Raw genomic sequence first — 57554 nt, forward strand, 5'->3', positions numbered from 1 at the left:
CCTCAGTTCCGGCGTAGCTCAGCGGTAGAGCAGTTGACTGTTAATCAATTGGTCGTAGGTTCGATCCCTACCGCCGGAGCCAAAATCCTCTGATTTCAGCAGTTTGTGGCGCACCCAACCGCTCACGTCCCGTGTGTAGTCGGTTGCCGATCCCACGCGCGGAGTTTTCAGCCGGTTCAACGCATGCGATCAGACTGCCTCCAAGGACCTGCGCCGTTAGATCGGAGTTGGTCTTTCGATCAGCCCAATCCTGTCAACCACACCCGGGAAACATCAGAGAATTTTCCAGCGCCTGTGACTCAAGTTTGGTCCGCCTTGCATTTGCACAGCAGACCGTCCGCTACAGTTCGTTTTTGTAGATCACCCCGCCTTTCATGATCAGATCGAAGCGCTCTTCGTATTCGGTCATGACAGACATGTTCTCCAGAGGGTTGCCGTCAATCAGAAGGATATCCGCATGAGCACCTTCCGCAATGACACCCAGCGCCCCGGGATAAGGATTGCGCGGCCCCGACAAGGCAAGCAACTCGGCTGATTTCGAGGTTGCCTGACGGAGTATTTCGGCATTGTCGAACCATTCCGTTCTCAGAACGAACTCCTCGTTTGCGCGCTTGATCATCTCAGGAGAAGTGATCACGTCCGTGCCGAAGACGATATTCTCGAATCCAAGCTCCTTGGCCATGGTGAACATCTGGTTGATGCCGTCATAGGCTTCGTCATGCTTGGCTTTTTGTTCGTCGTTGTAGCCTGCCGGATGGAATGTGTAGACGATGACCTGCGGCGACAGCCAGGCATCATGCTCCATCATCACGCGCATGGCCTCTTCGCTCATCAGATTGCCATGCTCGATGGACTTCACCCCATTCTCGACGGCGCGGATGATGCCATCCGAGTTGTAGACATGGGCGGTAACGTAGGTGTTCCAGTCTTCGGCCGCCTCGACGGCTGCACGGATTTCGTCTTCCGTGTACTGCGTGGTGTCCAATGGATCAGCAAATGACCCGGTGCCGCCACCGACCGAAATCTTGATCTGCGAGGCTCTGCGGCGCAACACCTCGCGTACGGTTTTCAGAACCTCGTCACGCCCATCGGCAACTGCGACATGGAAGTATTTCATCGGAATGCTGGGCTCGAACACCAATGAACCGGGCTCGTTTGCGTCCGTCCGATGATCCGAGTGGCCCGAGCTCTGCGAGATCATGGGACCCGAAGGATAGACCCGAGGCCCCGACAGGATGCCCTCGTCTATGGCGCGTTTCAGTGAAAACGAGTTCCCGCCGACATCGCGGACCGTCGTGAACCCCTGCATCAGGTATTGTTCGGCGACGGTTGCGGCAACATAGGCCCAGTATTCGCGATCGGCATTGAATGCGATACCGAACGGCATCTGAAACATCAGATGCGCATGCATGTCGGCAAATCCGGGCATCAGGAACCTACCCTGCGCATCGATCACCGTCGCCCCCTCCGGCGCATCCAGATCAGGGCCAATGGCCGTGATCATGCCGTCTTGGATCAAAACGTCCTGACCCTCGATCAGGTCGGAACGGACACCGTCGAAAATCCGAGCGCCGGTGATCAGGGTTCCGGCCTCTTGGGCGATCCCCGGCGCGGCGAGAACAAAGAAGAAAAGCTTCGCTGCAATCCTGCAAGCTGTCCGCATCTTGGGTTCCTTTCCGATTTCAACAGGTTCACCGAAGAATGGTGCATTATCGAGAGGCTAGTCTCTTTCTGATCCGGATGAAACGATCACGTCGCGGCCGGTGCGTAGATCAACGCAACGTTTCACTGCCGCACGAAACAACAAACCTGTTCACCCCGATTGAAATCCGAAACGGAAACCTGGGGCGCGCAATTCGTCCAAAGAAAGCAATTTTCGTCTGGACCTCGTCTTTGCAGATTGGTACACGCCCCTCAGTTCCGGCGTAGCTCAGCGGTAGAGCAGTTGACTGTTAATCAATTGGTCGTAGGTTCGATCCCTACCGCCGGAGCCAAAAATCCTTAGAAATCAAGCATTAACCTGCCAAGGCGTCCTTGAATTCATCCCGCAGTTTGCGTTTCAGGACCTTGCCCGTCGCATTGAGTGGCAGCGCGCCGACGAAGACCACTTTGTCCGGCACCTGCCACTTGGCAATCTTGCCGTCGAAAAACTCCAGCAGCTCGGCCTCGGACGGATCTTCGCCCTCGGCCTTGACGGCCACCAGCAGCGGGCGTTCGTCCCATTTGGGATGCGGCACGCCGATCACCGCCGCGGTGGCCAGTTTCGGGTGCGCTACGGCAATGTTTTCCAGCTCGACCGAGCTGATCCATTCACCGCCCGATTTGATGATGTCCTTGGAACGGTCGCGGATGGTCATGTAGCCATCCGGGTCCAGCGTGGCCACGTCGCCGGTGGCGAACCAGCCATCCTGCAGAAGATCTTGATCCTGCAGCTGGAAATAGCTGTCCAGCACCCAGTGTCCGCGCACCATCAGGTCGCCCTGCGTGACCCCGTCATGCGGCAGGTCGTTGCCGTCGTCATCGACGATCTTCAGTTCGACCCCAAAAGGTGGACGACCTTGATTCTCGCGCAGTTTGTGCTGTTCCTCGATCCGCAGCTTGCGATGCTTGGCCAGCGGGATGTTGGCGGTGCCCAGCGGGCTCATCTCGCTCATCCCCCAGGCATGCACGGTGTCGACGCCGTATTTTTCCCGGAAGGTCTCGATCATCGAGGGCGGGCACGCCGCGCCGCCGATCACCGTACGTTCGAGGCTTTCCAGCTTGGTGCCGCATTTGGCGGCATGGGCCAGCAAACCCTGCCAGATCGTGGGAACCCCCATCGCCAGAGTCACGCCATAGGTGTCGATCAGGTTCACCAGCGCCTCGCCATGCAGGTCCGGCCCGGGCAACACCATCTGCGAACCGGACATGGCGCAGCCATAGGGCGACCCCCAGGCATTGACGTGGAACATGGGCACCACCGGCATCACCACATCTATCGCCGAATACCCGATCACGTCGCGGGTGTTCGAGGCAAAGCTGTGCAGAACGGTCGAACGGTGCGAATACAGCACGCCTTTGGGGTGGCCGGTCGTGCCCGAGGTGTAGCACAGGCTCGAGGCGGTGTTTTCATCGAAGACCGGCCATTCGAAATCGGCGTCGCCGGTCTCGATCAAGTCGTCATAGAATTCCAGTCCGGGGATCTGCTGCAGTGCGTCCTCGTTGCGCGGTCCCATCAGGACGAAATGCTTCACTTCGGTCAATTGATCGCGGATCGCGGCGACCAGCGGGATGAAGGTGGCGTCGAAGAACAGCACCCGGTCCTGCGCGTGGTTGATGATGTAAACCAGCTGTTCGGGGAACAGGCGCGGGTTGATCGTGTGGCAGACGAAACCCGCACCCGAGGCCGCATAGTAGATTTCCAGATGCCGGCGGTTGTTCCAGGCCAGGGTGCCGATCCGGTCCTGCGGCTGCAAGCCCAGCTTGGTCAGCGCCGACCCCAGTCGCCGGGCATTGGCGGCGATCTCGCCCCAGTTCGTCCGGGTGACGGTTCCGTCGGTTTCGACCGACACGATCTCGGTCTGACCATGATAGCGCGCAGCATGATCGATCAGTGACGAAATCAACAGCGGCTGCGTCATCATCTGTCCCAGCATGGACATCCTCCCATTCATCGCGCCGGCCTGATGCGGCGTCTGTTGCGGCCAGGCGACACGGCGGCATGGCCGGCCCCAGGGCTTCTCCTCGGGGCCGATCCTGCCAATCATTTAATTGTCTGACAATAAAAGAATGCGGCCTGCCGTGGCGGCAGGCCGTCAGATTTGCAGGGCTTCAGCCCCGGTGCCGCAGCGCATAGGCCACAAGTGCGGCGGTCGAGCCGTCCTTGCCCTCGGTGCCCGCATCGCCATCGACGATTGGCCCCAGCGAGGTGGCCAACTCCTTGCCCAGCTCCACCCCCCACTGGTCGAACGAGTTGATGCCCAACAGCACGCCTTCGACGAACACCCGGTGTTCATACAGCGCAATGATCTGGCCCAGAACGAAGGGCGTCAGCTGCGGATAGATCAGCGTGGTCGAGGGCCGGTTGCCCGGGAACACGCGATGCCGGGCCTGACGCTCCAACTCGTCGCCATGCAGGCCCATCTCGGCCATGCGCGCTCGCGCTTCCTCAAGCGACCGGCCACGCATCAACGCCTCGGACTGAGCCAGGCAGTTGGCCAGCAGCAGACGGTGATGATGGGCCAGTTCGGGCTCGTGGCCTTCGGCGGCCACCATGAATTCGCAGGGGATCACGTCGGTGCCCTGATGGATCAGTTGGTAAAACGCGTGCTGCCCGTTGGTGCCGGGCTCACCCCAGACCACCGGCCCCGAAGGCACGCTCAGCGCCGAGCCGTCCATGGCCACCGATTTGCCGTTCGATTCCATCTCGAGCTGTTGGAAATAGGCCGGCAACCGCAGCAGCCGTTGGTCATAGGGCAGCACCGCGCGGCTGGCATGCCCCAGCACCTGACGGTGCCAGATGCCCACCAGAGCCAGCATCACTGGCATGTTCTCGGCCCAGTCCGCGGCGCGGAAATGCACGTCCATCGCCTGCCCGCCGCGCAGGAACGCGTCGAAGGCGTTCGAGCCCACCGCGATCATCACCGGCAGCCCGACCGGACCCCAGACCGAATAGCGCCCGCCGACCCAATCGGCAAAGCCGAACACGCGGTCCGACGGGATGCCGAAATCGGCCGTCTTGTCCACGGCGCTGGACACGGCCGCGAACTGCCGCCCCGGGTCGCCGCCGCCGTCCAGCATCCAGGCCCGCGCCGTCCGCGCGTTGGTCATGGTTTCGATGGTGGTAAATGTCTTGGACGCCACGATCACCAGCGTTCGCGTCGGGTCCAGTTCGCGCAGCGTGTCGGCGATATGCGCACCATCCACGTTCGAGACATAGTGCAGGCGCGGCCCATCGTGATAGGGCGCCAGCGCCAGCGTCGCCATCACCGGCCCAAGGTCCGAACCGCCGATGCCGATATTCACCACGTCGGTAAAGCTGCCCCCAGCCCCCTGGGCCGTTCCACCCCGGACCTCTTCGGCGAACACGCGCATGCGCTGCAGGGTGTCCAGAACGTCGGGCATCACGTCCTGGCCATCAACTTTCACCGGGCCGCCGTCCAGATTGCGCAGCGCCGTATGCAGCACCGCGCGGCTCTCGGTCTCGTTGATCTTGTCGCCCCGGAACATCGCGTCGCGCCGCTCGGCCAGACCAGCCTGATCACATAAGTCGATCAACGCCGCGCGGATGTCTGTGTCGATCAGGGTCTTCGAATAGTCGAACAGCAAATCGCCGGTCGAGGCCGAGAATCTCTGCGCCCGGTCGGGATCCTGCGCGAACAGGTCGAGGATGCGGGTATCCGCCGCCTGCGCGGCAAGGGTTCTGAGAGTGTCCAGTTGCATGAGATCAATCCGCCCAGTGTACCGTCATTCCATCCAAGACTGCCGCAATTGGCGCCTCCTCGGGCGGCAGGCTCATGGCACGCTCAAGCGCTGCGCGCTTTTGTTCACCATAGATGACCAGGTGTTTGGACAGCGCCCCATCCAGAACCGGACCCGTCAGTGTGATGCGCGTTTCGGGCTGCGTCTGCGGGCGAGCAACGGCCAACGCCGGTGCGTTGCTGGCCAATGCCTGCGCCAGCCCCTCCATCCCCGGAAACAACGAGGCCGTATGCATGTCGTCGCCCATTCCAAGAACCAGCACCGCCAACGGGCGCAGCGGCTCGATCAGAGCTTCGATTTGGGGCAGAACCTCTTCGGGCGCCTTGCCGGGAACATAGAGCGGGACATAGTCCGCCGCCGCCGCCCGGTTGGTCAGAAGTCGGTCGCGGATCAGGCGTTCGTTCGACCGGTCACTGTCTGCCGGGACGCAGCGCTCGTCGGTGGGCAGCACACGGACACGCTCCCATTCAAGGTCCGCGGCGCACAGGCTGTCGAAGATCGGTCCGGGCGTGGTGCCGCCGGGAACCGCAAAAGCCACAACATCGTTGTGCAGCAGCGCGGCCTCCAACTCTCCGGCCAGAACGTTGGCAACATCAATGGCCAGCATGTCCCTGTCAGCGTATTCCTGAATCTTCATGGCTTGATCCCTTGCCAATGGCGACCGTCGCGTTTCATCAGCAGTTCGGCGTCGCCGGGACCGGTACTGCCGCTGTCATAGGGTTTTGGCACGTCGCCGCGCGCCTGCCACCCCGCAATGATCGGGTCGGTCCAGGCCCAAGCGGCCTCGACCTCGTCTCCGCGCATGAACAGGGTTTGATTGCCCCGGATCACGTCCATCACCAAACGCTCATATGCGTCCGGCGCTTCCTGGTTTTCGGGCCCGAGCGCTTCGGCAAAGCTCATATCCAACGGGACGTCGATCAAACGCATTCCGCCCTGCCCCGGCTCTTTGATCGTAACTTTCAGCGTTATGCCTTCGTTCGGCTGCAGCCGGATCGAAAGCGTGTTGGCATGCCGACCGGCCTCGGCCCCAAATATGGAATGCGGGGCGTCCTTGAAAATCACGTTGATGACCGAGGACCGCGCCACCAGCCGCTTGCCGGTGCGCAGGTAAAACGGTGTGCCCGCCCACCGCCAATTGCTGACATGCGCCCGCAGCGCCACATAGCTTTCGGTGGTCGAGCGCGGATTGCCCACCGCTTCGCGGTAGCCCGGCCCGTCGGGTCCACCCGAATACTGCCCACGGACGATGTGGTGCGGCTGCACCGGGTCCAGCGCGCGGATCACCTTGAGCTTTTCGTCGCGCACGGCGTCCGAATCGAATTTGGCAGGCGGTTCCATCGCGATCAGGCACAACAGCTGCATCAGATGGTTTTGCACCATGTCGCGCATGGCCCCCGCGCGCTCGTAGTATTCTTCGCGCCCGTCCACGCCGACTGTCTCGGCGACGGTGATCTGGATATGGTCGACATACTGGCTGTTCCACAGCGGCTCGAACAGCATGTTGCCGAACCGGACGGCCATCAGGTTCTGGACGGTTTCCTTGCCCAGGTAATGATCGATCCGGTAGACTTGGCTTTCGCTGAAATATGAGGCCAGTGTGGCATTCAACGCCCGCGCGCTGTCCAGGTCGTGACCGAACGGCTTTTCGACGACGATCCTCGTCTGCTCGTTTGCCAGGCCGTGCTGGCGGATTTTCTCCGCCAACGGGGCGAACAATCCGGGTCCGACCGAGAAATAGAAGGCGCGGATCCGCGAATCCGTCAACAGCTCTGAAAGGTTTTCCCACCCATCATCAGAACTGGCATCCAACCGCAGATACTGCAGCCGGTTCAGGAACCCATCAAGATTGCCCGGATCCGCCGCTTGAGGAGGTGCGTGCTGGGCCAGCGACTCGGCCACGATCGCGCGATAGCCCGCCTGGTCATGCGCGGATCTTGCTGCGGCAATTATCCGAACATCGTCATTCCACTGTCCCGCGCAATAGCGGCGAAACAAGGCAGGCAAAATCTTGCGCTGCGCCAGATCCCCGGTGCCACCAAAAATGACCAGATCAAATGGGTCGACGGGTATAACGCGAGAAACCATGAGCCGTCCTTAACGCGCCATCGCCGGCATGTCCAATGTTAGCGCAATCATATCGTGGACTTTCTCTGATTTTCCAATCTGTGCCAATCGTATGCGCTGCGCCGAATTGCGACCGAAACGCAGAAGAATATTCAACCGCTCAGCAGAATATTCAACCGCTCAGCGCGTCCGCCGTCAACGGAGTGCCAAGATCAGTTTGTGTTTTGAAATTATGAGAGTGAGTAACCTGCGCCGAAACGCAGGTCGGCATTCATTCGATGATCCATCGGCCGGATCAAGGCGCATTGGCCTCGAGCGCAACCTGGCCGAAACGCTAGTTCAGCCGGTATTCTCCGACGACGTTCCGCCATTCTCCGGGTGCGATCATCTTGCGGTGGGTAAAGCGCACCGAATGCAGCGGACCCTCGATTTCGCGCTGCCAGAACTCGATGAAATTGAACAGCTTGGGATGATCCGGCGCCAAGTCGTAATCCTGCCAGATGAACGTGTTCAGAACATGGATGTAATCCGGCATGCGATAGAAGATTTCAGCCGTTGTCAGGCCATACCCCTTCAGCATCAATTCGGTTTCGTTTTTCTCCATTCAGACCTCCAGATTTCCTCAAAGGTCCCTTCAGGGTAACATGATTCCTTTTCAATCCGTATTAAAACAATGTGTTACCCGAAAAACACCGCGGTTTCAGGCCACTTCCGGGTTGCTTGCTTGCACCCTATGTGCCGGGTCTGATAAGATGCATCCACAAGATATAGACCCAGCACAAAAAACGGGCAGTTTACGTGAGCGATACGCCAGAAATCCCCGAAAACATGGATGAAACCCCGCCCGAGCGCCCGGTTTACGACGGCCCGACGGTATCCATCGAATCCGAGATGCGGACGTCCTATCTGGACTATGCGATGTCGGTCATCGTGTCCCGTGCGATCCCCGATCTGCGCGACGGCTTGAAACCGGTGCATCGGCGCATCCTCTATGCGATGCACGAGACCGGGAACACCCACGACAAAGCTTACCGCAAATCGGCCCGTCCCGTGGGCGATGTGATGGGTAAATACCACCCGCACGGTGACAGCGCGATCTATGACGCGCTGGTGCGGATGGCGCAGGATTTCTCGATGTCGCTGCCGCTGCTGGATGGTCAGGGCAACTTCGGCTCGATGGACGGCGACAACCCGGCGGCCATGCGCTACACCGAGGTCCGCATGGACAAGCCCGCCGCCGCTCTGCTGGCGGATATCGAGAAAGAGACGGTAGATTTCCAGGACAACTACGACGGCAAGGACAAGGAACCCACCGTCCTGCCCGCGCGGTTCCCCAACATGCTGGTCAACGGCGCCGGCGGCATCGCGGTGGGTATGGCCACCAACATCCCGCCGCACAACTTGGGCGAAGTGGTCGACGCGACGCTGGCGCTGATCGACGATCCGGACCTGACCAGCGAACAGCTGATCGAATACATCCCCGGCCCCGATTTCCCCACCGGCGGCGTGATGCTGGGCCGGTCCGGTGCGCGCAAGGCCTATCTGGAGGGCCGTGGCAGCGTCATCATCCGCGCCAAAACCCGCGTCGAGGAGTTGCGCAAGGACCGCTATGCCATCATCGTGGACGAGATCCCCTATCAGGTGAACAAGGCCTCGATGATCGAGAAGATCGCCGAAGCCGTGCGTGAAAAGCGCATCGAAGGCGTCAGCCACGTTCAGGACGAATCTGACCGCAACGGCGTGCGGGTGGTGGTCGAGCTGAAGCGCGACGCAACGCCCGAGGTGGTGCTGAACCAACTTTACCGGTTCACGCCGATGCAGACCTCATTCGGCTGCAACATGCTGGCGCTGAATGGCGGTCGCCCTGAGCAGCTGACCCTGCGCCGGTTCCTGACCAGCTTCATCGACTTCCGCGAAGATGTCGTTGCCCGCCGCACTGCATACGACCTGCGCAAGGCACGGGAACGCAGCCATATCCTGTGCGGTCTGGCCGTAGCGGTCTCGAACGTGGACGAGGTCGTTGCCACGATCCGGTCCTCGGCCGACGCGGCAGAGGCGCGCGAAAAGCTGATGACCCGCCGCTGGCCCGCAGCCGAGATCGAGAGCTATCTGCGGCTGATCGACGATCCGCTGTCAAAGATGAACGACGACGGCACCTACAACCTGACCGAGGTTCAGGCCCGCGCGATCCTTGATCTGCGCCTGCAACGCCTGACCCAGATTGGTGTCAAAGAGGTCACGGACGAGCTGGAAGACCTGGCCGCCAAGATCAAGGAATACCTGGACATTCTGTCCTCGCGCGAGCGCATCATGAGCATCATCGCCGACGAGCTGCGCGAGGTTCGAGAGCAGTTCGCAGTGCCGCGCCGCACTGAAATCGTCGACTGGTCCGGCGATATGGAAGACGAAGATCTGATCGAGCGCGAGGACATGGTCGTGACCGTGACCTCGGGCGGCTACATCAAGCGTACGCCGCTGGCCGACTTCCGCGCGCAGAAGCGCGGTGGCAAGGGTCTGTCGGGGATGCAGACCAAGGAAGAGGACGTCGTAACCAATCTGTTCGTGGCGAACACGCATACGCAACTGCTGTTCTTCACCACCGATGGGATGGTCTACAAGCTCAAGACATGGCGCTTGCCTCAATCTGGGCGCACCGGCAAGGGCAAGGCCATCGTCAACATCCTGCCGATTCCCACCGGTGTTTCGATTGCGGCGATCATGCCGGTCGATGTGCCGGATGAAGAATGGGAAAACCTGCAGATCGTCTTCGCCACCAGTGCCGGTGACGTGCGCCGAAACGCGCTGAGCGATTTCACCAACGTCAAGCGCAACGGCAAGATCGCGATGGATCTGCCCGAGGGTGTGGAACTGGTCAACGCGCGCATCTGTTCCGAGGATGACGACGTGATGCTGGTCACCAATTCCGGCCGGGCAATCCGCTTCCCGACCACTGCCGTGCGCGTGTTCAAGGGCCGCAAATCGACCGGTGTGCGCGGCATCAAACTGACGAATGGCGATCGGGTCGTCTCGATGTCCGTCATTCGCCACTTCGAGGCCACGGCAGACGAGCGCGCCGCCTACCTGAAGATGCGCCGCCTGATGGCAGGCGTCACCGAAGAGACCGAAACCGACGAAGACGAAGGCAACGCAGACAGCATCCTGCCTCAGGAGCGCTATGCCGAGATGTCTGCGGCGGAAAACCTTATCCTGACTATCACGGCCGGCGGGTCGGGCAAGCTCAGCTCGTCGCATGACTACCCGGTGCGCGGCCGCGGTGGAATGGGCGTGATGGCGATGGACAAGGCGATGCGGGGCGGCCCGCTGGTGGCCTCGTTCCCCGTCGAAATCGACGACCAGATCATGCTGGCCACGTCCAAGGGGCAGTCGATCCGGGTTCCGGTCGACGGTATATCGTTCCGGTCCCGCAGCGCGGGCGGGGTCAAGGTGTTCAATACCGGCAAAGGCGAGGAAGTCGTCAGCGTCGCCTGGATCGCAGACCAGGGTGACGAGGAAGACGATAGCGAAACGTAAGGATGGCCGCCACTGATCGGCGGCCCTCATTTCAACGACGACGGAGCGGCTCTGCAACAGCAGCCGCTCCTTTTCGTTTCGGCGAATGTCGAAGCGTTCTTTCTGGGGTCAAGCCGGGTTTTGCGGTAGGCTCATCCAATGAGACCCGAACCCAGACTGGACATCATCGGCGCCGCCCTCGCCGACCCAACCCGCGCACGCATCCTGTGCAAACTGATGGACGGGCGGGCGTTCACCAACAAAGAGTTGTCCTGCGCAGCCAACATAACGCCACCAACTGCAACGGCCCATCTCAAGCAGTTGGAGCGGGCCGGCCTGACCACTTCGATACGCAGCGGCAGGCATGTCTTTCACCGGATCGCAAGCGCACAGGTCGCATCGGCTTTGGAAAAGCTGTCCACGCTAACTCCCAGCGACCATGTCCGGCGGGCCGCGAAACCGGACTCGGGCGTCCTGTTGGCCCGTTGCTGCTATAATCATCTTGCCGGGCGTCTCGGTGTGTGGATCACCTACAACCTGCTGGATACGGGTGTTCTACAACTGGCACATGGGGCACTGGCGCCGGGTCCGCGATATCACGCGTTTCTGACCGATCTCGACCTGGACCCACCGCGGGTCAGCGCCCACCGGCCGGTCGCCAAATTCTGTCTGGACTGGACGGAACGCCGAAATCACATCTCAGGTTCCTTGGGAATCGCGATTCTGGAAAAAGCTCTGAAAGACAAATGGCTGACGCGCCAAAGGTCCAGTCGCGCCCTGACCATCACGCCGGAAGGCAAGATCGCACTGACTCGCCATTTCGGCTTGTCGGACTCCGCGCTTGATTGCCTCGGGTCGTCGGTTCGGTCGATGGCGAAGCGATAAGTCACACTCAAGATGCAAACCCGGTCATTCTGACGTTGCTTGGTTAGGAGACTGGAATGACCCAAAAACCACAGGACACCGAACGATATCTGACAGACGAAGGTTGGCGCGTGATCGTTCAGGTTCCCGAGGACCGCGCGCAGGCGGTGATTGATGCTGTTCTGGCCGTAGCCAACCTTGTTTACGGCGATTATGATCGCGTCACCTTCCGGTCGACGCCCGGAACGCAGAGCTTTCGGTCACTCGGGACCGGACGCAATGCCGTCACCTGCGACACGGTGGATGTTCCCTGCGTCGAAGTCTCGTTCTTTCTGGATGTGTCGGACGGCGTGCGTTCGAAGGTGCTGCGCGCAATCTACGCGGCCCATCCCTATGAAGAACCGGTGATCCTTCTGCACCCGTGTTTTCGAACGCTGCACATCCGCGGGCAGGACGAAGACAACCCGAACCGGTTCTGGAACCGGCCTCTGGAAGACTGGGTGCCTGATGCACACCGCAGCTAGATGACCCCTATCATACCCATAGCGGTCATCTTTCCAGGTCATAGACCGTAGAGCGTGCCGAATTTGTCTTCGAGATAAGCCAACAACGGCTCGGGTCCGGGCTCCATGCCGCTGGCGCGGCGGATGACATCGCGTGGGGCATACAGACCGCCATGCTGCTGAACATGCTCGCGCAGCCAGCCGGTTGCAGTGGCGGTATCGCCCTGCGCCAGTTGATCGTCCAAGCTTGGAACTGCCGCTCGGAGAGCCTGATACAGACAGCCTGCGTACACATTGCCCAGCGAATAGGTCGGGAAGTAGCCAAACAGACCGACCGACCAATGCACGTCCTGCAGACACCCGTTCGAAGGCTTGTCGACCGCATAGCCGAAATCGGCATGGAAGCGGTCGTTCCACGCGGCCTCGAGGTCCTTCACCTGTAGATCGCCCGACATAAGTGCGCGCTCCAGATCGAACCGCAGCATGACGTGCAGATTGTACTGAACTTCGTCCGCCTCGGTGCGGATGTATCCGTTGTGCACCCGGTTGACGGCGGCATAGAAGGCATCTTCATCCGCGATGCCAAAATCTCCGAAGGCGTCCGTCATCTGCCGGAACAGCCAGCCCGTGAAGGCCCGCGAGCGGCCCAGCTGATTTTCATAGATGCGGCTCTGACTTTCATGGACGCCCATCGAAACGCCCTCACCCAGCGGAGTCAGAGCGTAAGCCGGATCGATGCCCTGCTCATAGCAGGCGTGCCCGACCTCATGGATGGTCGAATAGAAACAGTTGAACGGGTCGGTTTCGCTGGTCCGGGTGGTGACGCGCACGTCATCGCCGCTGCCGGAACAGAACGGGTGTACGGCCTTGTCCACCCGCCCCCGGTTCAAGTCGTACCCGAAAGTCTCGGCCAGCTTTTGCGTCAGCTTCATCTGGGCCGCTTCGTCGAACGTTCCGGTCACGCCCGCGGGGGACGGCCGATCAAGTACCGCGGCGCGCAGCGCAACCAGACGCGGGCGCATGGCATCAAAGATCGCACCAATCTGGGCAGCGGTCGTGTAGGGCTCGTAATCCTCGACCAGCGCGTCATAGACATCGCCGCCCTGCGCCAGAGCCGCCCCTTCCTCGCGCCGCAGCGCCACGACTTCCTCCAGAACCGGAAGAAACGCGGCAACATCCTCGTCGGCGCGGGCCTGTGCCCACTTGCCCTGCGCGGCCGATGTCACGCGGGCGATGGCCGTGGCCAGATCAGCGGGCACCTTGACCGTGCGCTCGTATGTGCGGCGGATTTCGCGCAGTTGCGCCTGACCGACCTCGGTGTCGGCATGGGCGTTTTCCAGCCACTCTGCCACGCGCGGATCTGAACGGCGCGCATGCAACACGGCTTCGATTGCGGCCATCTCCTCGGCGCGCTGGTTGGCGGCCCCGCGCGGCATGACGGTCTCTTGGTCCCAGCCCAGGCGCCCGGCGATCTGTGCCAGTGCCGAGGTTTCGCGCTGAAAGGCCATCAGGTCATTGAATGCAGTCATTGGGTCAAGCTCCGCGCAGCGAGGTTGCGATGGGATAAGCGGTCAGGAACCGGGCGCGCAGGATCAAGGTCCAGACGACCACGGCCATGAACTGGTGGAAGATGGCGATCTGCCAGGGCGCGCCATAGACCACGGTGAGGATGCCCACGACCACCTGCAGCGACAGCGCCGCGAACATGGCGTTGAAGGCGAACCGGGTCTGCGGGTGGGCGCTGCTGCTGCCGCGCCGCCAGACGAAGATGCCGAAGGCGAACAGCACATAGCCCACGCAGCGGTGGATGAACTGCACCAGCCCCGGACTTTCGAAAAAGTTGCGCCACATCGGTTCAAGCGCGGTGGCGTCCGGCGGCAGCAGTTGCCCGCCGATCAGCGGCCAGTCGGTATAGGACCGGCCGGCGTCGATACCCGCCACCAATGCGCCGATCAGGATCTGCAGAAAGGCAAAGTGCAGCAGCCCGGTCGACAGGGAGAACAGCCGCGCCTCTTTCGCGCGGCGGGCCTGCATCAGGTCGCGTTCCTCGCGCCCCAGCATGAAGATGTACCAGGCCAGAAAGCCCAGGATCACGAACGCGAGGCCAAGATGGGTGGCCAGGCGATAGCTGGCAACGGCGGTCATCCCCTCGCCCTGCGTCACGCCCGAGGCCACCATCCACCAACCGACGGCGCCCTGAACGCCGCCCAGCAGTCCGGGGATCGCAAGGCGCCCGGTCCAGCCTGCGGGGATCTTGCGAAGCACCAGAAAGCCAAAGAACCCAAGCGCCCAGACCAGGCCGATCACACGGCCCAGCTGCCGGTGACCCCATTCCCACCAGTAGATGGTCTTGAAGTCATCCAACTCCATCCACTGGTTCATGATCCGCCACTGGTCGATCTGTTTGTACTTGTCGAACTCGGCCTGCCAGTCCGCCTCGGACATCGGCGGGATCGCCCCGGTGACCGGGCGCCATTCGGTGATCGACAGGCCGCTGTCGGTCAGGCGGGTCAGCCCGCCCACCGCGATCATCACGACGACAAGCACGAACAGGATCATCAGCCAGACGCGGATGGCCTTGCGTGCGCCGCCCCGGCCGCGGTCGATCATGCCTGGCTGGACCGTTTCCTGCTTTTGTTCACCCGAGACTTCTTCGAAGATGCTGCGCTTGCCGCTCATGCCGTCCTCATGTCCTTGATTTTCCCGCAAGCTAGGGCCAGTGCCCGGGAAGGTCCAGCCTCAGCCCTTGTCCTTCCAGCGGACCATCTGACGCATGATCCCGTGCAGCATCTGCACATCGGCCCGCGTCATGCGCATGCGCGACCACAGGTTGCGCAGGTTCACCTTCATCCCTTCGGCCTTTTCCGGCGGGTAGAAGAACCCGGCCTCGTCCAGCCGCTGTTCGTAGTGTTCGACCAGCTTCTCGACTTCGATTCCCGTGGCCCAGTCGCCTTTGCCCAGATCGGTGGCCGCGTGCACCACGTCGCCGGTCTGGCGCATCCACTCATATGCGGTCAGCAACACGCACTGCCCCAGGTTCAGCGAGGCGTACTCGGGGTTCACAGGCACCGAGATGATCGCATTGGCCTTGGCGATGTCTTCATTCTCCAAACCGGCCCGCTCGGGCCCGAACAGCACGGCCACCTTTTCGCCCGCCGCCACCTTCTGGGCTGCGATCTGCATGGCGCGTTCGGGGCTGTAGACGGGTTTGGTCAGGCCGCGCTGACGGGCGGTGGTGGCAAACACATATGTGCGGTCGCCCAACGCGCCGGCCAGATCGTCGAACAGCTGCGCCTCGTCCAGCAGCCGCCCGGCACCGCTCGACATGGCCACGGCCTTGGGGTTGGGCCAGCCGTCGCGCGGGGCGACGATGCGAATACGGTCCAGACCGAAATTCCACATCGCCCGCGCCGCGGCGCCGATGTTTTCGCCCATCTGCGGGCGGACAAGCACGAATGAGGGCTGGGGTCTGTCGCTGGGCATCCTGATCTCCGAAAGTTGCGCCTGCCATACTGCCGCCGCTGGCACAGGGCAAGCCCGGCCGCCCTGCCCGATTGCAAATCACGCGGTCTGCGGGCAATAAAGTTTGCTTCGCCGCCGCAATCGGCTAAACCGCGCCAAAGACCAACCGCGAAGGATCCGCCAATGGACACCCCCGAGCAGCCTCAGATCTATCTGATCACCCCGCCGACCATCGACCCGGCCACCTTTCCCGACCGGCTGGCCCGCGTTCTGGACGGGACCGAGATCGCCTGCATCCGGCTGGCGCTGGCCGGCAGCGACGAGGACGCCATCGCCCGCGCGGCCGACGCCTGCCGCGAGGTGGCCCATGCGCGCGACGTGGCGCTGGTGATCTCGAACCATGTCCTGCTGGCGCAACGGCTGGGGCTGGACGGGGTGCATCTGGAGGATGCGGCCCGCTCGGTCCGGGCCGCGCGCAAAGAGCTGGGTGCGGATGCCATCGTCGGCAGCTTCTGCGAAACCTCGCGCCATGACGGGATGACCGCGGGCGAAGCCGGGGCTGACTATGTGGCCTTTGGGCCCGTGGGGGACGTGTCGTTGGGCAAAGGGACCCGCGCCGAGCGTGATCTGTTCCAATGGTGGTCCGAGATGATCGAGGTTCCGGTTGTCGCCGAAGGCGGCCTGACACCCGAACTGGTTGCCGAACTGGCTGAATGTACCGACTTCTTCGGTATCGGAGACGAGATCTGGGCCGCAGAGGACCCGCTAAGCGCCCTGAACACGCTGATCGCGCCGATGAATACCGGCGGTTAGGACATAACCGCCCAGTACAGACCCAAGCCCGCCAACAACAGCGAGGCGACTGTGGAAATACGGCCGCGCAGCCTGGGCGAATCCGGCAAGAGCACGGTCAGGGTGGCGAGGATCAGGATCGCGACTCCGCTCAGCGCCAACAGGATGCCAGCTGCAAAACCCAGCACCGCCGGCGCGACATGATGCGGCGGCACACCCAGGCGCGACGATGCTTCTGACAGGGTCAGGCCAAGGACTGCACCGGTCGCCAAAAGGAACAGCACGCGCCAGACCCCCAACCGGTCGGTGACGAGGTTCCAAAGCGCCAACAAGGCGATGGCCGCCGGCACGACCGGCCACGGCAGGAACGGGCTCGCATTCAACACGTCGAACATCCCAAGCGGCAGCGTCACCAGAACGCCCAGCCCCAGCGCGGCAAGCTGAACAAGGACCGGGCGCAACTTCAGTGACAAGAAAACCAGCACCGAGGCCAGCGCCAGAAGCTGTGCCCCCGCGCCCGCGACATGCAGCAGCCCGGCCCGGAAAAAAGCCTCGGCCGCTTGCTGCGCCCCCAGCCCGGCCCCGCCTGCCAAGGGAATGCGAGGACTGACCTCGCCGCCGCTCAGAAACCCGGTATAAGGCGCCTCGACCCCTTGCTGGCGCAAGACCACGGGGCCGATCCCTTCAGGCCAGGTCAGGCGCAGGCTGCTTGCATCAGGCGGCAGAGGACCGGCCAACAGCACTCGAGAAATCCGCGCCACGTCCGGGTTGCCGACCACCGGAATACTTGCGCCTTCATAGGACAACGCAACCGGCCCGTTCACGTCGATCTGCAAGGATTGCTTCCAATCCGTTACAAAATCGTGGACGTGTTCCTCAAGCTCGGACGAGACAAGCCGGCGCAGCTGTGCGTAGCGCGCGCTCCCGCCGTCGCCGCCCTGCGCGACTTCTTGCGGATCGAACCCGGCCAGAACGGCCTCGGCGTTCATGGCGATTTCGACCAGAAGCCGACCGTCCCGGACCTGAAAGTCAACGATTGTCCGTCCGCTTTGTTGCGCCCATGCAGGCATGGCCAAAAAAATAAATGCCAGCAATGGCGCAATTATCCAGGCGCGAAACCGCAGGAAGGTCAGCAAACGGATATTGAGACCCATCCGAAAATATCCAAAAGAACCAAAAAACACTGTGTCCGAGTGTTTCGTCCTTCCAAACAATTGGCAAGCCAAATCGCCGACGTGGACCCACCCCGCGCAGCTTCCGGCTTGCGCGCGCCCTGCGCCTGCGGCATGACGAGGAAATGACTCAGAACAGCGACATCCTGTGTATCGGATCCGTCCTGTGGGACGTGATCGGACGATCCGCCAGCCACATGCGGCAAGGATCGGACGTGCCCGGCCGCATCACGCGCCTGCCCGGTGGCGTGGCGATGAACATCGCCATGACCCTTGTGCGCTTCGGCATGACCCCGACCCTTCTGACCGCCATCGGCAGCGACCCCGAGGGCGACGAGTTGGTCCATGCCTGCAAGCGGCTCGGTATGGACACGACCCATATCTATCGCTCGCAGGACCTGCCCACCGACCGTTACATGGCGGTCGAAGGCGCAAACGGACTGATCGCCGCCATTGCCGACGCCCACTCGCTGGAGGCCGCCGGCGCCAAGATCCTGCGCCCGCTGATCCATGGCCCGCTGGGCTATGAAAACACCCCGTTCGAGGGGCAGATCGCGCTGGACGGCAACCTGACGCTGGACCTTCTGGAAGAAATCGCCGTCAGCCCGGCCTTCGCCCGTGCAGACCTGCGCGTAGCCCCGGCCTCGCCCGGCAAGGCCGAGCGGCTGCTGCCTTTCCTCAAGCACGGCCGGGCCACGCTGTATGTGAACCTCGAAGAAGCCGGGCTGCTGTGCCAGCGCGAGTTCGCCGATTCCGAAACCGCCGCCCGCGCTCTGCTGGACCGGGGCGCGCTGCGTGCGCTGGTGACCGACGGGGGCAACTCGGCCACCGTGGCCAGTGCCCAGGCGGTGATCACCCAGAAACCCCCGTCGGTTCTGGTCACGCGCGTGACCGGCGCGGGCGACACGTTCATGGCGGCCCATATCGCCGCCGAAGCCAATGGCGCCAGCATCGACGAGGCGCTGACCCGCGCCCTGCATGCCGCCGCAACCTATGTATCCGGAGAGACCCCCCTGTGATCGACATCCAGTATTCCGCCGAAGTGCGCGCGGCCAAGGACGATGGAACCCCCATCGTTGCCTTGGAAAGCACCATCATCACCCACGGCATGCCCTACCCGCAGAACATCGAGGTGGCGGCCCAGGTCGAGCAGGACATCCGCGATGCGGGCGCCGTTCCGGCCACGATCGCTGTGATCGACGGTCGGCTGCATGTAGGTCTGGAACCCGATCAGCTGAAGGATCTGGGACAGGCGCAGGGCGTGGCCAAGATCTCGCGCGCGGATATGGCGGCCTGCATCGCTTCGGGCGGGACCGGGGCCACAACCGTTGCCGCCACGATGATCGCGGCCCATTTCGCAGGGATCGAGGTCTTTGCCACCGGCGGCATCGGCGGGGTGCATCGCGGCGCGGAAACCAGCTTTGACATCTCGGCCGACCTGCACGAACTGGCGCAGACCCCGGTCACAGTCGTGGCCGCCGGGGCCAAGGCGATCCTTGATCTCGCAAAAACGCTCGAAGTGCTGGAGACGCTGGGCGTGCCGGTCATCGCCCATGCCCAGGATGAATTCCCGGCCTTCTGGTCCGCCAAGTCGCCCTTCGCCGCGCCCTTGCGGATGGACACGGCCGAGCAGATCGCCAAGGCCCATGCGACGCGCCGCGCTCTGGGTCTGCCAGGCGGGCAGCTGGTGGCCAATCCGATCCCGTTGGCCGATCAGATCCCGTCCGAGGAACTTGACCCGATCATCGCCTCGGCCCAGCAGGACGCCGAAGCGCATCGCATTACCGGCAAGGCCGTCACGCCCTATCTTCTGCAGCGCATCTACGAGCGGACCGAGGGCCGATCCCTGATCGCCAACATCGCCCTGGTGCGCAACAATGCGCGCCTTGCGGCTGGCATAGCCAAGGCATTGAAGGCTCAGGCTGACTAAGCGCCAAACGGACCTATTGTACCAAGGCGCCGGACTGATTAACTAGTCCGGCAAACCGCTCGGAACCGCGATGAACACACCGTTTGATGAAGAACCCCACCGCCGCCCCGGCCTGCTGTCGCGGCTACGCGCGTCGTTTCTGACGGGTATCGTCGTCATCGCACCGGTCTGGCTGACGCTGTGGCTGATCCTGTCGGTGGTCGGCTGGATCGACAGCGCGGTCCTGCCCCTGATCCCGCACCAGTTCCGGCCCGAACAATATGTGGGTATCAACCTGCGCGGCGTGGGCGTCCTGTTCTTCCTGATCTTCACGGTTCTGGTCGGCTGGATCGCCAAAGGTATCCTGGGCCGGTCACTGATCCATTTTGCCGAAAGCCTGGTCAACCGGATGCCCGTCGTCCGGTCGATCTATTCCGGGATCAAGCAGATCTCGGAAACCGTCTTTGCCCAGACCGAGCGGTCGTTCGAGAAGGCCTGCCTGGTCCAGTATCCTCGCCGGGGCATCTGGGCCATCGGCTTCGTCTCGACCGAGGCCAAGGGCGAGATCAACAAACGCGCCGAAACCGGCGGCGGCCTGCTGAGCGTGTTCATCCCAACCACGCCGAACCCAACCTCGGGTTTTCTGCTGTTCTTCCCCGAGGAAGACGTGATCCTGCTGGACATGACGATCGAGGATGCCGCCAAACTGGTGATCTCGGCCGGGCTGGTCTATCCGAACCAGAAAGACCCCACGCAGCCGCCCGAGTGATCAGCCGAACATCGCGGGCAGATCAACGGAGCTTCGCGCACCCAGATCGGGTTTGTGATCGGCCAGAAACTGGTCGGCCGCGGCCCGTCCCGCCTGTTTCAGGCTGTGCAGAACCACCGGGTTGGGCACTGTCTTGGTCGCCACCGACAGGCTGTTCATCAGCGCGTCATCGGCGATCATGTGCACGAAGACCCGGCTCATTTCACCCGCCTTCAGCTTGCCCTTGACCAACAGGCGCTGCACGAAGTTGATCGCCCGCAGCTCGCGCAGAAGGGAAGAATTGAAGCTGATCTCGTTGATCCGGTTCTGAATCTGCTGCGGGGTCTTGGGAACCTCGTCGCGCTCCAGCGGGTTGATGTTCACGATCACCACATCTTCGGGCAGGCCCGCGTTGAACAGCGGAAACAGCGCCGGGTTGCCGGTATAGCCGCCATCCCAATAGGCTTCGGTCCGGTCGGTTTCGGGGTCGTGGATTTCAACTGCCTGGAACAGGTTCGGCAGGCAGGCCGAGGCGAGAATCGCGTCAGTCGTCACCTCATCGCCCGTGAAAACACGGATCTTGCCGCTGCGCACACAGGTGGCGCAGACGAACAGGCGTGGCCCCTGATCGGCGCAGACCTCGCCAAAATCAAATGCCTCGACCACCGGGGCCAGCGGATTGCGGTAGAACGGTCCATAGGCATAGGGCGACACCATCCGCGACCAGGTATCAGCCACCGAGAACGGCAAAGAATACTCCATCGCCTGCGCGATCTGAGCGGGCTCCATCCCGGCCAGCCAGTTGGCGATGCGCATGTCGCCCACCGCGCCCATCCTCTCCCACAGGGCGTTTAGGGTCTCGCGCGCGCCATCGCGACCGGCATGAACCATGCCGGCCTTGAACGCGGCTCCGTTCAGCGCCCCGGCCGAGGTTCCGGTAATCGCCGCAACCTCAATGTCTTCGTCGTCCAGCAGACGGTCCAGCACGCCCCAGGTAAATGCGCCATGCGCGCCGCCGCCCTGCAGGGCAAGATTGATGCGCTTTACCATGTCCGCCGGCCCCGGCGCGCGCCGCGGATCACAAGGCGGTCCAGCCGCCGTCGACCGAGATCGTGGTGCCGGTGATCTGGGCCGCGGCGTCCGAGCACAGGAACACGGTGGTTCCACCCAGCTGTTCGACGGTCGCGAACTCTTTCGAGGGTTGCCGTTCGAGCATGACGTTCTTGATCACGTCCTCGCGGCTCATGTTGTATTCCTTCATCGTGTCGGGGATCTGCGCCTCGACCAGCGGCGTCAGCACATAGCCCGGACAGATGGCGTTGCAGGTGATCGGCTCCTGCGCGGTTTCCAGCGCAACGGTCTTGGTCATGCCGACAACCCCGTGCTTGGCCGCCACATAAGCCGCCTTGTAGGGCGATGCAGTCAACCCATGCGCCGAGGCAATGTTGACGATCCGCCCCCACTCGGCCTTGCGCATCATCGGAAGCGCCGCCGCCATCGTGTGAAAGGCCGAGTTCATGTTGATGGCGATGATCGCGTCCCATTTCTCGACCGGGAACTGGTCGATCGGCGCGACGTGCTGAATGCCTGCATTGTTGACCAGGATATCGCAGGCTCCGGCCTGTTCGATCAGCGCGCGGCATTCCTCGCCCTTGGACATGTCGGCCTTGATGTAGCGCGCGTTGGTTCCGGTCTCCTTGCTGATCTCGGCCGCCAGCGCATGATCTTCATCGCGATCAGTGAACGAGTTCAGAACCACGTCGGCCCCCGCCTTGGCCAATTCGCGCGCGATGCCCAACCCGATGCCCGAGTTCGATCCGGTGATGATTGCTGTTTTTCCCGACAGGTTCATTTGGGGTCTCCCACAGACTCATGATTTGGAGACACAGTGCCATGCTGCACCTGCAAAATAAACGGGAAAGACCCGGTTGCGGATACGGTCGATTTATGGGCTGGAATCACGGAGCTCGAGGCAGAAAAAAACGCCCGCACGAAGCGGGCGTTAAGTTATTGAGGCAGGTTTCATACAGGCAAGAAACCTATCGAGCAGTGGAACCTTTATAAGCAATTCCGCGCCGTCATCCAAGCTAAAAGTTTGATAATAAGAAAAATCATCGGTACGGTGAATCCCAACAAAATAAGGCCAGAGCAGGATTGTTTCCAAAATGAGCCCCGATATTCTCCGTCCCATCTGCCCGTTGATCGCGGGAATCGCTGCCTCGGTTGTCGCCACGTTAGCGCAAGCAGAATCGACCCATGGCATAGCTATGTATGGAGACCCGGCCCTACCACCGGATTTTGTGTCGCTGCCTTATGCCAACCCCGACGCGCCCAAGGGCGGCAAGGTCGTGTTCGGCAATACCGGCGGCTATAACAGTCTCAACCCGTTTGTGCAAAAAGGCACCGCCCCTTGGCAGCTGAGATTTTGGACCCACGAGGGGTTGATGGGCCGTTCGTGGGACGAACCTTTCACTCTTTACGGGCTTTTGGCCGAATCAATCGACACCGCGCCGGACCGATCCTGGGTCGAATTCACCCTGCGTGAGACTGCCCGATTCTCTGACGGATCGCCGGTCACGGTTGACGATGTGATCTGGTCTTACGAGACCCTCGGAACGCAGGGGCATCTGCGCTATCGCGGTCTGTGGGCCAAGATCGACAGTATTCAGCAGACCGGACCACACTCGGTCCGGATCATCTTCAACGAGCCAGACCGCGAGCTGGCCCTGATCGCAGGGCTGCGGCCGATCCTCAAGAAAGCCCAATGGGAGGGCAAGGATTTCGCCGAGGCATCCCTGCAAGATGTCCCGATTGGCACCGGCCCCTATGTCATCGATGACTACGAGGCCGGGCGTTTCGTGAACCTCGAACGCAATCCGGATTATTGGGGCAACGATGTCCCGTTCCGCCGGGGTACCATGAATTTCGACGAGATGCGGTTGGAGTTCTACGGCGACCAGACGGTTCTGTTCGAGGCCTTCAAGGCCGGCGCGCTGTCGGCCGTCCGCGAGTTCAACGCCGACAAATGGGCCACGCAATACGATTTCCCGGCCGTTCAGCGCGGCGATGTCATCAAAACCGAGATTCCGCATAAAAAGCCCTCGGGCATGACAGGTCTGGTCATGAACACGCGCAAAGCGCCCTTTGACGATTGGCGCGTACGCGAGGCGCTGACCCTTGCGTTCAATTTTGAATTCATCAACGGCACGATCACGGGCGGTGCTCAGCCTCGGATCACCTCGTATTTCTCGGGGTCTGAACTGGCGATGCAACCCGGACCGGCAACCGGTCGGGTGGCTGAGATGTTGCAACCCTACGCGGCTGATCTGCTGCCGGGAACCTTGGAAGGGTATGTTCTGCCCGAGGGCGACGACTCGGTTCGCAACCGAAGGGACATCCGCAAGGCGGCTGATCTGCTGGAGCAAGCTGGATGGACAATCCAGGACGGCGTGTTGAAGAACGCAGCGGGAGAGCCGCTCAAGATAACCCTGGTCATCAGTCAGGGAAGCTTGAATGTGGTTCAGAACGTGGATGCGATCGCCGAGATGTATGCCCGCGCGCTGGAACGGCTGGGGATCGAGCTGACCGTCGACAAGGTGGATGACGCACAATACACCCAGCGGGTGTCCGAGCTGGATTTCGACATGACCCCGTTCCGCCGCGCGCTGTCGCTGTCGCCGGGCAACGAACAACGCCTCTACTGGGGCAGCGAAGGCGCGGATACCTCGGGGACACGCAACCTGATGGGGGTCACCTCTCCGGCGGTGGATGGGCTGATCGATGCGATGCTGGCCTCGGAAAGCCGTGAGGATTTCGTGGCCGCCACCCGCGCGCTGGACAGGGTTTTGACCGCCGGACGGTATGTCATTCCGATCTGGAGCTTTGACGTTGGCCGCATCGCCCATGTGAAGGAAATGAAGCATCCTCAGATCCTGCCAATCTATGGTGACGGACCGCAGTTCATGCCCGACGTCTGGTGGTACGAGGAGTAGCAGGCAACCGGCAGGGGCTTGTGCCCCTGCCCATTTCAAGAGATGCACTTCACCCATCGGACGCCGCGCGGGCGTCGGCAATTTTCGGCACATGTGACCAAACACCAAAAAGCGATCAAACAACCCCGCTGGGCGCTATTTCTAGAGCACCTGACTACTTGTTGCGGGTGGAGCGCTTGTCACCACGACATCTCGCAATCCAAGTGACAATCGACGCAACGGACACCCGCACCGAGAAAAGATTTCTTAGATAGATCAAAGCCCTGTATTCGGCGCAGTCCAGAGTGCGAGTATTTGAACGATCGCCAAAACCGACAGGGAGAGGGAAAACGGGCCGAGCACGGCGTGAAAAACCGCTTTGATTTTCCAGCGCCCTGACCTGCGACATTTTGTCATGTCTTCGCGCGGGCTGCGCGCTCCGTACGCTGGTCTGGGGAAGAGCAGTCCTGAAACCCGAACCACGGAAGGCTCGCAGATGTTGAACTGGACTGATTTGACACAAGACTGGAGCGCGTCCTACGCACGTGCCAAGCGCCGTTTTCCGAACCTGCGCGATCAGGATATGGCGCGCGTGAGGACGGACAGGAAACGCTTTGAGGCCTATCTGGCCGAGCGGCACCACCTGACGGTGAACGAGGCCCATGAAGAGGTCGAGGATTTCCTTTACACCGAAGGCCTGAACCGCGAACTAGCCCGGCGTTAGGCCAGCGACGTGACCCACAGGATGGTCGCGTCCTCATCGCTTACCGAGATCACGTTGTGCCCCATGCTGCCGTCGTAGTAGGCGCTGTCGCCCCGACGCATCTCAACCGGTTCATAAAATTCGGTGTACAGGCGGATCACGCCGGTCAGCACATACAGGAATTCTTCGCCATCGTGACGCACCCAGCCGTCGAACTCGTCCATTGACCGGGCGCGCACGCGGGCCCGATAGGGCAGCATCTGCTTCTTGGTCAGCGTTTCGGCCAGCAACTCGTGCTCGTAGGTCGTTGTGGCGTGCGCAGTGCCTTCACCCATCTTGGTCACTGCCATGCGACCGATCACTTGATCCCGCTCGGGCGGGGTGAACAGCTGCGGTACAGAGATTTCGAGACCGATCGCCAGCTTCTTGAGCGCGTCATAGGTCGGCGACATTTGGCCATTCTCGATCTTGCTAAGCGTGGACCGGGCCAACCCGGCCTGGTTCGCCGCCTGCTCGAGGGTCCATTTCCGTGCCTTGCGCAGTTCACGCACTCGGGCACCCAGATCCACCGGCTCCAGCTCGGTGCGGGAACCGTTGTCGCGGGCGATGCGTACGATGGATTTGTGGTCTTTGCTCGTCATGCGTCATTCTATAGGGCCAGCGCCGCGCGCTTGCAACGCGAGACAAAGGGCAATAGCCAAGGCGCATGTTGTCGATCTTCGATCAGGGGCCGCCGCCGCCCTGTCCCGCGCCGTTCAACCTGGCCGCCCATGTGCTGCGCCGCGCCGATGCCACGCCCGACAAGGTGGCCCTGTCCGTGCTGCGCCCTGACGGTTCGAACGACTGGACCTTTGCGAAGTTGAAATCTGCAGTTCTGGGCACAGGAACCGGGCTGCTGCGTGCAGGCCTCGTGCCCGGAAACATCGTGCTGATGCGTCTGGGCAATACGGTCGATTTTCCCATCGCCTATCTTGGGGCAATCGCGGTCGGGCTGGTCCCGGTGCCCACCTCCTCGCAACTGACCGAGCCGGAAACGGAGCGGATGATCCGGGAACTGTCTCCAGCCGCCATTCTGCGCGATCCGTCCGTGGCCTGTGCCGCGCACCCCAACCAGATCGGCCTGGCCGACCTTGCCGCCATGCGCGACCTGACGCCCGCGTCGTTCGACATGGGCGATCCGGAACGCATGGCCTATGTCGTCTATACCTCGGGCACCTCGGGCAAACCGCGCGCCGTGGCCCATGCGCATCGCGCGATCTGGGCGCGGCAGATGATGGTCGATGGCTGGTACGGCCTGCGCGAGGCTGACCGCCTGTGCCACGCGGGCGCGTTCAACTGGACCTACACGCTGGGCACCGGCCTGATGGACCCGTGGACCATCGGCGCCACAGCGCTGATCCCCGAACCCGGAACCGACCCGGCCGCCCTGCCCGGGTTGCTGCGCCGCCACCGCGCCTCGATCTTTGCGGCCGCCCCCGGCGTGTACCGAAAGATGCTGAACGCGGCGGACACGCTGCCCCTGCCCGATCTGCGCCACGGCCTAAGCGCCGGCGAGAAACTGTCCCGCGCCCTGCACGAACGCTGGGTACAGGCCACCGGGACCGAGCTGTACGAGGCCTACGGCATGTCGGAATGCTCGACCTTCATCTCATCCAGCCCGTCCCACCCCGCGCGCGGCGATGCGCTGGGACGGCCGCAACCGGGGCGCCGCGTGGCGATCCTGGGGCCCGACGGGCCGGTTCCGCAGGGGCAGGAAGGCACCATCGCCATTCACCGCTCGGACCCGGGGCTGATGCTGACCTATCTCAACGCCCCGGACGAGGCCCGCGCGCGCATGCAGGGCGACTGGTTCCTGACCGGCGATCAGGGCGCGATGGCCGTGGATGGGCAGATCACCTATCTGGGGCGCGACGACGACATGATGAACGCCGGCGGCTTCCGGGTGTCCCCGATCGAGGTCGAATCCGTCCTGTCGCGGTTTCCCGGAATCGCTCAGGTCGGCGCGGCGGCGGTCGAGGTCAAACCGGACACTTTCGTGATCGCCGCCTTCTATTCCGGGTCGGAAAAACTGGACGAAACCGCCCTGCGCGCTTATGTCGAGGCCAACCTGGCGCGCTACAAGCAACCCCGCGCCTTCATCCACCTTCCCGAACTGCCCACCGGGGGCAACGGAAAACTCCTGCGCCGCGCATTGCCGGCCTATTTCAAGGCACCCGAAGAATGACCCAGACCGTCAAGCTTGATATCCTGTCCGACCCGATCTGCCCGTGGTGCTATATCGGCAAGACCAACCTGGACAAGGCGCTGGCCTCGGTCCCGGACCATCCGTTCGTGATCGAATGGCATCCGTTCCAGCTGAACCCAGACATGCCCGAAGGCGGCATGGACAGGCGCGAATACCTGGAACGCAAGTTCGGTGGCAAAGAAGGTGCGGTCAAAGCCTATGCGCCGGTGGTGGAGCATGCCGAAAAGGCCGGCCTGAACATCGATTTCGAGGCCATGAAGCGCACCCCGAACACGCTGGACGCCCATCGCCTGATCCATTGGGCAGGGATCGAGGGTAAGCAGAACCAGGTGGTGGATGCGCTGTTCACTGCGTATTTCGTGCAGGGCCGCGACATCGGCGACCACGAGGTTTTGGCCGACATCGCCGACAGCGTGGGCATGGACGCCGCAGTTGTTCTGAAGCTGCTGAAATCCGACGCCGACCGGGACGACATTCGTCAGCGGGATACGCACTCGCGTGAGATGGGCGTAAACTCGGTCCCCACCTTCATCGTCGCCAACCAGCACGCGGTCCCTGGGGCGCAACCACCGGAATTGTGGGCGCAAGTGATCGGCGAAATCATGTCTCAGCTTGAGCCTTCCTCTGCAGAATAGCACAGAGTTCTGTGCGCGATTGCACCTAGCCCACCTTGCCCTGTCGTGTTAGCGCGTTGGGGCAAGGAGTCCCCGCATGGCTGACCGTATTTCCAAGGCCGAATTCATCGCGCTGATCGCGATGATGTTTGCCACCATCGCATTTTCGATTGATTCAATGCTGCCTGCCCTGCCCGAGATCGGCGCGCAGCTCAGCCCTGATGACGTGAACCGGGCGCAGTTGATCCTGACCAGCTTTGTTCTTGGCATGGGAATCGGCACGTTCTTCACCGGCCCGATCTCGGATGCGGTCGGACGCAGGCCGGTGATCTTTGCCGGAGCAGCAGTCTATATTCTGGCATCGGCCGTGGCTTGGGCCAGTTCGTCGCTGGAGTTGGTTCTGGCTGCCCGGGTGGTTCAGGGACTGGGGGCCGCCGGGCCCCGCGTAGTCGCGATGGCGATCATCCGCGATCTGTTCTCGGGCCGGGAGATGGCGCGGATCGTGTCCATCGCGATGATGATCTTCACCCTGGTGCCCGCCATCGCGCCCATGGCCGGAGCCGCCGTGATTGCCTTCGCCGGTTGGCGCGGTGTGTTCATGTCGTTTATCCTGTTTGCGTTGGTCATCATTGTCTGGATGGGGTTCCGACTGCCGGAGTCCCTCGCGCCGGAAAATCGCCGCCCGTTCCGCCTGCCGCTGATGGTCGGTGCCGTGAAAGAGATGTTCGCCCACCCCACCGTGCGCCTGTCGATCTTTGTTCAGACCCTGTGCATGGGCATGCTGTTCACCATGCTGACCATGGTGCAGCCGGTCTATGACGTGATCCACGACCGCGCCGACAGCTTCCCTTTCTGGTTCGGGTTCGTGGCGCTGATGTCCGGCTCGGCCAGCCTTCTGAACGCGGCCGTTGTGGTGCGCGTGGGGATGCGCCGGATGGTGACCTGGGCGCTGGCCGGACAGATCCTGATCACCTCTCTGGTGATTGCCCTCAACATGTCGAACCTGTCGTCGCAGGCCTCGTTTGCGCTGTTCGTGTTCTGGCAGACCACGGTCTTTTTCATGGCCGGGGTCACCATGGGCAACCTGAATGCCATCGCGATGGAGCCGATGGGCCATATCGCGGGCATGGCGGCCTCGGTCATCGGGTCGATCTCGACCGTGCTGGCCGCCGCGATCGCCGCACCGGTGGGGCTGCTGTTCGACGGTACGCTGGGGCCGTTGACCATCGGCATCCTGACCATGTGCGTGCTGGCCTTCGGACTTATGGTCCACATGGGCCGGATCGAAGACCGCGTCCCCGCCTGACCTGTGCAGCGCACCCGAACTGCGCTAGGCTCACCCCAGTCAGGGAGGGTTCGGCATGAGCGACTATTACGATCTGGGCACGCATGGCTGCCCCGTCACCACGTCCTCGGATCAGGCGCAGCTTTGGTTCAACCGGGGCCTTGTCTGGACCTACGGCTACAACCACGAAGAGGCGGTCGTGTGCTTCCAGCGCGCGCTGGAGCATGACCCGGACTGCGCCATGGCCCATTGGGGCGTGGCCTATGCTGCCGGGCCCAACTACAACCTGCCCTGGGATCTGCTGGACGACCGCGGTAAGTCCAAGGCCCTGAACTGCGCCTATGACGCAACCCAGTGCGCACTGGCCCTGCTGGATCGCTGCACGCCCGTCGAACGCGAACTGATACGCGCCCTGCCTGCCCGCTATCCCCAGCGGGACCCGGCGCCCGACATGCACCGCTGGGACCATGATTTTGCGGACGCCATGCGCGCCGCCTTCGCGGCCCGACCCGACCATCTGGACCTGCGCACCATCTATGTGGAGTCGCTGCTGAACCTGACCCCCTGGCAGATGTGGGACCTCAGGACGGGCCAGCCTGCCGAGGGTGCCGCGACGCCTGAGGCGCAGGAGGCGTTGGAATGGGCCATGGCCAACGATCCGGCGGCAATGTCGCATCCGGGTCTGCTGCACCTCTACGTGCATCTGATGGAGATGTCGCCCACGCCCGAGAAGGCGTTGAAGGCCGGTGACGTGCTGCGCACGTTGGTGCCGGATGCCGGGCATCTGGTGCACATGCCCACCCATATCGACGTGCTGTGCGGCCACTACCAGAACGTCGTCCACTGGAACGAACAGGCGGTCATCGCCGATCTGAAATATTACCAGCGCGAAGGCGCGTTCAACATCTATACCGGCTATCGCCAGCACAATTACCACTTTGTCATCTATGGCGCGTTGTTCCTCGGTCAGATGGAGCCCGCCCTGCGTGCCAACAAGGGCCTGTGGGACACCACGCCCGAGGAAATGCTGCGCATCGAAAGCCCGCCGATGGCGGATTACTTCGAAAGCTACATGGCCATGGGGCCGCACATCCTGATCCGTTTCGGCCGGTGGGAGGAAGCCAAGGCCCTGCCATTGCCCCCCGATCCCAACCTGTATCTGACAGTAACGGCCACCACGCATTACGCCCGCGCCATCGCCCATGCCGCCACCGGCGACGTGGCCGAGGCCGAGGCCGAGGAACAGCTGTTCCTCTCCGCCAAAGACCGCGTGCCCGAAACCCGCCTGCTGCACAACAACCGCGTAATCGACCTGCTGGAGATCGCCCGCGAGATGCTGCGGGGCGAGATCGAGTATCGCAAAGGCAATTTCGACACGGCCTTCGCCCACCTGCGGCGCTCGGTCGAGTTGGACGACAATCTGCCCTATGACGAGCCCTGGGGCTGGATGCAGCCCACCCGCCACGCGCTGGGGGCGCTGCTGTTCGAGCAGGGCCACGTGGCCGAGGCCGAAGCCGTCTATCGCGAGGATCTGGGTCTGGGCGGCACCCTCAGCCGCGCCTCGATCCATCCCGACAATGTCTGGAGCCTCAAGGGCTTGCACGATTGCCTCAAGGCGCGTGGCGCGGTAGAGGAATTGCAGCTGATCCGACAACGACTTGACCTGGCCCTGGCGCGGGCCGACCGCAGCGTCGGCGCCTCGTGCTTCTGCGCCCAGGCCGCGATGAGAGCCGCTGAATGAAACTGTTGAACGCTGCGCTGATCGCGCTGTGCTGCGGTCCCGCCTGGGCCGACCGTCAGACTTTTCCGCCTGTGGACGAGGCCAGCCAAGACCCGGCACTGGAAGCCTTTCGTGCGGACCTGCGCGCAAAGGTCGCCGCCCGCGACCTCGAGGGCGTGATGGCCGCCACCTGCCCCGAGATCTACACCAGCCACGGCGACGAGGACGGCCCCGAGACTTTCCGCGCCAATCTGACGGTCGATCCCGAAACCCTGCCCGAGGCCGACCGCCGCCACGCCGCCACCATCCGCGAGGACTACTGGCGCGACCTCGAGACCACGCTGGCCCAGCCCGGCTATTTCGACGAGGATGGCGAATTCTGGATGCCGCACCAGTGGCGGCTTACCCTGCCAGCGAAGCTGGATCCGTTCACCGCCTATTTCGTGACCGGTCAGGATGTCACCCTGCGCCAGGCCCCAAACCGCGGCGCGCCCATTCTGGACCTGATCAGCCACGAGGTGGTGATCGTGCCGGACTATCTGGAAGAGGCCGAATATCAGGGCGTCATCCTGACCGACGGAACGCGCGGCTATATCTATTCCGAATTCCTGTGGTCGATGGTCGGCTATCGCGCGGCCTTCGTGAAGTCGGACAGCGGTGACTGGCAGCTGTGTACGTTCGTGGCCGGGGACTAGGCCGCGCCCTCAGGCGCTGGCCTTCTTCTTTTTCTCGGCGGCGACCTTCTCGGCCAGATCGCGGGCAATGGCAAAGGCGCCCTTGATCTTGTCGCTGTCCTTCTTCCAGTCGCGCCGCACCACGATCTTGTTGTCCTTGACCTTGGCCAGCCCGCGCTGGTTCTGGATGAACTCGACCAGACCTTGCGGTGAGGCGAACTTGTCATTGTGGAACTGGATCGTTGCTCCCTTCGGTCCGCCGTCCAGCTTGGCGATGCCGGCGCGTTTGCACATGGCCTTGATCCGCACCACCAGCAGCAGCGTGTTCACCTCTTTCGGCAGCGGGCCGAACCTGTCGATCAACTCGGCGGCAAAGCCCTCCAGTTCGACCTTGGTCGACAGCGACGACAGGCGGCGGTAGAGGCCCAGCCGCACGTCCAGATCGGGCACATAGTCTTCGGGGATCAGTACCGGAACGCCCAGGTTGATCTGCGGCGCCCACTGATCGTCGGCCTCGCTCAACCCTTCCATCTCGCCGGCCTTGATCTTGGCGATCGCCTCTTCCAGCATCGACTGGTAGAGCTCGTATCCCACGTCGCGCATCTGGCCCGACTGTTCCTCGCCCAGCAGGTTGCCCGCGCCGCGAATGTCCAGATCCTGGCTGGCCAGCGTGAACCCCGCCCCCAGCGTATCGAGCGAGCCCAGAACCCGCAGCCGCTTTTCGGCCGCCGGGGTGAGCCGCGCGCGCGGCTTGGTGGTCAGATAGGCATAGGCGCGGGTCTTGGACCGCCCCACCCGGCCCCGGATCTGATAGAGCTGCGCCAGCCCGAACATGTCGGCCCGGTGAACGACCATCGTGTTCGCGGTGGGAATGTCCAAACCGCTTTCCACGATCGTGGTGGCCAGCAGGATGTCATACTTGCCGTCATAGAAGGCGTTCATCCGGTCGTCCAACTCGCCCGCGGCCATCTGGCCGTGGGCCACCACATAGGTCAGTTCCGGCAGCTGTTCCTTCAGGAATTCCTCGATCTCGGGGAGGTCCGAGATGCGCGGCACCACATAGAAACTCTGCCCGCCACGATAGTGCTCACGCAGCAGTGCCTCGCGGATGGTGACGGCATCGAACTCGCTGACATAGGTGCGGATCGCCAGACGATCGACGGGCGGCGTGCCGATGATCGACAGGTCGCGCACGCCGGTCAGGCTCAGTTGCAGGGTGCGCGGGATCGGCGTTGCGGTCAGTGTCAGCACATGCACGTCCGAGCGCAGCTGCTTGAGCCGCTCCTTGTGGGCCACGCCGAAATGCTGTTCTTCGTCGATGATCAACAGGCCCAGATTCTGGAACCGGATGCCCTTGGCCAGCAGCGCATGGGTCCCGATCACGATATCGACCGTGCCCTTTGCCAGCCCTTCGCGGGTCTGCTGCGCCTCTTTGGCCGAGACGAAGCGTGACAATTGCCTGACTTCCAGCGGGAAGCCCCGGAACCGGTCCTTGAAGCTGGCGGCGTGCTGACGGGCCAGCAGCGTGGTGGGCGCGATCACCGCCACCTGCAGTCCGGACATGGCCGCAACGAAGGCCGCGCGCATGGCGACCTCGGTCTTGCCAAAGCCCACGTCGCCGCAGATCAGGCGATCCATCGGCGTGCCCGAGTGCAGGTCCTCCATTACGTCGGCGATGGCGCGCAGCTGATCCTCGGTTTCCTGATAGGGGAAGCGGGCGCTGAACTCCTCCCACGCGTGGGGCGGCGGGTCCATGATCGGGGCCTTGCGCAGGGCGCGTTCGGCGGCGATGCGGATCAGCCGGTCGGCCATCTCGCGGATCCGCTCTTTCAACTTGGCCTTCTTGGCCTGCCACGCACCACCGCCCAGCTTGTCGAGCAGGCCTTCCTCGTGCCCGTATTTCGACAGCAGCTCGATGTTTTCGACCGGCAGGTACAGCTTGGCGCCTTCGGCATATTCCAGCAGCAGGCATTCATGCGCGGCGCCGAGGGCGGTCACGACTTCCATGCCCATATAACGGCCGATGCCGTGATCGACATGCACCACCAGATCGCCGGGGCTGAGCGATTGGGTCTCGGTCAGGAAATTCTCGGCCTTGCGGCGTTTCTTGGGTTGGCGGATCAGCCGGTCGCCCAGCACATCCTGTTCCGAAATCACCGTCATGTCGGGCGTCTCGAAGCCGTGCTCCAGCGCCCAAACCGCCAAGTGCAGGCCGCGTTTGCCGATGCGCGAGCCGTCGGAAACGGGAATTGCCTCGGCCAGGCCCTCATCCTCGATCAACCCGGTCAGGCGTTCGCGCGCGCCCTCGGAGTACGAAGCGACCAGAACCGGCCCCTTCTCAAGCTTGTTCTTGATGTGGCTTGCCAGCGCGCCGAACAGGCTGATGCTTTCCTGCTGGCGCTCGGGGGCAAAGTTGCGCCCGATCCGACCGCCCGCATCGATCACCCCCGGGCCACTGGCCTGCGGAAGGGGGCTGAACTGCAGCACCCGCCGCTGCGCCACCGCCTGGGTCCAGGCGTCATCATCCAGATACAGCAGGCCCGGCGGCGTGGGTTTATAGACCGAATCCATCCGCGAGCGGTTCTCGAGCGCCAGATGCCGGGTTTCGTATTGATCGGCGATGCTGTCCCACCGGGCCAGACGGGCGGGCGTGACCTGATCGTCCAGCGTGATCGTCGCGTCCGGCAGGTAGTCGAACAACGTTTCCAGCTTTTCGTGGAACAGGGGCAGCCAGTGCTCCATGCCCTGATGCTTGCGCCCGGCGCTGACCGCCTCGTACAGCGGATCATCCGTACCGGCCGCACCGAACTCGATGCGATAGTTCTGACGGAACCGGGTGATTGCGGCCTCGTCCAGGATCACCTCGGAAACCGGGGCCAGTTCGACTAGATCAAGCTTTTCCGTGGTGCGCTGGGTGGCCGGATCGAACCGGCGCGCGCCGTCCAGCACGTCACCGAAGAGGTCCAGCCGCACCGGCCCTGCTTCGCCCGGCGGGAAGATGTCGATGATCCCGCCGCGCACGGCATAGTCGCCGGGCTCCATCACGGTGGGGCTTTGGCTGAAACCCATGCGCACCAGAAAATCGCGCAGCGCGGCCTCGTCGATGCGCTGGCCGACCCGAGCGGTGAACGCCGCCTGCCGCAGCACGTCGCGCGCCGGCACGCGCTGGGTGGCCGCGTTCAGCGTGGTCAGCAGAACGAACCGCTCGGGCATCTGGTGCACCAGTGCCGCCAGGGTCGCCACCCGCGCCGCCGCGATGTCGGGGTTGGGCGACACCCGGTCAAAAGGCAGGCAATCCCAGCCGGGAAACAGGATCACCGGCATGTCGGGCGCAAAGAAACGCAGCGCGGCGCGCATCGCCTCGGCACGTTTGTCGTCGCGCGCCACATGCAGAACCGGCCCGCCCGAGCGGGCAACCTCGTTCAGCACCAGCTGCGCGTCAAACCCCTCGGGGGCGCCGCCGACTGTCACGTGGTTCGGAGCCTTCATCGCCTCGCCTTTCAGATTTTGCTATCCCAGAACGCCTATCGAAAGGTTCTGATACATGCCCCACATCGAAGTGACCAGTATCGCAAACATACCGATGACCTGCGTCGCCAGCCGGCATCGATGCAGCGCCTTGGACACAGCTTCAATCGTCAACTCCTGCCGCCGCAGGTTCCGGGCCACCCGCAGGCTGTTTGCGCCGACAAGAACCATCGGGAACAGCAGCAGGAACACCGCCTGGGCGAACTCGACCTGATAGTAAAACCCCAGCGTCGCCAGCCCCGCGAACAGGAAACAACACAGCGCCAAGATCACGACCCCCGAAACGTCGGCAATGTAGAGGATGCGGTTGGTGTTGATCCGCACGATGTCCAGCAGGTCGGTCTCGGCCTGGCCTCCGACGCGGCGGGCGCGCACGACCAGATCATAGGGAACGCCCATTACCCAATGGCTGGCTGTCGACCACAGCACCGCAAGCGCGATCCAGTACCACAGATTCGAAAAGCTGCGCATGTCGATGAGTTCGAAAATCGAGGAGTACCAGTCCAAACTCGGTCCTTTAATTCAAAATTCTCAGGCGGTTCTATCGCAACGGCGCGGCTATTGGTACCCTTGAGACCTGCGCAAATTCATGCCACCCAATGCGCGAATGTTCAAGGAGAACGCGCCATGAAACCGACAATTGCCCCCTACCCTCACGGCCGCTTTCGTCGCGCCCGCCAGTCCGAGGCGATCCGGGGCCTGGTGCGCGAGAACACCCTGACCGTTGATGACCTAATCTGGCCGGTGTTCGTGCGTGATGGCGAGGGCATCGAAGAGCCCGTGCCCTCGATGCCCGGCGTGGTGCGCCGCTCGGTCGATCTGATCGCCAAGGCCGCAGCCGAAGCGCAGGCGATGGGCATCCCGGCGATCTGCCTGTTTCCCTACACCGATCCCAGCCTCAAGACGCAGGATTGCGCCGAGGCGTGGAACCCCGACAACCTTTCGAACCGCGCCATCCGCGCGATCAAGCAGGCCGCACCTGAAATCGCGGTGATGACCGACGTCGCGCTGGACCCCTACAACATCAACGGCCATGACGGATACGTGGTGGACGGCAAAATCGTGAATGACGAAACGGTCGAGGCGCTGGTCAAGATGACGCTGGCCCAGGCCGAGGCCGGAGCCGACATCATCGGCCCGTCCGACATGATGGACGGCCGGATCGGCGCGATGCGCCAGGCGCTCGAGGCCGCCGGCCATCACGACGTCATGATCCTCAGCTACGCCGCGAAATATGCCAGCGCCTTCTACGGACCCTTCCGCGATGCGGTGGGGGCATCGGGCGCGCTGACCGGCGACAAGAAGACCTATCAGATGGACCCGGCCAACTCGAACGAGGCGCTGCGCCTGATCCAGCGCGACCTGACCGAGGGCGCCGACATGGTGATGATCAAGCCCGGCATGCCCTATCTGGACATCTGCCGGCGGGTCAAGGACACGTTCGGCGCACCCACCTATGCCTATCAGGTGTCGGGTGAATACGCGATGATCCAGGCCGCAGCGCAAAACGGTTGGATCGACGGCGAAAAGGTGATGCTGGAAAGCCTGCTGGCCTTCAAACGCGCGGGCTGTGACGGCATCCTGACCTATTTCGCGCCGCAGGTCGCCCGGCTGCTGCAGAGCTAATCCCACGGGACTCCGCGATTTTTCGCCGATCGGCCGGCCTTGGCCTGCCGGTTTTCCCGTGACACCCGACGCCGTTCGGCGTATTCTTGCACACAAGACCGGGACCACCCGGCTTTTCAGGCACATCGACAGAGAAAAAAGAAACATGAGCAGTTCCAACACACCACGACTGAGCCGTCGCGGCTTTGCCTTTGGCATGGCCGGACTGACCCTGACCGCCGCTTGCGGCAACGGCGTCGGAAACTCGAACGCGGCAACGATCGATGCCCGCGTCGATGCCACGCTGACCGAGATGTATACCCGCTACCCGAACACCCAGGAAATCGCCAACAAGGCCAACGGGATGCTGGTCATGCCGCTGATCACCGAGGCGGGCTTCGTCTTTGGCGGTGGCTACGGAAAAGGCGCCTTGCGCATCAATGGCGCGACGGTCGACTACTACTCGGCTGTCAAAGGCACCGCCGGGCTGCAGATTGGCGCCCAGCAATACGCCCATGTCCTGTTCTTCATGACCGAGGACGCCCTGAACGATTTCCGCCGCTCAAGCGGATGGACCGCCGGCGCGGACATTGGATATGTCGTCAGCGACCAAGCGGACCAGTTGTCGACCGACCTGACCACCTTGCGCAAACCCGTGCTGGCGGCGGTCTTCGGTCAGGCTGGGCTGCAATTGGGCGCAACGGTCGAGGGCATCAAATACACGCGCATTATTCCCTGACCCCCTGACCCCCCTCAAGAAAACTCCGTCACTGGCCAATGCCGTGGCGGAGTTTTTCGTTTCAGACGCAGATTCCACGGCGCTGCCTCTTTCGGTCGCCAGAGCCATGAATTAACCTTCGCCTGATCTGCAAATTCAAATGGTGCGCTGCTGATGGGTGTCGTCTTTCGCTGGTTGATGCGTATCGCCTCGGGTCTGGTCCTGCTGACCCTCGCGGCGATAGGTCTGGTGTATTTCCTGGCCAGCCAGTCGCTGCCTGACTACGATCAAATGCTGCAGGTCAAAGGCCTGAACGCCCCGGTCGAGATCGTGCGCGACACCGCCAACGTGCCTCACATTCTGGGGCAGACCGACCCCGACGTGTTCTTCGGTCTGGGCTATGCGCATGCCCAGGACCGGTTGTGGCAGATGACAGTCATGCGCCGGACCGTGCAGGGGCGCCTGTCCGAGGTTTTTGGCCAGCGAACCGTGCATATCGACAAGCTCATGCGTCGGCTGGATCTATACGGGCTGGCGCATCAGTCCTTCGAGGTTCAGGACGATTACACCAAGGCCGCTCTTCGCGCCTATGCCGCGGGTGTCAATGCACGGCTGGACGAAATCAACGAAAACGCCTTGGGCCGCGGCGCGCCCGAAATGTTCTTGTTCAACGCACCGGTTGCTCCTTGGCAACCGGGTGACAGCATAGCCATGATCAAGCTGATGGCGATTCAGCTGTCCGGGCACTTGCAGGACGAAGTGCTGCGGGCGCGCACCTCGTTGATGCTGAACGATCCGCAGCGGCTTTCAGATATTCTGCCCGAAGTGCCTGGCGCGGGCATTGCAGCGCTGCCCGAATATGCGGCGTTGTTTCCCGACCTGCCCCGCTATGCCGCCAGTTCTGAACCCGCGGCCGCATGGCTGAACCCGGTCCCGCAGCGCGGGTTGGCGGGTGCCTCGAATGCATGGTCTGCGGCTCCTTCGCGTTCGGCCACCGGTGGAACCCTGTTGGCCAACGATCCGCATCTGGGCCTGACTGCGCCGGGGATCTGGTATCTGGCGCGTCTTGAACTGGCGAAGGGCGGCGTGATCGGCGCCACCATCCCCGGCATTCCGGCGGTTATGTCCGGCCGCAGCGACCGGCTGGGATGGGGCCTGACCTCTTCCTATCTGGACGATCAGGACGTGCATATCGAAAGAGTGAATCCCGACAACCCCGAGGAATACCTGACGCCCGTAGGCTTCAAACCCTTCAAGTCGCGCCCTTCAATCATCGAGATCAAGGACGCCCCACCGATCACTCTGACTCTGCGCTGGACCGAGAACGGCCCCGTCCTGCCCGGCACCCATTACAACCTGGAAACCATCACACCGCCGGGGCATGTCGCCTCGCTGTCCTGGACGGCGCTCAGCCCGCGCGACACCTCGATCAGCGCGTCGATGGCGCTGATGAGCGCGGATACCGTGCGTGAAGCGATTGAAGCTGCCGAGCGGTTCATCGCACCGTCGCAAAACCTGTCGGTGGTCGACAAGACGACCGTCGGCATGAAACTCATCGGCGCAATGCCCAGCCGCGACCTCAACAACCAAAGCCGCGGCCGCATCCCGACGCCGGGCTGGATCGCGGCAAACCGCTGGCAGGGGCGTCTGCCCTATTCCGACAACCCCGAATTCGTGGCCCCCGCCGGCGGCGTTTTGGGCAACACCAACAACAAGATCATCGACCGGCCCTTCCCCCTGCATGTGTCCTATGAATGGGGCGATACGCAGCGCGTCCACCGCTGGGAATTCCTGATGCAATCCCGCGAGGTGCACACCCGCGACAGCTTCATCGAGGCGCAGTTGGACACGGTCAGCTTCACCGCGCGGTCACTGCTGCCGCTGATTGGGGCCGACCTGTGGTTCACCGGCGAGGCCGCGCCCGAAGGCACCCCCGAACGCCAGCGCCAGATCGCCCTGACCCTGCTGGCCGAATGGAACGGCGAGATGAACGAGCACCTGCCCGAGCCGCTGATCTACGCGGCCTGGGTCCGCGCGCTGCAAAAACGCCTGATCGCCGATGACCTCGGGCCGCTGGCCAAGGAATTCAAGCATGTCGAGCCCCTGTTCATCGAACGCGTCTTCCGCGACATCGACGGGGCCTCGGCCTGGTGCGACGTCCGGCAGAGCGCACCGGTGGAAACCTGCACCGACATGGCCCGGCTGGCCCTGGACGATGCACTGGTCTGGATTTCCGAGCGTTATGGCAGCCAACTGGAATCCCTGCGCTGGGGCGATGCCCACCAAGCCACCCATGACCACCCGGTGCTGGGCGAGGTTCCGGTGCTGCGCTATTTCGTCAACATCCGCCAATCGACCAGCGGCGGCGACAACACCCTGCAGCGCGGACGCACCTCGGGCGAAGGGCCGGACCCGTTCCAGAACGTGCACGGCGCGGGCTATCGCGGGGTCTATGACTTTGCCGACCCCGACAGTTCGGTCTTCATCACGGCCACCGGGCAATCGGGCCACTTCCTGTCGCGCTATTATGACGATCAGGCGCAACTGTGGCGCCGGGGTGAGTACATTCCCATGTCGCTGGATCTGGATCTGGCCCGCGCCGCCGCTGTCGGGACCACCCGTCTGATGCCGCAATAGGCGGGATTTCGGCGGACCCCCGCCCCTTTTTTGTCGCCCCGTGGACGTGGCCCCGTGGCTTGGCCTACCATTCCGGAGCGCCCGGACCGCAGCGCGAGGGGGAAAATCATGGCCAGTTTGCGCGATACCCTGAACAATCTTGCCCGCGACTATGCTATCGCCTGGAGCTCGGGTGACGCCAATGCCGTGGCCGACTTCTTTACGTCGAACGGGCAGATCACGATCAATCGCGGCGAGCCCATCGTCGGGCGGGCGGCCATCGCGGAAATGGCGCGCGGGTTTCATACCGACTTTCCCGATCTTGAAGTGCGCTGCGATATGCTGCGATGGGCCGGTCCCCACGCCATTTTCGTCTGGACCCTTGAAGGGCACCATGCAAAGACCGGGAATGCAGTCACCACACGCGGCTGGGAAGAATGGGAGCTGGACGCGGAGTACAAAATACAGTCGTCGTTGGGCTGGTTTGATGCCGACGACCATCAGCGCCAGATCGACGGGGCCTGATCGTCAGAGGCCCGCGAACTGATTCGCCTGCTTGTCGGTCCACAGAACGGTGATCTCGAACCCGTCCTCGGTCTGTTTTTCGCCGCGCACCACGTCCTGCCGGAACAGCCAGGCGCGTTTGTCGCCGTCGGCAAAGCCCAGCTTCAAAACCTCTTCCCGGCGCACGCCCTGCAGGATCGTGGCGATCTCGGTCAGCAGCGGATCGATCCCCTCGCCGGTCACGGCCGAGATCGGAAACACCGCCGGATCGCGCTCGGCCCGGGCCTGCACGGCATCGCGGTCCTCATCGGACAGCAGGTCGATCTTGTTCCAGACTTCAAGCTGAGGGCGGGTATCGTCCACACCCAGCGAGGCCATGATCGTGCGCACATCCTCGGCCTGCTCTTCGGTCTCGGCATGGCTGATGTCGCGCACATGCACGATCAGGTCGGCGGCCAGAACCTCTTCGAGCGTGGCGCGGAAGGCCGCGACCAGTTCGGTCGGCAGGTTCGAGATGAAACCCACCGTGTCTGACAGGATCACCTCGGGTCCGTCGGGCAGTTCGATCCGGCGCATAGTCGGGTCCAGCGTGGCAAACAGCATATCTTTGGCCATGACTTCGGCCCCGGTCAGGCGGTTGAACAGCGTGGATTTGCCCGCGTTGGTGTAGCCGACCAGCGCCACGATCGGATAGGGCACCTTGGCCCGCGCGGCCCGGTGGAGCGTCCGTGTCTTCACGACCTTCTGCAGCTGACGACGCAGCCGCACCAGTTGATCGTCGATCGCACGCCGGTCGGCCTCGATCTGGGTTTCCCCCGGTCCGCCGACAAAGCCCAGCCCACCGCGCTGACGTTCCAGGTGGGTCCAGGCTCGCACCAGCCGCGTCCGCTGATAGCTCAGCGCGGCCATCTCGACCTGCAGCACACCCTCGCGCGTGCGGGCGCGGTCCGAGAAGATTTCCAGAATCAGCCCCGTCCGGTCGAGGATCTTGACCTTCCACGCCTTTTCCAGGTTGCGCTGCTGAACCGGGGTGACCGGCCCGTCGATCAGAACCAGCTCGATCTCGTTTTCAGCAAAACGCGCGCCTAGCTCCTCGATCTTGCCGCTGCCGAACAGCAGGCCGGGCTGCGCCCGCGGCAGACGCACGATCTCGGACCCGATCACATCCAGATCGGGCAAAGCGGCAGCCAGTGCCACCGCCTCTTCCAACGCCGGAACGGGGTCGCGGCGCTGGTCATCTGACTTGATATCGGGATGCAGCACCCAAGCCCGGGTGCGCCTCCGGTCATGTTCCATCAAGAGGCGTCTTCGCCCTCATACAGGTTGATCGGCTGCGACGGCATGATGGTCGAGATCGCGTGCTTGTAGACAAGCTGCGACTGTCCGTCGCGGCGCAACAATACGCAGAAATTGTCGAACCAGGTGATGACACCCTGCAATTTCACACCGTTGATCAGGAAAATTGTAACGGGAACCTTTGCTTTCCGTACATTGTTCAGGAAGGCATCCTGAAGATTCTGTCTGTCCGAAGCCATATTTTGTTATCTCGCCGTTGTTCTTGCTTACGCGCTGCGGACCAACGCGCTCCCTCCGCGCGAGTATGGAGTGACGCGCAGAGATATTCCAGATGAAAAATCAGGCAGTAACGTGAAGGCCCGAATTGGCGGTTCAATCCCGCCACAGGGCCGGAGTGATCAACGCGATGATCGCCAGAGTCTCTAGCCGGCCGATCACCATGCCGGCGCACATGGTCAGCTTGGCTCCGGCCGACAGATCGATCAGACGGATCGGCAGATCGGTGGCCAGTTCGATCAACGGACCGGTCGTGCTCAGCACCGCGACGCTCAGCACCATGGCGCGTTCAAACCCAACCCCCTCGGCAGCGAGAACGACATCAAGCAACGCAAGCGTCAGCGCGAACATCATCAGAAAGACCCACGCGATGAAGGCACCCTGGCTTTGGATGCGGCGGTTGCCACCGCCCGCCCCGCTGACCGATGACGGGTGGATCAGCCTGTCCAGTTCACGCGCGCCATTCAGGTAAAGCGCATAGACCCGCAACAGCTTGACCCCGCCGGCGGTGGTGGCGACCCCGCCCCCGATAAGCGCAAGCCCCATCAACACAAGCCCCGGTGTTCCCAGGCCGGACAACTGTTGCGCGTCGTTCCAATAAGCGCTTTCGAACCCGGCCGTCGTCAGGAACGACATCACCGTGAACAACATGCCCCAGATGACGTTCAGCGTTTGCAGGCCCGTCACCTGCCCGCCGATCTCGGCAACCCCCGCCAGCACTCGGAAGACCAACAGTGCCGCCACGCCGACGACGATCATCAGGCCGATCCGGAATTCCGGATCGTGGTCCAACCGGGAATAGCCCGTTGTTGCGGTGTCCTTTGAAAACGTCAGGCGGGACAAGGCAAAGAACAGGAACAGAAACAGGATGGCCTCGCCGGTGATCCCGGCGGTGGACCCTTCCAACCCGCCCACTGGCGATATGCCGGACGTGGCCATCACCGACATTGCGTGGCAGATGGCCGTCAGGCCCTTTTCTCCGGCGATCAACAGCAAGACCCAGATTACCGCTGTGAGGCTGGCGTAAACCGGGGTCAATGTCGCCGTCACACGGAGCAGTCGCCCCCGCGGGTCGACCCTTTCGCTCTGGGCTACGCCGGAAACCGGGCGGCCCGGCTGTCCGCGCGCGGTAATCTCGAACCCGCCCAACGATAGAGGCGCCAGGATCGCAGCCGCCGAGATCCACATCAGCAACCCACCCATCCAGCCGACGAGTGCCCGCCACAGGTGAACCGGCGCCGACAGGCGCTCGGGGTCGGGAAACAGGTCCGCTCCGGTGGTGGTGATGGCGCTGACCATGTCAAAATAGGCGTTCAGAAAGGTCGTGTTCCCCAACGCGTCATGGACCGGAACGGCCAGAAACAACGGCAATACCGTCAACGAGCCCAGCAGGACCGCCAACTGCCCCAAGGTTCCGCGCCGCGGTTGCCGGCTGGCCGTCGCCAGACCTACGATCGTGACCAGGAACAGCCCAACCAAACCCGAATAGAAGAACGACCGCGACGTTGGATGGTCATCCAAGGCAAGGGCGTAGATCGCCGGGATCCACATCGCCAAGGACACAACCGCCGAGATCAACAGAAACAGCGGCAGCCGCCGAATTACGCTGATTTTGGGTGCGCGGGCGACAGCCATCAGAAAAAGTCGATCGAAACCTGCATCAGGCGTTCGACCTCGGGTACATCATTGGCCATTGCAAAAATCGCAACCACGTCCTTTTCGTCAATCCGCAGACTGCCAGTGGGCCGCAGGACCTCGTCGCCCTTGCGCACCGCGCCGACCAGGACGCCTTCGGGAAAGTCGATGTCCCGCAGTTTCTGCCCGGCCATTGGCGAGGTCGACAGCACTTCGGCCTCGATCACTTCGGCCTCGGCATCGCCGATCGAATATACCTGTCGCACCCGGCCATGCCGGATATGGCGCAGGATCGAACTGACGGTCGTGGCCCGCGGGTTGATATAGGCGTCAATCCCCAACGGCCCCATCAGGGCCACCATGCTGGGGTCGTTGATCAACGCGATCGCCAGTGGGCAACCTTCGGCCTTGGCCCGGACCGCAGCCAGCATGTTGGTCCGGTCGTCATCGGTGACGGCCAGCATCGCGTCCGCGCGCTCGATCCCCGCTTCGCTCAACAGCGCGGAATCCAGACCGTCGCCGTTCAGAACGATCGTACGCTCCAGCGACTCGGCGGCCAGTTCCGCACAGCGCCGGTCACGCTCGATAACCTTTGCACGGATGCGGCCCTCGCGCTCTTCCAGTGTCCGGGCGACTTCAAGGCCGACGTTCCCGCCACCCACGATGACCACGCGATCCTGCTTTTTCTGTGATTTACCAAAGACCTCCATCGTGCGGTCAACGTCTTGGACGCTGGTAAAGACATAGCATTCGTCACCGACGAACAATTGGTCCTCGGATTCCGGCGCGAACAGCGTTCCGTCGCGGCGAATACCCACCACGATGGCGCTGAGCGTTGAAAACAGGTCTGTCAGTTGGCGCAAGGGCGTGTTGACGATCGGGCAATCCTCGGCGATCCGAATGCCCAGAAGCTGCGCCTTGCCATCCATGAACAGTTCCGTGTCAAAAGCCGCAGGCGCCGACAGGCGGCGCATGGCTGCGGCGGCCACTTCACGTTCGGGGCTGATCACCACGTCGATCGGAAGATGGTCGCGGCGGTACAGGTCGCGATGGATCGCTTCGAGGTAGGATTTCGACCGCAACCGCGCGATCTTGCGCTGGATCGAGAACACCGAATGCGCCATCTGGCAGGTGACCATGTTCACCTCGTCAGAATGGGTCGCGGCGATGATCATGTCGGCGTCACGGGCTCCGGCCCGCTCGAGCACGTCGGGATAGCTGGCAAAGCCGGCGATGCCCTGAACGTCCAGCGTCTCGGTCGCCCGGCGTACCAGGTCAGGGTTGTTGTCCACAACGGTGACGTCATTCAACTCGCCCGAAAGGTGCCGAGCAATCTGCCAGCCCACCTGGCCGGCGCCACAAATGATGACCTTCATGCCTTTGGCCTTTCTGCCTGAGCGTTTTGAATGACAGATGCCCACAGAGCGGTCAATCGAATTGTCATGACGGCCTGTGTGATGCAAGATAAGCGAATGAAAACAGTGCTTCGATTGCTTGTTCCCCTTGCCCTGCTGGCCGGATGCGGGCCGTTGTCGATGTATTATCGCGAAGGCGAAAGCGTCTCGCGGATGCAGGCAGAAACGACCGAATGCCAAGTGCAGGCGCTGAAGGATGCACCGGTTGCAAACCAGGTGCGCCAAAGCCCGCCCACCTATTGGCCGGGCCGCACCTATTGCGACGGGCGCGGGCGATGCTACCGCACCGGAGGATGGTGGGAGCCGGGCCGCGTTTACACCGTAGATGTAAATCAGGGGCTGCGAAACACGGTCGAGGCGCAGTGCATGGCCAAGAAGGGATACCGCCCCATCAGCCTGCCGCCCTGCAAACAGTCGGTCAAATCGGGCGTTCCGCCGACCCGAACTACCGTCCTGCCGCCGTTGGGCACGGCGTCCTGCTTCGTCAAATTTGACGACGGGTCATTCCAGATCATCACGCCGGGGTTGCCGGGCTGACCTCAGTCCAGATCGTCGGGTGACGATCGCCGGCGGAGTGACAGGAACAAATGTGCTGCGATGGCGGCCGCATAGAATACAAGTACGGCCACAAACATCGAGCCTTCTCCGGCGCGCCAAAGGATTGCAAGCAGAACAGGTGTGCCCAGCAGGTTGCCCGCATTTCCCATCTGCGCCATCGCCCCATAGCTCAGCGCCTGATCCCGGGCCGAGCCATTCAGTTGAGGAACCGCCGCGAAACTGCCGCCCTGCACCAGGCCCAACACCGCAAACAGTGCAATGCCGACAATGGGCAGAGGCGCTCCGAAAAACAGCAGGGCAAGGGCAGCCATCCCGGCCGCAAAACCAAGATTTACAACCGTGACCGCGGTCAGGAACGTCAAGAGCACGGGTACCGCGATCCACGACAGCACGATACCTGCCAGCGGCATCAGACTGGCTACAAGAACCGACTGATCTTCGGGCATACGGCCGGGCAGGATCGCCAGCAACGACACGAAGGTCAGTGTGTAGAAGAACCATCCGATCGCCGGTGCTGCCATGCGAGGCGAGCGGTAGGTTTCTAGATGCGTCTGCAGGATGGATCCCGGCCCCCACCCATGCCGTTCCGTCGCGATGGGCGGAACCTTTGGCGGAAACAGGGCGACCAGTCCTGCAATCAGCGCCATCAGGAACCCGTGGCCCATGAAGAAATCCGCCAATCCAAAACGCTGGATCAACGGAAGGCCGAACCAAGCGTTCAGCGCAAAGGCAACTCCAAAGAAAGAACTCCACAACACCATGGCGGCATTGCGCGCGGCTCCGCGTGTGATCTGTGCGATCAGCGTCGGAGCGGCAACCACGATCGCCAGATGCGAAACGCCCTCGATGATCCGGCTGCCCAGCATCACGTGAAAACCGGGAATGGTGGACTGGAACACCGATACAACGCCGCCCAGCAGCAAACCGAACACCAGCAGGCGGACCGGTCCGAACTGCGCGGTAATGGCGCCTGACATGGCCCCCAACACGGCGCCCATCAAACTGATGATCGACAACAACCAGCCGATCGAATCCCCATAGCCTGGGTACAATGCACCGACCGCGTCGAAGGCAACGGCGATCTTGGCGAACTGCGTGGCCGCGCCCAGTCCAGCCACCCATAACAGGATCACCTGCAGGAATATGCGAAAAGATTGAGTCACACCCGCGTTCTACCCTCGGCCTCCGGCGAGGTGAACGCATATTTTATGCGGCGCGTACGCGCGTGCCGCTGACAAGGCGCACTGGGGTTCCATCGGCCAGATACAGTCGCTCCCATACGATTTGGCCTGCGCTGATGGTGATCTGGTCGTGCACGGCCTGAGAAGTGATGAAAGCTTTGGGATTTGGCATCTGCAGGTCCCACCAACCCTCGTCCGTCAGCTCCATTTCGGCCTGGCGGATCTCGTCGGTCGCAAACTGCCACAGCGACACCCCCAACAACGAGTGCTGGCTGGCTGACCAATCCCGTGCGCGGCTGGGTGAATAGGCCAGACAAACATGGCTCGCTTCGTCCACCAGATGGAGACAGGCTTGCGAACTGCCGACAAGCCGCTTCAGTGCTGCATCGTCGGCGCGGTGATCCGAAAGCGCCGTGAAAACCGCAGCTTGTTGTTCAGGGCTTGGGGTCTGGACCCCGTTTTCCCAGCGCGACACCGTGGCCTGATCGACCCGCATCACATGTGCAAGCGCCGCCTGCTTCATCCCGGTGGCCCGCCGAAGCCGTTTGAGACGACGAGCAAAGGCTGGAAATCCCTGCTGGATCATCGATAGCGTCATGGCCGGGCGCCTCCCGTTGACCTGCCGGTATGGCCGGCCCCTACTCCGCCGGTTCAGGCTCGTCCAGTTGCGCCACCCGCGCGCCCGACTTGTTCGACGTCACCACACCCAGCGATTTCAGCTTGCGGTGCAAGGCGCTGCGTTCCATTCCAACGAAACTGGCCGTGCGGCTGATATTGCCGCCAAAGCGATTGATCTGGGTCAGCAGATACTCACGCTCGAACGCCTCTCGTGCCTCGCGCAGTGGCAGCGTTGCCAAAGCGCCCGACAGCACGACCCGGCCGGAATCGTCGGCCTTTTCCTCTTCATTCGGCAATTCCCGCGCTTCGATCGGTCCGGTGCCATCACCAAGGATCAAAACCCGCTCGACCAGGTTCTTCAACTGGCGCACGTTGCCGGGCCAACTCATGGTCTGCAGCAGAGCCACGGCCTCTTCCGACAACTCGCGCACGGGGAGGCCCTGGGTTTCGTTGCACATCTCGATGAAATGCTTGGCGAGAACAGGAATATCCTCGCGCCGTTCTTCCAAAGACGGCACCGCGATCGGGACGACGTTGAGGCGGTGATACAGCTCTTCGCGGAACCGGTCCGCGGCAATCTCGGTTTCAAGGTCGCGGTTAGTGGAAGAGATCACACGCAGATCGACACGCACGTTGTCCGAGCCACCCACCCGCTGAAACTGCTGATCAACGAGGACGCGCAAGATCTTGGACTGCGTGCCCAACGGCATGTCGGCAACCTCGTCGAAATAGACCACACCGCCATGGGCCTGTTCGAGCAGACCGGATTCAACGCCACGCTCGGCGGATTCACGGCCGAACAAAACTTCTTCCATGCGCTCGGGCTCGACCCCGGCGCAGTTGACTGTGACAAAGGGCGCGTTCGCCCGGTTCGAGTGCGCGTGGATGTAGCGCGCGGCGATTTCCTTGCCCGATCCGGCGGGACCACGCAGCATCACCCGACCGTTGGATTTGGTCACCTTGTCCAACTGACTCAGCATCGCGCGGAACGCAGCCGACTTGCCGATCATGTCGGAATTGCTGACTTCCTTGCGCTTAAGCGAGGCATTCTCGCGACGAAGGCGCGACGTTTCCATCGCGCGGCGGATCACCACCATCAACTGGTCGATGTTGAAGGGCTTTTCGATGAAATCATATGCCCCCTGCTTGATCGCCGCGACGGCGATTTCGATATTCCCGTGCCCCGATATGATCACCACCGGAACATCCGGATTGTCGCGTTTGACCGCCTTCAGAATGTCGATCCCATCCATGCGGCTGTCCTTGAGCCAGATGTCCAGGATCAACAACCCGGGTGGTTCTGCGTTGATCGCGGCCATGCACTCGTCCGAGTTGCCGGCCAGCCGGGTGGAATATCCTTCGTCCTCCAGAATGTCGGACACCAGTTCGCGAATATCGCGCTCGTCATCTACGATCAGAATGTCGCTCATCTTTGGCCTGCTTTCAGTGTCTTGGATTTAATTGCCTGCTTTTGCGGCGCTGCGACCGGGGCCGTATTGGCCTTCGGCAACCGGATCACGGCCATTGCGCCAAAATGGTCCTGTCCGTCGAACACGGGCGCATCCTCAAGGGTCAGCGTACCGCCGTGTTCTTCAATAATTTTCTTGACGATGGGAAGGCCCAGGCCAGTCCCTTCGTCGCGCGTCGTCACATAGGGCTCGAACAACCGCGCCCGGTCTTCCGGCAACCCGATGCCGTTGTCCGCGATGGTGATCAGTGTTCCGTCGTCATCCGTGGACAGGCGCACCTTGATCTGCGGGCTGAGGTTGTCGGGCGGACCCTTCTTTTTCAGGGTTTCGATCGCTTCGCCGGCGTTCTTGATAAGATTCGTGAGCGCTTGGTTCAACATCGTCGCGTCCACATCAGCCAATACTGGCTGGTCCGGGATCTCCGCATCGATCTGAACGTCTGGCTGACCGGCCTGCTGCAGCAGAACCGCCTCACGCACCAAGCCCGCGATGTCTTCCTCGTGACGGTCGGGCTCGGGCATACGGGCGAACTTCGAGAATTCGTCGACGATCCGGCGCAGATCGTTGGTCTGGCGAACGATCACGTCGGTCATGGATTCCAGGCTGGCGCTGTCCTCTTCATCCAGCTTCCGCGCAAACTTCCGCCGGATGCGTTCGGCGCTCAGCTGAATGGGGGTCAGCGGGTTCTTGATCTCATGCGCGATGCGGCGGGCTACGTCCCCCCAGGCCGCCATACGCTGGGCGCTGACCAGATCGGTCACGTCGTCAAAGGCGACCACGTAACCTTCCAGCCTGCCGTCCTCGCCGCGTCGGGTTGCCATCCGGACCAGCAGGTTTTCCAACTGTCCCTTGCGGGTGACCTTGATTTCGTCCTGAATTGCTTCCTGGCTGCCTTCTTTCAGCGCTTCGAACAAAGGCAGGAACTCGGGCACGGCGATGCCGATAGCCAGTTGTTGTTCATGGCCTTTCCAGTCAAGCAAGCGCTCGGCCGAGCGGTTGACGAATGTCACCTGACCATCCGGATCCACCCCGACCACGCCCGAAGTCACCGAGCTGAGCACGGAGTCGAACAGCCGGCGGCGGCTTTCGATCTGGCGGGTGTTTTCCAGCAGCGTACCCCGCTGCACCTTCAATTGCCGGGTCATCTGGTTGAAATACCGCCCCAGCATGGCGATTTCGTCGTCGCTGGCCTCTTCGATGACCTGCACGTCCAGATCACCGGCCCCGACCCGCTGCGCGGCCGTGGTCAGGCGACCAACCGGGCGCGAGAGCCGCTCGGCGAACCACATGCCCAGCGAAACGGCCGCCAAGATGAGGATTACCGCGAACCCCAGATACAGCAGCCCGAACTCGAACAGCACCCTGCCCCGTTCGTTTTCCAACTGTTGATAGAACTGTGCGGTTTCCTTGGTGTCATCCAAAAGGGTCAACAACTGGCCATCTACTGCGCGGCTGACATACAGATATCGGTCCAGATAGGCTCGCAGCGGCACCAGAGCCCGGAATTCGTTGTTGGGCCAGTCCGCGATGATCAACAGCCCCTCGTCTCGGGCCTGCTCCAACTGCTCGGGTGTCGGCGGTTCGTAGTTGAACAGATAAGACCTGTCTCCGCGGGCCCGGATTTCGCCACTGCCGTCAATCACGTAGGCTTCGCGCAGTCCGCGCTGAATCTGTGCCTGCCCCTGGGCCAGCACCTCGCGCAGCTCGGCATCCGAGATGTAGAAGTCCAGCTTGCGTGCATTGTCCAGAAACCGCGCAAGAACCGTGGCATCCTGCGTCAGACCCTGTTCGTGCTCTTGTTCATAGGCCTCGGCCGCCGTCAGCGAAGATCCGACCACCTGCCTGACCCGGTCCGAGAACCATCCTTCAAGCCCGATATTCACGGTCAGACCAGCAAAAATCGCAACCGTCACCGTTGGCACCAGCGCCAACAGCGTGAACGCCCCGATCAGCCTCAGGTGTAGGCGAGAGCCCGCCGATTTGGCTCGACGCGCCGCAACCAGATTGCCCAGCTGTCCAAGAACCAGGGCCGCCACGACCAGGATGTAAACAAGGTCTGCCAGCAGAATCAGCCGAAGCGTGGGCGCATTCGCACCCAGGTCAAACGGCCCGATAACAAGGTAGGTCGCAAGGGTCAGGACCGGCCCCAACACAACCAGCCCCAAGGTGCCGAAATTGCGCAGTTTCCGGGACTTACGCCACCGATTCAGGGATAATGCCGGCCGTTTCTGTGCCCGGGATACCACCGTCTGCCCTCATCCTGATGTGCCGCTTTCGCAGCGTACCGCCATATGTCGTGGTCTTTTCCGGGACTGTGCCCGGATGCCACGGTTTGTGTGGCGAGATTACATCAGTTTGCGCCGACGTGTCACCTGAATATCGAGATCAGTGATTTTTTTGCGCAGCGTATTCCGATTTATCCCCAGCAAATCGGCACATTTTGCCTGATTTCCTCCGGTCGCATCCAGCGCGATTTCGATCAGCGGAGCCTCGACCTCGCGCAGAATGCGCTGGTACAGACCCGGTGGCGGCAGCATGTTTCCATGAAGGTCAAAGTAGCGCCGCAGATGCCGCGCAACCGACGAAGACAGCTTCTCTCGTTCGCTCCCGCTCAGCAGTGGTTCGGCCTCGGGCTGACTGCCCAAGACGGCCTCGACCTCGGACTTGGTGATTTCGTCGGATCGGCTTGTCAGGCTCAGCCGCCGGATAGCGTTTTCCAGTTGCCGCACGTTGCCGGGCCAGGAATACCGGCGCACAAGCTCGATCGCGTCAGGGCCCAACCGCCGCTTTGTGCCGTTTTCGCGTTCTTCGCGGGCCAGAAAATGCTCGGCCAGCAACAGGATGTCGTCGACCCGCTCGCGCAAGGCTGGCACATGGATGGTGGCACCGCAGAGGCGGTAATAAAGGTCCTGCCGCACCCGCCCGCTTTCCATCGCCTCGGTCAGGTCCGACTGGCTGGTCGCCATGAAGCGCGGAACGTGGTCGCCGGGCGTGTCCATCATCCGCACGATCCGGGCCTGGATTTCATCGTCCAGGTCTGCAATTTCGTCGATCAGCAAGGTACCGCCGCGCACCCGGGCCATGACCCGGGCCGGACCCTCCAGGTCGCGCAGGTCTGCTGCAGTAGCAGTCACAAAAGGCAGTGTCCGCCGGTCTGAGAAATCGTGAATTGCCCTCGCAATCAACGACTTGCCCGTGCCACTTTCACCGGAAATCATGACCGAAAGATCGGTGTTCATGACCCGGGCGACCAACCTGTACAGGGCTTGCATCACCGGAGTTCGACCGACCAATGGCAACTCGTCGGGGCGGTCTTCGGATGTGTCCGCGGGTTCGATCTGAACCCGCTGCTTGCGGTCCAACGCCCGGGCGGTGCGCTTCATCAGATCCGGCAGGTCGAACGGCTTGGGCAGATAGTCATAGGCATCCGCCTCGGCCGCCTGGATCGCCGTCATGATCGTGTTCTGGGCCGAGATCACGATCACCGGCAGGCCCGGCCGGTCCTGCGCGATCTTGGGCAGCATTTCCAACCCGTTGCCATCGGGCATGACCACATCCGAGATCACCACGTCGCCCTTGCCCTCACCGACCCAGCGCATCAGCGTCGTCAGTGACGAGGTCGCATGCACCTTGCAGCCCGCCCGCGTCAGGGCCTGGGTCAGAACCGTCCGGATCGTTCTGTCATCATCTGCAACCAGTACCGTGCCATCCATCTGGTGTTCTCCTTGATTATTCTTTGTCCTGCCCTGCCTCGCGCGGCGCGCGGCGCAGCGACAGCCGGAAGACTGTCCGCCCCGGCACCGACTCGGCTGTGATCCAACCGTCGTGGTCGGACACGATCTTGCTGACCAGCGCCAAGCCAAGGCCGGTGCCGTTTTCCTTGCCGGATACGAACGGGTCGAAAATATCGCCGCGGATGTCCTCGGGCAGGCCCGGGCCATCGTCGATGATCTCGATCTGCAGCGGTAGCGAGTGGCCCGAGCCATCACTGCGCCGCAGACGGAAGGAATGTTCGAAATAGGTGTGCAGGCGGATCGTTCCGCCCTCGGGGCCGGCGGCCTCGGACGCGTTCTTGAGCAGGTTCAGAACCACCTGCAACAGCTGATCCGGATCACCATAGGCCAGTGGCAGCGACGGGTCGTAATCCTCGATGATGGTCATGTCCGCGCCGAAGCCCAGCAGCGCCGAGCGGCGCGCGCGGTCCAGAACATCGTGGATGTTGACCGGCTTGAACTCGGGCCGCGAGAGGTTTCCGAACTGCTCGACCTGCTCAAGCAGCTTCACGATCCGGCGACTCTCGGCCACGATAAGGTCTGTCAACTCAAGATCTTGCGGGCCGATATTCATGCTCAGCAACTGTGCAGCACCGGTGATCCCAGCCAGCGGGTTCTTGATTTCATGCGCCAGCATCTCGGCCATGCCGATCGCCGACTGCGCCGCCGATTTGACCGTGTTGCCGCGAGTCATGCGGGTTGCCAGTTCGCGCGGCGAGACGATCATGATCATCGACCCCGGATGCCCCAGCAGAGGCGCGATCTGCAGCGCGCATTGCAGCGGCGCGCGATTGCCCGAACCCACATCCACGTCATTCACGAACAACGGCGTGCCCTGCGCGCGGGCGCGCGTGAACGCCTCTTCCAACGGCGCGTCCACGGCGATCTGGTCCCAGACCGGATGCCCGACCACCGATTTGCGCGAAGCGTTCAGGAACCCCTCACCCGAGGAATTGACGTCGGCGATGCGGTCCTCGGGGTCGATGATGAAGGCGGGAACCGGCAGCGAAGCCCAGATGACCTGATCCGAAATCATGCTGCCACCTCGGAATTTTCCGTCAACGCGTCGCCGATCAGCCGCAGAACCTCGGCCGGATCGCGCGAGGTCAGGACCGCGCGGCGCAGGGACGCCGGCGTTCTGGCCTCGTCCATGTACCAGCCCAGATGCTTGCGCGCGACACGCAGGCCCAGATCGGAGCCATAGAACCCCAGCATCGCTTCATAATGCACCCGCACCATGTCGGCCAGATCGTCGCCTTCGGGAACCTCTGGCGCCGGCGTCCCCCACAGCTCGTGCGCGATCTGCGCAAGCAGCCACGGTTTGCCCTGCGCGCCGCGGCCCACCATGACGCCTTCCGCGCCCGACTGCTCCAGCGCTGTCTGCGCACGCTCGGGGCTGGTGATGTCGCCATTGGCCACGACCGGAATGCTGACGGCGTCCTTGACCGCGCGGATCGCGGCCCAATCCGCCTCGCCTTTGTAGAACTGACAGCGCGTGCGCCCGTGGATCGTCACCATCTGAACGCCGGCCTCCTGCGCCCGCCGCGCCACGTCCGGCGCGTTCAGCAGCGTGTCGTCCCACCCCAGCCGGGTCTTGAGCGTCACCGGAACGTCCACTGCGCCCACGACCGCATCGATCAGGGTCAGGGCGTGGTCGGGCGTCTTCAGCAGGGCCGAGCCGGAATAGCCGTTCGTCACCTTCTTGGCCGGGCAGCCCATGTTGATGTCGATCACCCGCGCGCCCCGGTCGGCAACCTGCCGCGCGGCCTCGGCCATCCAATAGGCGTCGCGACCGGCCAGCTGTACGGCGGTGTTTTCCACATCCGCTGACAGTTCGGCCCGTTCGCGCACGCCGGGCTTGGCCTGCACCATCTCTTGGCTGGCGACCATCTCGCTGACCACCATCCCGGCGCCAAACCGCAGGACGAGGTCACGAAACGGCCGGTCGGTGATTCCGGCCATCGGCGCCAGCAGAACTGGCGGGGTCAAAGTTTTCTCGGCAATGCGCAGCGTCAACGTGCCTAATCCTTGAGCATTTGCGGTTTTCATATCGAATCCGGGGCATATGAACAACAAATCCACGACCAGCAAGCCCGCAAAATCATCATATGCCTAATTTTTAATCAGCTAGCCGCGAGTGATTGCCTCTGCTTTCACCGCCGCCTAAACACGGAAGCCAAACGAAGGTCGGAAATTCAAACATGACTACCGCCGCCATCATCGTCGCCGCCGGGCGCGGCCTGCGCGCCGGAGGGGGCCAGCCCAAACAGTGGCGCCCCTTGTCCGGGCGGCGTGTGGCCGACTGGACGATCGAACGGATCAAGGCGCAGGTGCCGCTGGTCGTGCTGGTCCTGTCCGCCGATGACCCCGAGGCCTGGACGGAATTCGCCGACAGCGGCCTGATTCTTGCGCCCGGCGGCGCCGACCGCGCCGAGTCCGTGCGCAACGGGCTGCAGGCGCTGGCCGATCGCGGCGTCAGCAAGGTTCTGATCCATGACGTCGCCCGGCCCTGTGTCAGCGCGCGGGTCATTGGTGACGTGCTGGCGGCCCTCGACACCCACGCCGCTGCGGCGCCGGGGCTGCCGGTCACCGATGCGCTGTGGACCGGGGCCGACGACCAAGTTACCGGCACCCGAGATCGCGCGGGCCTGTTTGCCGCGCAGACGCCGCAGGGGTTCCGCTATGACGCCATCGTCGCCGCGCATGCGGTGTATCCCGGTGGGGCCGCCGATGATGTCGAGGTTGCCCGCGCCGCCGGGATCAACGTGGCCATCGTGCCGGGCGACGCGGACAATCTGAAAATCACACGGCCCGAGGATTTTGCCCGGGCCGAAAGGATATTGAGGTCAGACATGGATGTAAGGCTGGGCAACGGATATGACGTGCACCGGTTCGGGCCGGGCGATCACGTGATCCTGTGCGGCGTCGAGGTCCCGCATGATCGGGGGCTGCAGGGCCATTCCGACGCGGATGTGGGCATGCACGCCGTCACCGACGCGATCTATGGCGCGCTGGCGCAGGGCGATATCGGTCAGCACTTCCCCCCATCCGACCCGCAATGGAAGGGCGCCGCCAGCGAGATCTTTCTGCGCCATGCGGTGGATCTGGCCACGCGCATGGGCTTTCGCATCTCGAACATCGACTGCACGCTGGTCTGCGAATACCCCAAGATCGGCCCGCACGCTGCGGCGATGCGGCAGAAAATTAGCGAAATCATGGAGCTGGAGGCCGACCGCGTGTCAATCAAGGCCACCACGTCCGAGCGGCTGGGCTTTACCGGCCGCAAGGAAGGCATCGCCGCTATCGCGACCGCCTGTCTGGTGAAACCATGACCCTGGCGCGCCTGATCGGAACCGTCGGCGGGATCGGTTACCTTCGCCCTGCCCCCGGCACCTGGGGTTCGCTGGCCGCACTGCCTTTGGCCTTGGCGCTGCATCTGCTGGGCGGCTTCCCGCTGCTGGCCGTCGCAACCGTCGCCGTTTTTGCGGCCGGCACCTGGGCCACGGGCGTCATGACCGCCGGGCAGGACGATCACGACCCTTCGGAGATCGTCATCGACGAGGTCGCGGGCCAATTCATCGCCATCTGGGCCGTGTCCTATCCCGCCTGGGCGCATGACATCGCGGTCACCGCCCTATGGCCGGGCTGGATCGCCGCGTTTTTGCTGTTCCGCTTGTTCGACATCACCAAGCCAGGCCCCGTCGGCTGGGCCGACCGTCGTGGCGACCCCTTGGGCGTGATGCTGGATGACGTGATCGCGGGCGTGTTCGCGGCCGTGGGCGTTCTGATCCTGGCCGGGATCGCACATGGAGTACTGGGCTTATGACCGTCGCCGAACTGCTCGACCGCGCCAAGGCGCTGAACGTCATGATCGCCACAGCAGAAAGTTGCACGGGCGGCATGGTCGCCGCCGCGCTGACCGACATTCCCGGCAGCTCGGCCGTGGTTGACCGAGGCTTCGTCGCCTATACCAACGCCGCCAAGCAGGACATGCTGGGCGTGCGTGCCGAGACGCTGGCGGCCCATGGTGCCGTTTCTGAAGAGGTCGCCCGCGAGATGGCCGAGGGTGCGCTGGCGCATTCCCAGGCGCAGCTTGCGGTCTCGATCACCGGCATCGCGGGGCCCGGCGGGTCCGAGTTCAAGCCCGAGGGCCGGGTCTGTTTCGGCCTTGCCGTCACAGGCAACCCCACCCTGACCGAAACCGTCGAGTTCGGCGCCGCGGGCCGCGCCAACGTCCGACGCGCGGCGCGGGATCATGCGCTGAAACTGCTGGAAAACGGGCTTTCCGAACTCGCCTAATTTTTTGGCACCTGCCGGGATACGGCGTACTTTTTGTCACCACTTGGAAAAAGGACGCCAAAACAGGCACCTTTTTCGCACCCCGCCTCTTTTTTCCTCGACGTCCGTTCGGTTGAACCCACGGCACGTCACTCACACCGCGCCCCTTGGCGCAGCTTCAGGAAAGAGGAGAACGGCCCAATGAACGGAGCCGATACCGCCTGGATCATCGTCGCGACGGCGCTGGTCCTGTTCATGACTTTGCCGGGCCTGGCCCTGTTCTATGGCGGGCTGGTGCGCGCCCGCAACGTGCTGAGCGTTTTCATGCACTGCTTCGCGATCGCCTGTCTGATGAGCGTCCTGTGGCTGGTTGCGGGTTACTCGA

At 62.8% G+C, this 57554-nt stretch carries 49 protein-coding genes and 2 tRNA genes (1 of these 51 running past the window's edge); 25 read left to right on the forward strand and 26 right to left on the reverse strand.

All coding sequences use genetic code 11. The annotated features are described in order from the left end of the window. The first annotated feature begins 7 nt into the window (after positions 1–7). A tRNA-Asn gene (locus GOW72_RS06145) sits at positions 8–82 on the forward strand. 258 nt (positions 83–340) lie between these two features. On the opposite strand, the gene GOW72_RS06150 is transcribed toward GOW72_RS06145, so the two are convergent. Further along, on the reverse strand, positions 341–1663 hold the full coding sequence (locus tag GOW72_RS06150) for a metal-dependent hydrolase family protein (RefSeq protein WP_217358117.1): 1323 nt from the start codon (positions 1661–1663) through the stop codon (positions 341–343). Positions 1664–1919: 256 nt separating this feature from the next. Here GOW72_RS06150 and GOW72_RS06155 point away from each other — a divergent pair. Further along, a tRNA-Asn gene (locus tag GOW72_RS06155) sits at positions 1920–1994 on the forward strand. A gap of 21 nt (positions 1995–2015) precedes the next feature. Here GOW72_RS06155 and GOW72_RS06160 read toward each other — a convergent pair. From GOW72_RS06160 to GOW72_RS06180, 5 genes are all read right to left on the reverse strand, one after another. Next, positions 2016–3635 carry a long-chain-fatty-acid--CoA ligase gene (locus GOW72_RS06160; protein WP_170366045.1) on the reverse strand — a complete coding sequence of 540 codons (1620 nt, stop codon included), beginning with the start codon at positions 3633–3635 and terminating at the stop codon, positions 2016–2018. Positions 3636–3810: 175 nt separating this feature from the next. Next, the gene (gene pgi / locus GOW72_RS06165; protein WP_170366047.1) at positions 3811–5421 is read right to left on the reverse strand and encodes a glucose-6-phosphate isomerase; all 1611 of its coding nucleotides are present in this window, start codon (positions 5419–5421) and stop codon (positions 3811–3813) included. 4 nt (positions 5422–5425) lie between these two features. Further along, positions 5426–6097, reverse strand: a complete 672-nt coding sequence (gene pgl / locus GOW72_RS06170) for a 6-phosphogluconolactonase (protein ID WP_170366049.1) — start codon at positions 6095–6097, stop codon at positions 5426–5428. Next, entirely contained in the window at positions 6094–7548 is a 1455-nt protein-coding gene (zwf, locus tag GOW72_RS06175) for a glucose-6-phosphate dehydrogenase (protein WP_170366051.1), read from the reverse strand. Before zwf ends, pgl begins: the two co-directional genes overlap by 4 nt. 313 nt (positions 7549–7861) lie before the next feature. Beyond that, positions 7862–8131 carry an usg protein gene (locus tag GOW72_RS06180; protein WP_093962206.1) on the reverse strand — a complete coding sequence of 90 codons (270 nt, stop codon included), beginning with the start codon at positions 8129–8131 and terminating at the stop codon, positions 7862–7864. Between the two features lie 224 nt (positions 8132–8355). On the opposite strand from GOW72_RS06180, the gene gyrA reads away from it, so the two are divergent. The 3 genes from gyrA (at position 8356) to GOW72_RS06195 (ending at position 12425) form a co-directional block, all read left to right on the forward strand. Beyond that, on the forward strand, positions 8356–11058 hold the full coding sequence (gyrA, locus tag GOW72_RS06185) for a DNA gyrase subunit A (protein WP_170366759.1): 2703 nt from the start codon (positions 8356–8358) through the stop codon (positions 11056–11058). A gap of 138 nt (positions 11059–11196) precedes the next feature. Next, positions 11197–11922, forward strand: coding sequence for an ArsR/SmtB family transcription factor (locus tag GOW72_RS06190; RefSeq protein WP_170366053.1), 726 nt, complete (start codon positions 11197–11199; stop codon positions 11920–11922). A 56-nt stretch (positions 11923–11978) separates the two neighbouring features. After that, positions 11979–12425, forward strand: coding sequence for a YqfO family protein (locus GOW72_RS06195; protein WP_170366055.1), 447 nt, complete (start codon positions 11979–11981; stop codon positions 12423–12425). 38 nt (positions 12426–12463) lie between these two features. Here GOW72_RS06195 and GOW72_RS06200 read toward each other — a convergent pair whose 3' ends face one another. Genes GOW72_RS06200 through GOW72_RS06210 form a run of 3 tightly spaced genes read right to left on the reverse strand, consistent with a single transcriptional unit; the run spans position 12464 to position 15887 of the window. Further along, a complete protein-coding gene (locus GOW72_RS06200; protein WP_170366058.1) occupies positions 12464–13933 on the reverse strand; it encodes a carboxypeptidase M32 in 1470 nt (489 codons plus the stop codon). 4 nt (positions 13934–13937) lie between these two features. After that, complete coding sequence (gene ctaA, locus GOW72_RS06205) at positions 13938–15083, reverse strand: heme A synthase (RefSeq protein WP_170366061.1); 1146 nt, start codon at positions 15081–15083, stop codon at positions 13938–13940. Between the two features lie 60 nt (positions 15084–15143). Further along, positions 15144–15887: an RNA methyltransferase gene (locus GOW72_RS06210; protein WP_170366063.1), complete on the reverse strand. Its 744-nt coding sequence runs from the start codon at positions 15885–15887 to the stop codon at positions 15144–15146. A gap of 162 nt (positions 15888–16049) precedes the next feature. Between GOW72_RS06210 and GOW72_RS06215 the strand changes: the two genes are divergently transcribed. Next, positions 16050–16679 (forward strand): thiamine phosphate synthase, encoded by a 630-nt coding sequence (locus tag GOW72_RS06215; RefSeq protein WP_170366065.1) that lies wholly within the window; start codon positions 16050–16052, stop codon positions 16677–16679. Here GOW72_RS06215 and GOW72_RS06220 read toward each other — a convergent pair. After that, positions 16676–17728, reverse strand: a complete 1053-nt coding sequence (locus GOW72_RS06220) for a HupE/UreJ family protein (protein WP_170366067.1) — start codon at positions 17726–17728, stop codon at positions 16676–16678. The two genes, GOW72_RS06215 and GOW72_RS06220, sit on opposite strands and share 4 nt — an antisense overlap. Before the next feature lie 227 nt (positions 17729–17955). On the opposite strand from GOW72_RS06220, the gene GOW72_RS06225 reads away from it, so the two are divergent. The 3 genes from GOW72_RS06225 to GOW72_RS06235 all read left to right on the forward strand — a co-directional run bounded on the left by GOW72_RS06225 (position 17956) and on the right by GOW72_RS06235 (position 20508). After that, a complete protein-coding gene (locus GOW72_RS06225) occupies positions 17956–18849 on the forward strand; it encodes a PfkB family carbohydrate kinase (protein WP_170366069.1) in 894 nt (297 codons plus the stop codon). Next, the gene (locus GOW72_RS06230; protein ID WP_170366071.1) at positions 18846–19760 is read left to right on the forward strand and encodes a pseudouridine-5'-phosphate glycosidase; all 915 of its coding nucleotides are present in this window, start codon (positions 18846–18848) and stop codon (positions 19758–19760) included. The genes GOW72_RS06225 and GOW72_RS06230 overlap by 4 nt, the downstream gene beginning before the upstream one ends. 70 nt (positions 19761–19830) lie before the next feature. Then, on the forward strand, positions 19831–20508 hold the full coding sequence (locus GOW72_RS06235; RefSeq protein WP_149774457.1) for a DUF502 domain-containing protein: 678 nt from the start codon (positions 19831–19833) through the stop codon (positions 20506–20508). On the opposite strand, the gene GOW72_RS06240 is transcribed toward GOW72_RS06235, so the two are convergent. Continuing rightward, the gene (locus GOW72_RS06240) at positions 20509–21537 is read right to left on the reverse strand and encodes a patatin-like phospholipase family protein (protein ID WP_170338912.1); all 1029 of its coding nucleotides are present in this window, start codon (positions 21535–21537) and stop codon (positions 20509–20511) included. Positions 21538–21565: 28 nt separating this feature from the next. After that, positions 21566–22339, reverse strand: a complete 774-nt coding sequence (locus tag GOW72_RS06245) for a 3-hydroxybutyrate dehydrogenase (protein ID WP_170338398.1) — start codon at positions 22337–22339, stop codon at positions 21566–21568. Between the two features lie 313 nt (positions 22340–22652). Between GOW72_RS06245 and GOW72_RS06250 the strand changes: the two genes are divergently transcribed. Both GOW72_RS06250 and GOW72_RS06255 read left to right on the forward strand, forming a co-directional pair. Next, positions 22653–24479 (forward strand): extracellular solute-binding protein, encoded by a 1827-nt coding sequence (locus GOW72_RS06250; RefSeq protein WP_170366073.1) that lies wholly within the window; start codon positions 22653–22655, stop codon positions 24477–24479. A gap of 475 nt (positions 24480–24954) precedes the next feature. Next, positions 24955–25182 (forward strand): hypothetical protein, encoded by a 228-nt coding sequence (locus tag GOW72_RS06255; RefSeq protein ID WP_093962974.1) that lies wholly within the window; start codon positions 24955–24957, stop codon positions 25180–25182. Here the strand turns inward: GOW72_RS06255 and GOW72_RS06260 are convergent. Continuing rightward, positions 25179–25802, reverse strand: a complete 624-nt coding sequence (locus GOW72_RS06260) for a helix-turn-helix domain-containing protein (protein ID WP_093962221.1) — start codon at positions 25800–25802, stop codon at positions 25179–25181. The genes GOW72_RS06255 and GOW72_RS06260 overlap by 4 nt on opposite strands. A gap of 65 nt (positions 25803–25867) precedes the next feature. Here GOW72_RS06260 and GOW72_RS06265 point away from each other — a divergent pair, with 65 nt between their 5' ends. The 5 genes from GOW72_RS06265 (at position 25868) to GOW72_RS06285 (ending at position 31720) form a co-directional block, all read left to right on the forward strand. After that, entirely contained in the window at positions 25868–27385 is a 1518-nt protein-coding gene (locus tag GOW72_RS06265) for a class I adenylate-forming enzyme family protein (RefSeq protein WP_170366076.1), read from the forward strand. Beyond that, entirely contained in the window at positions 27382–28041 is a 660-nt protein-coding gene (locus GOW72_RS06270) for a DsbA family oxidoreductase (RefSeq protein WP_170366078.1), read from the forward strand. The genes GOW72_RS06265 and GOW72_RS06270 overlap by 4 nt, the downstream gene beginning before the upstream one ends. A 76-nt stretch (positions 28042–28117) precedes the next feature. Then, on the forward strand, positions 28118–29326 hold the full coding sequence (locus GOW72_RS06275) for a multidrug effflux MFS transporter (RefSeq protein WP_170366080.1): 1209 nt from the start codon (positions 28118–28120) through the stop codon (positions 29324–29326). 55 nt (positions 29327–29381) lie between these two features. Beyond that, complete coding sequence (locus GOW72_RS06280; protein ID WP_170366083.1) at positions 29382–31046, forward strand: tetratricopeptide repeat protein; 1665 nt, start codon at positions 29382–29384, stop codon at positions 31044–31046. Further along, positions 31043–31720, forward strand: a complete 678-nt coding sequence (locus tag GOW72_RS06285; protein ID WP_170366084.1) for an SH3 domain-containing protein — start codon at positions 31043–31045, stop codon at positions 31718–31720. Before GOW72_RS06280 ends, GOW72_RS06285 begins: the two co-directional genes overlap by 4 nt. Positions 31721–31729: 9 nt before the next feature. On the opposite strand, the gene mfd is transcribed toward GOW72_RS06285, so the two are convergent. Next, complete coding sequence (mfd, locus tag GOW72_RS06290) at positions 31730–35188, reverse strand: transcription-repair coupling factor (RefSeq protein WP_170366086.1); 3459 nt, start codon at positions 35186–35188, stop codon at positions 31730–31732. A 21-nt stretch (positions 35189–35209) separates the two neighbouring features. Next, positions 35210–35734, reverse strand: coding sequence for a component of SufBCD complex (locus tag GOW72_RS06295; RefSeq protein ID WP_170338895.1), 525 nt, complete (start codon positions 35732–35734; stop codon positions 35210–35212). Positions 35735–35854: 120 nt separating this feature from the next. Between GOW72_RS06295 and hemB the strand changes: the two genes are divergently transcribed. From hemB to GOW72_RS06315, 4 genes are all read left to right on the forward strand, one after another. Next, entirely contained in the window at positions 35855–36853 is a 999-nt protein-coding gene (gene hemB / locus GOW72_RS06300; RefSeq protein WP_170366089.1) for a porphobilinogen synthase, read from the forward strand. A 145-nt stretch (positions 36854–36998) separates the two neighbouring features. Continuing rightward, positions 36999–37571 carry a lipid-binding SYLF domain-containing protein gene (locus GOW72_RS06305; protein ID WP_093962230.1) on the forward strand — a complete coding sequence of 191 codons (573 nt, stop codon included), beginning with the start codon at positions 36999–37001 and terminating at the stop codon, positions 37569–37571. Between the two features lie 153 nt (positions 37572–37724). Next, positions 37725–40187 carry a penicillin acylase family protein gene (locus GOW72_RS06310; protein ID WP_170366091.1) on the forward strand — a complete coding sequence of 821 codons (2463 nt, stop codon included), beginning with the start codon at positions 37725–37727 and terminating at the stop codon, positions 40185–40187. Between the two features lie 108 nt (positions 40188–40295). Further along, entirely contained in the window at positions 40296–40691 is a 396-nt protein-coding gene (locus GOW72_RS06315) for a nuclear transport factor 2 family protein (protein ID WP_170366093.1), read from the forward strand. A 3-nt stretch (positions 40692–40694) separates the two neighbouring features. Here GOW72_RS06315 and hflX read toward each other — a convergent pair whose 3' ends face one another. The 4 genes from hflX to trkA form a co-directional block, all read right to left on the reverse strand. Next, positions 40695–41966, reverse strand: coding sequence for a GTPase HflX (hflX, locus tag GOW72_RS06320; protein ID WP_170366094.1), 1272 nt, complete (start codon positions 41964–41966; stop codon positions 40695–40697). Then, complete coding sequence (gene hfq, locus GOW72_RS06325) at positions 41966–42205, reverse strand: RNA chaperone Hfq (protein WP_005982826.1); 240 nt, start codon at positions 42203–42205, stop codon at positions 41966–41968. The genes hflX and hfq overlap by 1 nt, the downstream gene beginning before the upstream one ends. A gap of 133 nt (positions 42206–42338) precedes the next feature. Beyond that, positions 42339–43877, reverse strand: coding sequence for a TrkH family potassium uptake protein (locus GOW72_RS06330; RefSeq protein ID WP_093962233.1), 1539 nt, complete (start codon positions 43875–43877; stop codon positions 42339–42341). Next, positions 43877–45253 (reverse strand): Trk system potassium transporter TrkA, encoded by a 1377-nt coding sequence (trkA, locus tag GOW72_RS06335; protein WP_093962234.1) that lies wholly within the window; start codon positions 45251–45253, stop codon positions 43877–43879. Before trkA ends, GOW72_RS06330 begins: the two co-directional genes overlap by 1 nt. Positions 45254–45349: 96 nt before the next feature. On the opposite strand from trkA, the gene GOW72_RS06340 reads away from it, so the two are divergent. Next, entirely contained in the window at positions 45350–45829 is a 480-nt protein-coding gene (locus GOW72_RS06340) for a hypothetical protein (protein WP_093962235.1), read from the forward strand. Positions 45830–45831: 2 nt separating this feature from the next. Here GOW72_RS06340 and GOW72_RS06345 read toward each other — a convergent pair whose 3' ends face one another. The 7 genes from GOW72_RS06345 to dusB form a co-directional block, all read right to left on the reverse strand. Then, complete coding sequence (locus GOW72_RS06345; protein ID WP_170366096.1) at positions 45832–47013, reverse strand: MFS transporter; 1182 nt, start codon at positions 47011–47013, stop codon at positions 45832–45834. Between the two features lie 43 nt (positions 47014–47056). Beyond that, positions 47057–47629: a helix-turn-helix domain-containing protein gene (locus tag GOW72_RS06350; RefSeq protein ID WP_244952352.1), complete on the reverse strand. Its 573-nt coding sequence runs from the start codon at positions 47627–47629 to the stop codon at positions 47057–47059. A gap of 40 nt (positions 47630–47669) precedes the next feature. Further along, complete coding sequence (gene ntrX, locus GOW72_RS06355) at positions 47670–49079, reverse strand: nitrogen assimilation response regulator NtrX (protein WP_170338876.1); 1410 nt, start codon at positions 49077–49079, stop codon at positions 47670–47672. Beyond that, positions 49076–51364 (reverse strand): ATP-binding protein, encoded by a 2289-nt coding sequence (locus GOW72_RS06360; RefSeq protein ID WP_170366097.1) that lies wholly within the window; start codon positions 51362–51364, stop codon positions 49076–49078. The genes ntrX and GOW72_RS06360 overlap by 4 nt, the downstream gene beginning before the upstream one ends. A gap of 99 nt (positions 51365–51463) precedes the next feature. Continuing rightward, positions 51464–52831, reverse strand: a complete 1368-nt coding sequence (locus tag GOW72_RS06365; RefSeq protein ID WP_170338872.1) for a response regulator — start codon at positions 52829–52831, stop codon at positions 51464–51466. Positions 52832–52847: 16 nt separating this feature from the next. Beyond that, the gene (locus GOW72_RS06370; RefSeq protein ID WP_170359005.1) at positions 52848–53927 is read right to left on the reverse strand and encodes a two-component system sensor histidine kinase NtrB; all 1080 of its coding nucleotides are present in this window, start codon (positions 53925–53927) and stop codon (positions 52848–52850) included. Further along, positions 53924–54940 carry a tRNA dihydrouridine synthase DusB gene (gene dusB / locus GOW72_RS06375; RefSeq protein WP_170366098.1) on the reverse strand — a complete coding sequence of 339 codons (1017 nt, stop codon included), beginning with the start codon at positions 54938–54940 and terminating at the stop codon, positions 53924–53926. Before dusB ends, GOW72_RS06370 begins: the two co-directional genes overlap by 4 nt. Before the next feature lie 152 nt (positions 54941–55092). Here dusB and GOW72_RS06380 point away from each other — a divergent pair, with 152 nt between their 5' ends. The 4 genes from GOW72_RS06380 to GOW72_RS06395 form a co-directional block, all read left to right on the forward strand. After that, positions 55093–56223, forward strand: coding sequence for a bifunctional 2-C-methyl-D-erythritol 4-phosphate cytidylyltransferase/2-C-methyl-D-erythritol 2,4-cyclodiphosphate synthase (locus GOW72_RS06380; RefSeq protein WP_170366099.1), 1131 nt, complete (start codon positions 55093–55095; stop codon positions 56221–56223). Further along, positions 56220–56717, forward strand: a complete 498-nt coding sequence (locus tag GOW72_RS06385; protein ID WP_170366100.1) for a phosphatidylglycerophosphatase A family protein — start codon at positions 56220–56222, stop codon at positions 56715–56717. The genes GOW72_RS06380 and GOW72_RS06385 overlap by 4 nt, the downstream gene beginning before the upstream one ends. Next, a complete protein-coding gene (locus GOW72_RS06390; RefSeq protein ID WP_170366101.1) occupies positions 56714–57190 on the forward strand; it encodes a CinA family protein in 477 nt (158 codons plus the stop codon). Before GOW72_RS06385 ends, GOW72_RS06390 begins: the two co-directional genes overlap by 4 nt. 180 nt (positions 57191–57370) lie before the next feature. Continuing rightward, positions 57371–57554, forward strand: partial view of an ammonium transporter gene (locus GOW72_RS06395; protein ID WP_170366102.1) — the 5' end (the start) only. 998 nt of this gene lie beyond the right edge of the window; only the first 184 of its 1182 coding nucleotides appear in the window; the start codon lies at positions 57371–57373; its stop codon lies off the right edge, out of view.

It is taken from the genome of Ruegeria arenilitoris, from assembly GCF_013032855.1.
Taxonomy (GTDB): Bacteria; Pseudomonadota; Alphaproteobacteria; order Rhodobacterales; family Rhodobacteraceae; genus Ruegeria; species Ruegeria arenilitoris.

What these genes read in the sequence shown, in the direction of transcription:
- pgi (WP_170366047.1), bottom strand. Translation starts at nt 5,421, where the DNA reads ATGCAACTGGACACTCTCAGAACCCTTGCCGCGCAGGCGGCGGATACC.
- gyrA (WP_170366759.1), top strand. Translation starts at nt 8,356, where the DNA reads ATGGATGAAACCCCGCCCGAGCGCCCGGTTTACGACGGCCCGACGGTA.
- GOW72_RS06270 (WP_170366078.1), top strand. Translation starts at nt 27,382, where the DNA reads ATGACCCAGACCGTCAAGCTTGATATCCTGTCCGACCCGATCTGCCCG.
- GOW72_RS06365 (WP_170338872.1), bottom strand. Translation starts at nt 52,831, where the DNA reads ATGGATGGCACGGTACTGGTTGCAGATGATGACAGAACGATCCGGACG.
- GOW72_RS06340 (WP_093962235.1), top strand. Translation starts at nt 45,350, where the DNA reads ATGAAAACAGTGCTTCGATTGCTTGTTCCCCTTGCCCTGCTGGCCGGA.
- GOW72_RS06160 (WP_170366045.1), bottom strand. Translation starts at nt 3,635, where the DNA reads ATGCTGGGACAGATGATGACGCAGCCGCTGTTGATTTCGTCACTGATC.
- pgl (WP_170366049.1), bottom strand. Translation starts at nt 6,097, where the DNA reads ATGAAGATTCAGGAATACGCTGACAGGGACATGCTGGCCATTGATGTT.
- dusB (WP_170366098.1), bottom strand. Translation starts at nt 54,940, where the DNA reads ATGAAAACCGCAAATGCTCAAGGATTAGGCACGTTGACGCTGCGCATT.
- GOW72_RS06315 (WP_170366093.1), top strand. Translation starts at nt 40,296, where the DNA reads ATGGCCAGTTTGCGCGATACCCTGAACAATCTTGCCCGCGACTATGCT.
- GOW72_RS06215 (WP_170366065.1), top strand. Translation starts at nt 16,050, where the DNA reads ATGGACACCCCCGAGCAGCCTCAGATCTATCTGATCACCCCGCCGACC.
- GOW72_RS06150 (WP_217358117.1), bottom strand. Translation starts at nt 1,663, where the DNA reads ATGCGGACAGCTTGCAGGATTGCAGCGAAGCTTTTCTTCTTTGTTCTC.
- GOW72_RS06265 (WP_170366076.1), top strand. Translation starts at nt 25,868, where the DNA reads ATGTTGTCGATCTTCGATCAGGGGCCGCCGCCGCCCTGTCCCGCGCCG.
- ntrX (WP_170338876.1), bottom strand. Translation starts at nt 49,079, where the DNA reads ATGAGCGACATTCTGATCGTAGATGACGAGCGCGATATTCGCGAACTG.
- GOW72_RS06390 (WP_170366101.1), top strand. Translation starts at nt 56,714, where the DNA reads ATGACCGTCGCCGAACTGCTCGACCGCGCCAAGGCGCTGAACGTCATG.
- GOW72_RS06200 (WP_170366058.1), bottom strand. Translation starts at nt 13,933, where the DNA reads ATGACTGCATTCAATGACCTGATGGCCTTTCAGCGCGAAACCTCGGCA.
- GOW72_RS06255 (WP_093962974.1), top strand. Translation starts at nt 24,955, where the DNA reads ATGTTGAACTGGACTGATTTGACACAAGACTGGAGCGCGTCCTACGCA.
- trkA (WP_093962234.1), bottom strand. Translation starts at nt 45,253, where the DNA reads ATGAAGGTCATCATTTGTGGCGCCGGCCAGGTGGGCTGGCAGATTGCT.
- mfd (WP_170366086.1), bottom strand. Translation starts at nt 35,188, where the DNA reads ATGAAGGCTCCGAACCACGTGACAGTCGGCGGCGCCCCCGAGGGGTTT.
- GOW72_RS06245 (WP_170338398.1), bottom strand. Translation starts at nt 22,339, where the DNA reads ATGAACCTGTCGGGAAAAACAGCAATCATCACCGGATCGAACTCGGGC.
- GOW72_RS06310 (WP_170366091.1), top strand. Translation starts at nt 37,725, where the DNA reads ATGGGTGTCGTCTTTCGCTGGTTGATGCGTATCGCCTCGGGTCTGGTC.
- hflX (WP_170366094.1), bottom strand. Translation starts at nt 41,966, where the DNA reads ATGGAACATGACCGGAGGCGCACCCGGGCTTGGGTGCTGCATCCCGAT.
- GOW72_RS06350 (WP_244952352.1), bottom strand. Translation starts at nt 47,629, where the DNA reads ATGACGCTATCGATGATCCAGCAGGGATTTCCAGCCTTTGCTCGTCGT.
- GOW72_RS06225 (WP_170366069.1), top strand. Translation starts at nt 17,956, where the DNA reads ATGACTCAGAACAGCGACATCCTGTGTATCGGATCCGTCCTGTGGGAC.
- GOW72_RS06260 (WP_093962221.1), bottom strand. Translation starts at nt 25,802, where the DNA reads ATGACGAGCAAAGACCACAAATCCATCGTACGCATCGCCCGCGACAAC.
- GOW72_RS06235 (WP_149774457.1), top strand. Translation starts at nt 19,831, where the DNA reads ATGAACACACCGTTTGATGAAGAACCCCACCGCCGCCCCGGCCTGCTG.
- zwf (WP_170366051.1), bottom strand. Translation starts at nt 7,548, where the DNA reads ATGGTTTCTCGCGTTATACCCGTCGACCCATTTGATCTGGTCATTTTT.
- GOW72_RS06330 (WP_093962233.1), bottom strand. Translation starts at nt 43,877, where the DNA reads ATGGCTGTCGCCCGCGCACCCAAAATCAGCGTAATTCGGCGGCTGCCG.
- hfq (WP_005982826.1), bottom strand. Translation starts at nt 42,205, where the DNA reads ATGGCTTCGGACAGACAGAATCTTCAGGATGCCTTCCTGAACAATGTA.
- GOW72_RS06280 (WP_170366083.1), top strand. Translation starts at nt 29,382, where the DNA reads ATGAGCGACTATTACGATCTGGGCACGCATGGCTGCCCCGTCACCACG.
- GOW72_RS06240 (WP_170338912.1), bottom strand. Translation starts at nt 21,537, where the DNA reads ATGGTAAAGCGCATCAATCTTGCCCTGCAGGGCGGCGGCGCGCATGGC.
- GOW72_RS06285 (WP_170366084.1), top strand. Translation starts at nt 31,043, where the DNA reads ATGAAACTGTTGAACGCTGCGCTGATCGCGCTGTGCTGCGGTCCCGCC.
- GOW72_RS06190 (WP_170366053.1), top strand. Translation starts at nt 11,197, where the DNA reads ATGAGACCCGAACCCAGACTGGACATCATCGGCGCCGCCCTCGCCGAC.
- GOW72_RS06385 (WP_170366100.1), top strand. Translation starts at nt 56,220, where the DNA reads ATGACCCTGGCGCGCCTGATCGGAACCGTCGGCGGGATCGGTTACCTT.
- ctaA (WP_170366061.1), bottom strand. Translation starts at nt 15,083, where the DNA reads ATGAGCGGCAAGCGCAGCATCTTCGAAGAAGTCTCGGGTGAACAAAAG.
- hemB (WP_170366089.1), top strand. Translation starts at nt 35,855, where the DNA reads ATGAAACCGACAATTGCCCCCTACCCTCACGGCCGCTTTCGTCGCGCC.
- GOW72_RS06380 (WP_170366099.1), top strand. Translation starts at nt 55,093, where the DNA reads ATGACTACCGCCGCCATCATCGTCGCCGCCGGGCGCGGCCTGCGCGCC.
- GOW72_RS06275 (WP_170366080.1), top strand. Translation starts at nt 28,118, where the DNA reads ATGGCTGACCGTATTTCCAAGGCCGAATTCATCGCGCTGATCGCGATG.
- GOW72_RS06250 (WP_170366073.1), top strand. Translation starts at nt 22,653, where the DNA reads ATGAGCCCCGATATTCTCCGTCCCATCTGCCCGTTGATCGCGGGAATC.
- GOW72_RS06305 (WP_093962230.1), top strand. Translation starts at nt 36,999, where the DNA reads ATGAGCAGTTCCAACACACCACGACTGAGCCGTCGCGGCTTTGCCTTT.
- GOW72_RS06370 (WP_170359005.1), bottom strand. Translation starts at nt 53,927, where the DNA reads ATGATTTCGGATCAGGTCATCTGGGCTTCGCTGCCGGTTCCCGCCTTC.
- GOW72_RS06180 (WP_093962206.1), bottom strand. Translation starts at nt 8,131, where the DNA reads ATGGAGAAAAACGAAACCGAATTGATGCTGAAGGGGTATGGCCTGACA.
- GOW72_RS06210 (WP_170366063.1), bottom strand. Translation starts at nt 15,887, where the DNA reads ATGCCCAGCGACAGACCCCAGCCCTCATTCGTGCTTGTCCGCCCGCAG.
- GOW72_RS06220 (WP_170366067.1), bottom strand. Translation starts at nt 17,728, where the DNA reads ATGCCTGCATGGGCGCAACAAAGCGGACGGACAATCGTTGACTTTCAG.
- GOW72_RS06195 (WP_170366055.1), top strand. Translation starts at nt 11,979, where the DNA reads ATGACCCAAAAACCACAGGACACCGAACGATATCTGACAGACGAAGGT.